Source organism: Streptomyces sp. NPDC033131 (assembly GCF_055578365.1).
Genome location: NZ_JBVIPA010000014.1, coordinates 1 through 56,358, shown reverse-complemented (window position 1 = coordinate 56,358; position 56,358 = coordinate 1). Strand labels below are relative to the sequence as shown.

The window sequence follows — 56,358 nt, the reverse complement described above, 5'->3', positions numbered from 1 at the left end:
CTCGGGCGGGACGCCCATGCGTTCCAGGATGTCGACGGTGTCCTGCACCAGACCGGGGTGGGTGAGCTGGCAGGGCGAGAGATTGACGTTGATCCGCAAGGTCCCCGCGCCGGTGTGCCGTTCGGCCCACTCGCGCGCCTGGCGCACCGACTGTTCGAGGACCCAGCGCCCCAGCGGAACGATCAGCCCGGTGTGCTCGGCGAGCGGGATGAACCGGTCGGGGCCGAGGACGCCGTGCTGTGGATGCAGCCAGCGCACCAGGGCCTCGGCGCCGCGCACGCTGCCGTCGCCGAGGTGGACCAGCGGCTGGTACTCGATGAAGAACTCGCCCCGGTCCAGGGCCGTCGGCAGTGCCGTGGTCAGTCCGTGCCGGGTGATCGCGCGGGCGTCGGCCTCCGCGTCGGCGAGCTCGAAACGGTTGCCGCCCGCCGACTTGGCCCGGTACATGGTGATGTCGGCGCTGCGCAGCACCTCCGCCGGGCTGCGCTCCCCCGCCGGGCCCTCGACGATGCCGATGCTGCCGCGCACGGTCAGCTCACGGCCGTCGACGCTGACGGGGGCGAGCAGCGCGTTCATGATCCGCGAGGCGAGTTCGTCGACCTCGCGCTCGGTCTCCGGCCCGGTGGTCAGCGCCACGAACTCGTCACCGCCGAGCCGGGCGACCATCTCGCCGGGCGCGGTCGCGCAGGACTGCAGCCGGTCGGCGATCTCGACGAGGAGCCGGTCGCCGGCCGCGTGCCCGAGGCTGTCGTTGATGGTCTTGAAGCCGTCGAGGTCGAGGTAGCACAGCCCGAAGCGCTGGCCCTTCCCGGCGCCCAGTGCCTTCTCCAGGCGCTCGAAGAAGAAGGTGCGGTTGGGCAGGCCGGTGAGCGCGTCGTGCGTGGCCTCGTAGCGCAGCCGCAGGTTGAGCAGGCGGCGCTCGGTGGTGTCCTCCATGAGGGCGAGCTGGTACTGCGGCTCACCGTCGGCGTCGCGCAGCAGGGAGACCGTCAGGTTGGTCCACAGGACCGTTCCGTCGGGGCGGTAGAAGGCCTTCTCGACGTGGTAGTGCTCGCGCTCGCCGCGGACGAGTTCGTCGTAGAGATGCCAGGTCTGGGGCGCGTCCTCGGGGTGGGTCCAGTCCATGACGTTGCGGCCGCGCATGATCTGCTCGGAGACGCCGAACATGCGCAGCAGCGCTTCGTTGACCTGGAGGATGTTGCCTTCGAGGTCGGCCATGCCGATGCCTATGGCCGCGCCCTCGAAGACCGCGCGGAAGCGGGCCTCGGTGGCGTGCAGCGCCTGGGCGACCACGCCCTGCGCCTGCAGCGCCGCCTGCGCGATGGCCTCCTGTTCGGCCAGCGTCCGCTCGCGCAGCGCCTGGGCGAACCCGGCGGCCATGGCGTGCTGGAGCCGCGCGGCGCGCGCCCGCAGGTCCTCCTGGTCGCCCCCCTCGCCGCAGTAGAGCACCAGGTAGGCGTCGACGCAGTCGAGCGTGCGGCTCAGCGCGTCCGGGTCGGTGCAGTGCGCGGCGACCAGGGCCGCGCCCAGCGCCTTGGCCTCGTCCGCGTCGAAGATGCGCGCCCGCAGCGCGTCGCTCAGCCGCCGTGCCAGGGGGAGCAGTTGTTTCTCGAACTCGGGCCGGGTCGCGGACGTCGAGGTCACCGGGAACACCGCCCGGCTCCAGATCGTCGCGAACCGCCGCAGTCTGTCCTCGGGCCCGTCCGGTTCCGCGCTCACGCCGTACGCCCCACGCCCGCGAACCCGGAGAACGCATACGGATCCTCGTCCTTGGGTGCGGTGTCCGGCCGCCAGTGCGGCGGCGCCACGAGTCCGGGTTCCACCATGTCGTATCCCTCGAAGAACCGCGCGATCTCCTCGCGCGAGCGCATGATCAGCGGGTTGCGAATGTCCTTGTACACGTCCACCGCGCCCTCCGCCCGCGTCGGGGGCAACGGGATTCCCTCGTACGAGGCGTGCGTCAGGAGGAGCATGCTGCCCGGCGCGAGCGCGTCGCGCAGTTCGGCCACCGCTCCGTACGGGTCGTCCGCGTCTTCCACGAAGTGCAGTATGGCAACGAGAAGCAGCGCCACCGGCCGGTCGGGGTCGATCAACCGCTGCACTTCGGGGCTCGCGAGGATCTCGCGGGGCTTGCGCAGGTCGGCCGCGACCACGCCGGCGCCGGCGACTCCGGCGAGGACCGCCTCGCTGTGCGCCACCGCCACCGGGTCGTGGTCGACGTACACCACGCGGGCGTCGGGGCAGGTCGCCCTGGCCACCTCGTGGACGCTTCCGAAGGTCGGGATACCCGAGCCGATGTCCAGGAACTGGGTGATGCCCTCGTCCGCGGCGAAGCGCACCGCCCGGCGCATGAACGCCCGGTTCGCCTGCATGATCTTCGGAAGTCCCGGCATGAACTCCATGGCCTTGCGGGCCGCTTGCCGGTCGACCTCGAAGTTGTGCGAACCGCCCAGGTAGTAGTCGTAGATGCGCGAAACGCTCGGCACCGAGATGTCGATGCTTCGTGGGGCCCAGGCGGGACGCTCCATCTATCTCTCCAAGGCGTAGGCGATCCGGTGTTCGAAAGCAGAGGCTACTGATCGCCCGCCAATGGAGCGAGCAGAAACGGAAATTGACCATCCGTTCCCGGTCACTGCCTGCGGCACGTGCCGAATTGATGCCCCGCCGCATACTGCACGAAAAGTGCCCGCGACACCCCGGTGGTCCGCGCCCGTATCCGGAATCGGGCGGGCGACTCGCGGGGAGTTGCGGGGAATGACGGCAAACCGGTCCGCCCCCTCCGTGCGGCGCGGAGGGGGCGGACCGGTGGATCGGGACGCCGTCTCTACTGCTCGGGCGCTCCGACCGGCTTTCCGTCGGGTGCCACGGCGTACCACGTGCCGCCGACGCCCTGGCCGTTGGTGTCGCCGGCGGCCTTGTCGCCTGCGAACGTGTAGATGGGCGAGCAGTTGACCGTCATCTGCTTGACGCCGTCGGAGCGGGTGAAGCTCATCAGGCCCTTCTTCTGGACGTCCTTGGTGTCGTTCGTCGCCACCGGGGCGACGGCCGGCCACTTCTCCAGGCAGGCTCCGTTGCAGTTCGACACCGGCTTGGGCCAGGCCTCGTCCTTCATGAAGCGGTAGACCGTCATGCCGTTCTTGTCGACGACGATCTCGCCGAGCTCGGGGTCCTTGCGGGTGGACAGCCCGGGCAGGTCGGTGATCTTCGCCTTCTTGCCGTCGGGGGCCAGCGCGTACCACTTGCCGCCCACGCCCTGACCGGTGACGTCGCCGGCCTTGGTGTCCTTCGCGTACCGGTACGCCGGCCAGCCGCCGATGGTCAGCTGCTTGGTGCCGTCGGCGCGGGTGACCTCGCCGAGCAGCGCCTCGTCGACACCGGCGCCCGCCTCGGCGTCGTCCGCGGGGACGGGCGGCCAGGCCGTGGCACAGTCTCCGTCGCAGTTGGACTTCGGCGGTTCGGCCGTGTCCTGGTCGAAGCGGTAGAGGGTGAGGCCCGCGCTGTCGGTCAGCACGTTGCCGAGTTCCGCGTTGGTGGACACGTTCAGCTCGCCCGCGGTGGACGTCTGGGCCGCGGCACCCTGCCCGGCCTCCGCCGTGCTCGTGCCCGAGGCCGTGGAACCGGTACCGATGCCGCCAACGGTGTAGTCGCCGGCCGCGGCCGTCGCTCCGACGTTCTGGCTGCCGGTCGACGGCGTGCCGCTTTCCTGGCCGCACGCCGTCGTCAGCGCCAGCACCGCCGCAGCGCTCGCCACGAGTGAGGCGCTCCGCCAGGAGGTCTTCATCGTCAACTCCCCATACGTTCAAAGGTGTTGCAACGCCCTGCTGCGCCGCCGCACGACCATGAGTACGCGTGGGAGCCACGGTTGTGTTCAACCGCCCCGCACATTTCTTTCCGAAACCTGCGGACCCGCCGTTCCCTCTTTCGGGGCAATCCCCTCCCGACCGGACGTGCGAGGCCGCCCAAGGCCTCATGATCTCCGTCGTGCATCGACCCGAACCGACCCGATCCGCCGTCGCCATACGGGTGTTTTCCCTGCTGACACTGACGTGGCTGCTCGTGGGCGCGCCGGCCGAGGTGGCCGTGGCCGACGCCTGCGCGTCCGCCTCGACGGGGCCCGGCGGCACGCAGGCGGTGGCGGTCGCCGGCAGTCTCACCTGGCCGACTCCCCCGGCGTGCCCACCACCTCCCCCTCCTCCGCCCCCGCCGTGCCCGACACCCACTCCCACCCCCACTCCGACCCCGACCCCGACGCCCCCGCCGACCCCGACTCCGGAACCGCCCCCACCCCCTCCGCCGCCGAAACCGCGGCCCACCCCGACACCCGAGCCGCCTCCACCTCCACCGGCACCACAGCCGGCGCCGGCCCGCCCGCAGCCGACGCCCACGCCGACTCCGCCCCCACCTCCACCGCCGCCCCCCACCCCGACGCCGTCGGCGAAGCCCACCCCGCGCCCCTCCGTCACCCCGGTGACGTATCCCCGCTACAAGGCGCACCCCCGTCAGCGGCCGGCCCGCGGCGCCACGTCGCCGGTCACCTACGTCCTGCTCATCACCGCACCCGCGGTGATCGCCGTCGCCGCGCTGCGACCCCGCTAGTGCTGAATCTGGAGGCACCCCTTGCCGGAATGGCTTGTTCTCACCCTCGCGATGCTGGCCGCCTGCGTCGTGGTGGTCGTCATCACCCTCGTACGGCACCGCAGGGCGCCCGAGGACGAGGACCCCAACGAGACGCCGGACGTCATCGAGTACATGACGATGTGGATCGGGGTGGTGTACGCCATCGTCCTGGGGCTGGCCATCGCCGGTGTGTGGGAGGCGCGCAGCGCGGCGCAGGACCACGTCCAGGTGGAGGCGCAGGCGCTGCACGAGATCTCGGAGCGGGTCAGGGTCTACCCGGCCGACGTCCGTGACCGAATTCGGGACGATGTCAACGCCTATGTCGGACACGTCGTGACCACCGAGTGGGAGACGATGGCCGACACCGGTCAGCTCACCGAGCGGGGCACCGAGCTCCTGCAGCAGGTCCGCGTGGACGTCACCGACTACCGGCCGGCGACCGACTTCGAGGCCCAGGCCTACCAGCCGGTCCTGGACCAGATGGCCACCGCCGACCAGGCGCGCAACGCCCGGGCGGACTCGGCGGCTCCCACCATGCCGGGCGTGGTGTGGTTCGGCCTCATCGGCGGCGGTGCGGCCACCATCGGGATGATCTTCGCGCTGCAGATCCGGCGTACGACACGCGAACTGATCCTCGCCGGGCTGTTCTCCGCGCTGATCGCCTTCCTGCTCTTCCTGATCTGGGACTTCGACGCCCCGTACAGCCGGGGCATCTCGGCGTCGGCCGACCCGTTCCTGAGCCTCTTCCCGGACGCCAAGGGCTGACGGCGGCAGCCGGGCGGCCGCTGACAGGCCCTCACCACAAGGGCGGCCCGGGGGACGCCCGCGACACCGCCGGTGTCCCCCGGTCGCACGAACACCGTCCCCCGGGTGGTCCACACGCTTGCCCCATTCGCGCTACTGCGATCGCGCAGACGCACGCATGTTCCTACCGTTTCGGTCATCGAGGTGCATTTCCGGCGCAAGCGGAAAAGGTCCGCGGCTGCTCCTCGGAGATCCGGAGGACTCATCATGCGCGCGATACGCGTCGCTTCGGCCGCACTGCTGGGCGTGAGCGCCCTGACCCTCACCGCCTGCGTCGCCCAGGCGAGTGCCGAGACCGCCGGCTTCCGGGTCTCCGTCCACCCCACGACCATCGCGGCCGGCGGACAGGTGACCCTGCGTGCGACCGGCTGCGACCAGGCCGTGTTCGTCTCCTCCGGCGTCTTCGACGACCTCACCATCCGCCGGGGCCAGACCTCCGCCACCGCCATGGTCGACTGGGACGCCAAACCGGGCGCCATCTACGAGGTGACGTTCCACTGCGGCACCTTCTGGCAGAACGCGAGCCTCACCATCGCCGGCGACCGCCCGGTCCCCCCGACACCGGAGCCGCTGCACCCGAGCCGGGGCGTGCACGCCGGTGAGGGCAGCAGCGTCGGCGGCTTCGACCTCAAGGAGATCGGCCTGGGGGTCGCTCTCATCGCCGGTTCGGCCGGGGCGGCGTACCACTTCTCCCGTCGCCGCACCGGCGACGACGGCGCCTGACCCCGTCACCCACCGCACAGGCCTTCGCCCCGGATCCCTGACGGAACCGGGGCGAAGGCCTGTACACGTGCGTTCCCTTGTCTCCTGTGCGATCCGTTGTCTCCGAAGGGGGTCGGCCGGATCAGGATCCGGGAGCGTCAGATCCGGTTCTCGGCCCGGCGGCGCATCCAGAACACCGCTCCGCCGACGACGGCCGCGGCCACGAGCCCGCCACCGATGGCGATGTCGGCCGGGGTCGCCCCGGTGGAGCTGCTGCCGCCGATGCCGCCCTGGACGCCGCCGATGACGGTGAAGGCCGCCGGGTTCGTCAGGATGCGGCCGTTGCAGTTGACCGTGATGCTGTGCGAACCCGGACGCGCGTTGCGGTTGATCGTCGCGGTGCCCTTCGCGGTCTGGTTGGCGCCGTGGATCGGCGTCAGCGGTGTGCTCGGGAACGCGTCCGAGGTCATGGTGCCGCCGGTCGGGCAGTTGTCGACAGTGACGGTCAGCTGCCCACCGCGGGCGATGACACTGGGCAGGGCGACGATGTTGGTCGGGCTGACGCCCATTCCGTCCCGGGCGACGGCCGCGGGGGCGGCGAGCCCGAGAGCGGCGATCGCGGCGCCGGTGGCCGCCAGGGCACGAGTAGTACGCATGTGATCCTCCGCGGGAGACACCCCGGGAACCGTCCCCGGTCGATCGGCGAGAAAGCGCCTCCCAGACAGACCCTCAGATGCCTTGTGGCGAACCGCATTTCGGGAATGGTCCGTCCTGGTGAGAGGACACGCCGAAGAAAAAGCACACAATCGGATATCACCGCAGGTCACGGACCGTCAGAAAATTCCTGCGGGCGGCAACTCGGATGGCGCACCAACGGCGGCGCGGGCCACCCGTTCGCATCCGCCCCGTCGCCGGTTTCCCTCGTGAGACTTAGCGTTCTTCCATGCGCGAATGACGTGGCGACGGCCGCGTCGAGAGGGGAAGTCGAATGTCTGCGTCCGAACTGGCCGAGCTGGCCGAAGAGGAGGAGCGGCGGAAGAAGCGCGCTCCTTGGGGCGTGATAGCGCTTGTTCTGCTGACCGGCCTCGCGCTCATTCGCAACGGCTCGGGGGAGTTCGACATCGGGCCGCCGCAGCCCGCCTCCGCGGCCGCGGCGGACAGCCGGCTGCCCGGCGGCACCTTCACCGCTGCCGAGCCCCTGCCGTACTCCCTTCCCGACCGGGTCAGGCTCCCGGCGATCAACGTCGACGCGCCGGTCATCCCGGTCGGCCTGGACATGGACGGCTGGGTCGCCGCACCGCCGCCGGAGGACCCGAACCTGGCCGGCTGGTTCACCGGTGCGGTCTCCCCGGGCGAGAAGGGCACCGCGGTCGTCGTCGGCCATGTCGACAACCAGCAGGGCCCCGCCGTGTTCTACGGACTGGGGGCCCTGAAGAAAGGCAGTCGCGTCGAGGTCACCCGCAAGGACGGAAAGACGGCCGTGTTCGAGATCTACGGCATCGAGGTCTTCGAGAAGAACAACTTCCCCGGCGACCGTGTCTACGGTTCCAAGGGCCACCCGGAATTGCGGGTCATCACCTGCGGGGGCGGTTTCTCCCAGCAGAACGGTTACGACGGGAACGTCGTCGCCTTCGCCCGCATGGTCGAGGTCCGCTGAGCGTTCCCCGACCATGCGGGCGGTGTGGTCCGGCTATGCGTACTGCCGTCGCGGGACGGTGACGTGGTAGCCGGAGTCGAGCAGGTGCGGGAGATAGTCGCGCAGCGCCCTGACACTCTGGGTGCGGTCGCCCCCGGCGTCGTGCGAGAGCACCACGACGCCGGGGGCGGCGCCGTTCTCGACCCGTCCGACGATGGTCCGGGTGCCCGGAGTGGCCCAGTCGAGGGTGTCGACGGTCCAGGCCAGCGGTTCCATGCCGAGTTCGGCGCCGAGTTGGAAGGCGGCACGGTTCCAGGCTCCGTAGGGCGCCCGGAACCACACGGGCGGCTCGCCGTACGCCTCCTCGATCACCTCACAGGTGCGTTCCATCTCCGAGCGGATCCGTCCGCGGCTCAGGCGGGTCAGCAGCGGGTGGGACCAGGTGTGGTTGCCGACGACGTGTCCCTCCTCGGCCATGCGGGCCAGCAGCTCACGGTTGTCGGCGGCCATCTCCCCGCACACGAAGAACATCGCTCGGACGTCGTACTCCGCCAGGGTGTCGAGGATGTCCGGGGTGTAGCGGGGGTCGGGCCCGTCGTCGAAGGTCAGCACCATGGAACGGCCGCGGCCGGACATGCGCAGGAGCGGCTCGCGCCGTACGGGAGGCCGGGCGGGCGCGGCCGGGGGCGGGCCGTACCCGGTGAGGGGCTGGAGACGGTAGGCGGAGGGCTTGAGTGCGAGGTGCTTCGCGGGGCCGGCCGCTGGGGCGGCGAGCCGGACCGGCTGGTCGCCGGTGACCGCGGCCAGTACTCCGGCCGTGCCGGCCGCCCCGCAGGCCGCGGCGCCGAAGAGCAACGCGCTGCGCCGCGTGAGCAGCCGTGTGAGCAACTGATCCTTCGTCATGACTCATCAGTCGCCCGGAGCGGGCCCGGCGCACCACAGCGGCACCGGGGCGGCGGCACGATTCCACCCGCCCGGCCCAACCGGGGCGGGCGCGGGCCCACCCTCCCGGTGTGACGGACCGCCGTGACGGACCGCCGTGACGGATCGTCACCGGCGGGCACACCGACGGGGAACGGCGACGTCTCGCGGATGGTCAGGCTGTGGGTGCCCGCCGGGCAGAGGCCGGCGCTGTCGGCGCGCCGCCGGTCGAGTGTGCGGTGCCGGATGCGGACCTGTTGGGCCAGGTCCGCATCCGGCTCGCCGGGCCTGGCCTCGTCCCCTCCGTCGAGGCCGAGCACCGAGAGCGACGGCAGGCCTTCGGTCGTGGCCGGCCGGCGCCCGCCCCTCGGGTGCCCCTTTCTCCGGAGTTTGCGCAACGAAGGTACGGAGACGAAGCCTTCGGCGATCGCGGAGGCAGGCCGATGCGGACGTCCTCCTCAATTCCGGTACGGCCGGGTCCGGTTCGGCGACCGCCACCGGTTGCGGCCCGCGGGAAGAGCCCGGCCGCCTCGCCCGCCGAGAAGTCCCCGGCGGGGGCGGACCTGCGGTTTCCGATAGCCTCGCAGCCGTGACGGAACAGCAGCACCCGCAGGGGTTCGAGCGGGGCACGGACGGCCCCAAGGTCATCGTGGTCGGCGTGGACGGTTCCGACTCCTCGCTCCGCGCCGCGGCGTACGCCGGTGGCCTGGCCCGGCGACAGCACGCGCTGCTCGCGGTCGTCTACGTGCAGCCGGTGCTCGCGGCGGGCGCGGCGCTCGGGGCGCCGGTCACCGACACGACCGACGAGATCGCCGAGGATCTGGTGGCGCAGATCCGGGACGCGGCCGAGCACAGCGAGGGGATATTCGACGTGCGCTGGGAGTTCCACACCTTCCGCGGCGACCCCTACAACGGCCTGGTGAAGGCGGCGGACGACCTCAAGGCGGACGCGGTGGTGGTGGGTGCCTCCGAGCAGGCCGGCCACCGGATCGTGGGATCGGTGGCGGTCCGGCTGGTGAAGGCGGGGCGGTGGCCGGTGACGGTGGTGCCGTGACCGGCCACCGTCGCGTGGCGGGGACGGCCTCAGGCCGGTCGCGGTCGCGGTCGCGGTCAGCCCATGGTCACAGAGCGCGGAGGAAGTCGAGCAGGATCTCGTTGAAGACCTCCGGCTTCTCCATGTTCAGGTAGTGGCCGACGCCCTCGATGGTCCGGGAGCGGCCGTCAGGGACGGTGTCGGCGAGCCGCTGGGCCGCGTCGGTCATGTCGGCGGGTTCGAGGCCGCCGTTGACGGTGAGCACGGGCACGTCGATCTTCGGCAGGCGGGACCACGAGTCGGTCACCCGTACGAGCCAGTCCTTCTCGTCGGGCGTGTGCTTCGAGATCGTGTCGAGGGCCATCTCCCGCAGCCGGCGCGGGATCTCCGGATCGATCTCGTCGGCGCTCCGATGCTCCCCCGGCACGACACGCAGGAAGGCCCTGAGCCAGCCCTCGATGTCACCGGCGCCCAGCGTGCGCGCGTACTCGGCCTGGATCTCGCGGTGCCAGGGATCCGTGTACTGGAAGTCGCCGGTCGCCGCGCCGCAGGTGACGACCGCGCGGACGAGCTCCGGATGCTCCAGCACGGTGTCGGTGACGATGACCCCGCCCATCGACACGCCGACGAGGACGGCGGGGCCCGCGTCGAGGTGGCGCAGCAGACCGGCGAGGTCGTCGGCCCAGCGGAACGGTCTGGTCGCGTTGGCGGAGGATCCGTGGCCGCGTACGTCCGGGGCGATCACGCGGTGTCCGGCGGCGAGGGCCGCGATCTGGTCGGCCCAGAACCGGTGGTCGACGTACCCCGCGTGAAGCAGGACCACGAGATCCCCCGAGCCGGCGTCGAGGTACGCGAGGTCACCGTCGGCAGAGGGGAAGAAGCGAAGCTCCGAAGCAGCAGTCATGACAACCAAGGTGTCATGTTGGGGCGGCTTTTGGCAACCAAGGTGTCATGATGGCCGTATGAACGACACCGGCGCACCCCTGGCTCCCGACGAACTCGGCCATCGCCTCACCGAGGTGTTCGACCTCGTGGGTCCGCTCTACCGGCGCGCCGCGCACAAGGTGGAGCAGGCCGAACCGATCGAGGGGGCATCCGCCGGCGTGCGCGCCGTGCTGAACCTGCTGCGGCAGAACGGGGCCATGACGGTGCCCCAGATGGGCAGGGCACAGGCCCTGAGCCGGCAGTTCGTGCAGCGCATGGTCAACGAGGCGGCCTCCCGCGGCTGGGTGGAGATCACGCCCAACCCCGCGCACCAGCGGTCCTCGCTGATCCGGCTCACCGAGGCGGGGCAGGCCACCATCGTCGCCGTCCTGGCACGGGAACACACCCTCAACCGGCGGGTGGGCGGCGATCTGACCGACGCGGAAGTCCGGGCGTGCGTGCGGGTGCTGACCGAGATGGTGCGCACCTTCGACCACGTGGACGTGGACTGAGCCGGGCTACTTCCCCATCACCAGCCCGTCCTTCGCCGCGCCCCGGCTCAGGACGACGTCCCGGATACGGTCGCGCACGCCCCGCACGTCGGCGCCCCGGGCGAGCGCCTCGTTGAGGTTCAGCACCCGGCCCGCGTCGACGTCGAAGACCTGGGGCACGAACTCGGCCCGGGTCACCCGCCAGCGCTGCCCGTGCCGGGCTGGCGGCGCGAAGGTGAAGCGGCCGAGGGTGGACTGGTTGCCGCGCGGGTCCTGGACGCCCTGGTGGTTGAACATCGCGCCGGCGATCTGGTCGCCCATGCCGTAGACGACCCAGGTGCCGTTGACCTTCTCGTACGCCTGCGGGACGTGTGCGTGGGTGCCGAGGATCAGGTCGATGTCGGGGCGGCCGCCGGTGCGGGCGGCGGTGAGCGAGCGGCTCAGGGCCAGTTGCCGCTCGTCGGGCCCGTCCTGCCATTCGGTGCCCCAGTGCACGGACACCACGACCACGTCGGCGCCCGCCGCCCGGGCCGCTCGCGCGTCCGCGACGATTGCGTTCTCGTCGATCAGGTTGACGGCCCAGGGCTGCCCCTGCGGGAGCGGGAAGCCGTTCGTGTCGTACGTGTAGGCGAGATGCGCGACCTTCGCGGGGCCCGCGCGCAGCATCGTGACCGTGCCCGCCTCGGCCTCGGCGCGCGCCGAACCGGCGTGCCGTACGCCCGCCGCGTCGAGGGCGTCCAGTGTGCGGCGGATACCGTCGGCGCCGTCGTCGAGGCTGTGGTTGGAGGCGGTGGAGCAGCCGTCGTAGCCGGTGGCGGCGAGGGCCTGCGCCACTTCGGGCGGGGACTTGAAGGTGGGGTAGCCGGTGTAGTCGCCGTTCTCGCCGTAGACGGTCTCCATGTGACACAGCGCCAGATCGGCGCGGGAGACGACCGGCTGGACGCCGGCGAGCATCGGACGGAAGTCGTAGCCGGTGCCGCCCGCGTCGAAGCGGGCGCGGTCGATGACGGAACTGTGCGGGAGGACGTCGCCGGAGGCCACGAGCGTGAAGCCGTTGCCCTTGACCGGCGCCGGACGCCCCGGCCGGGCGGGCGCGTCCTGGTCCTGGGCCTGACAGGCGGCGCCCGCGGCGAGGAGGGCCGTGAGGGCCAGGGCCACCTGCCGTCTGCGTGCAATCATCAGCTCACCCCACTGTGGTCATATTTACGCACAAATAGGTACGACTCTGACGACGACCGCAAACAACCTCCCCGCCCTCTTTAGCCCGTCCGGCCCGCGCGAACGGCCGGATGCCGACCGTTCGTCGAACCGTTCGCCGACGCGATCGACCGTCCGCCGCAGACCTGTGCGCCCGCCCTGTCCAGAAACGGCCCCCTGTTGTGCCATGCAGCCATGACGGCCGGAACCACTCTCACGAACGGGACGACCGCCGAGCACGAGCTCGCCGCACTGCAGCGCGAGCACGGCCGGCCCCTTTTCGCGCTCCTGCTCCGGCTCTGCGACGGCGACCGGCAGCGCGCCGAGGACCTCGTCCAGGAGACCCTGGTACGCGCCTGGCAACATCCCGAGGCCCTGCGCGCCGACGACTTCGAGTCCGTACGGCCCTGGCTGCTGACCGTGGGCAGGCGGCTCGCCATAGACGCGCGGCGGGCCCGGCAGGCGCGGCCCGCGGAGGTCGGCGACGCGATCCTGGAGAACGCCCGGGTGTGCGGCGACCACGCCGAGCGGGCGGCCGCGACCCTCGATGTGCGCGAGGCTGTGAAGACACTCACTCCGGAACACCGTGAAGTCCTGGTGCTGGTGTATTTCCAAGGGGCGAGTGTGGCGGAGGCCGCGGAGAGCCTCGGCATTCCTCCCGGTACGGTGAAGTCCCGCGCGTACTACGCGCTGCGCGCCCTGCGCCGGGTGCTGCCCGGATATGCGGCCGACCTGCGATGAAACCCATGACTGAGTCAAGCCTCCGTAAAGCGCCTTGCCTCTGACCCCGGTTGAGTAATCGGCTGTCCTCATCCGTGTTCCGCAATGGGGCCCGGCGACGGGCGACGCGCACGCACCGGAGGAAGGCAGGAAGGAATGCTGCACAGAGGTCAAGAGAGCACGGACGGCGCCGGCGGCGGCGAACTGACCGTCCCCATGGCGTGGTTGTACGCCGAGTACATCGCCGACGAACTGCTGCGGTCCGGGGAGTTGATGCCACCGACGTCGTTCGAGTTCCGCGCCGGGCGGGACGCCCTGGCGCTGACCATCTTCCTGTCCGACACCGACGGTGAACTCTCCGGCATCCAGGTCGTCTCCCAGCTGGAGAACTGGCTGTCGCTGACGGCGTACGACCAGCCGTGGCAGGACTGGGTGAGCGAACGGATGACCGCGCTCACCGCCGCCGAGGCCGCCACCGACGGCCCCTCCCCCGACCTGGACCTGGCCCACGCGGCCTGGCGCTGGCTGGAGGAGACCGAGCTGCTCGCCCCCGACCTGAACGCCGTGCCGGGCGGCGGTCCGGTGACCGGTGAGGACGAAGGGCCCAAGGTATGGACGCCGGCGTGGCAGCTCGGGTTGCCTCTGGGACACCTCGCGATCCACCTTTTTTAGATTCGTTCGACTCGGACCAATCCGCGGGTCCGGCCGCTCCGAATCGTTGGTTGCGATTCTGTGTGTGTCTTGAGTGATTCGGCGGTCCGGTGCGTACCGGTGGGAGCAAGGAGTAACCCCCCACCCACTCAACGGCACGAGGATTCGTCATGAGGTCCCTGGAGAGGCATCGCGACGTCGGCGCGTACGCGCTCGGCGTGCTGGACGAGGCGGACGCCTTCCGCTTCGAGGACCACCTCATGGAGTGCCCCCGCTGTGCGGCACACGTGACCGAATTCGGGCCCGCGACCCGGCAGTTGATGCTGTACCGGCGCGCGACACCGCGCGTCGTGCACCCCACGGCGCAGCCCGGCCCCCGGATGCTGGAGCGGCTGCTCGGCGAGGTGGCGGTACGGCAGCGGGCGCGCCGCAGGCGGCTGTGGTACGCCCTGGCCGCGTCGGTGGTCCTCGCGGTGGCCGGACCCGGCATCGTGCTCATGGCGAGCGACAGTGGCGGGGCCGCCGCGCGGGTCACCGCGACCGACGAACGCTCGGGCGTGTGGGCCGAGATCACCACCGAGGACGAGACCTGGGGCAGCGAGGTGGAACTCAAGGTCAAGGACGGCGCCGGCCCCCGTGCCTGCGTCCTCGTCGCCATCGGCCAGGACGGCTCCGAACAGACGATCACCAACTGGAACGTCCCCGACCACGACGCCCGCGCCAACACCATGCGCGGCGGCGCGTCGATGCACCCCGACCAGATCGTCCGGTACGAGGTGCGGACGACGGACGGGAAGCACCTGGTGACGCTCGAACCCCGCTGACCGGCCCGCACATCGCCTGATTTGCCGTTAGGCGGCCACGGACGGAAACTGGACATACCGACGCGGAGCCACTGGCAGGCCCCCCGCTCCGCGCCGCCCCTGGGAGCACGAGCGAAGGGGCTGAACCGGTGGGCGACCAATTGATGATCCTCCTCTCCGAGGAGGGGGCGGAAGCCGAACGCGTGGCGGAGCTGACCGGCTACCTGCGCGAGGAACTGCTTCAGCTCGACGTGGACGATGTGACGGCCGTTCCCGGGGAGGCGATTCCGCCCGGAGCACGGGCCGTGGACGTCGCCCAGATCGGCTCCCTGCTGGTCGCGCTGGGCGGCTCGGCCACCGCACTGACCCAGGTGGTGGCAGTGGTCCGGGGCTGGCTCGGCCGGTGCCATGACGCGCGCCCCTCGCTGCGCCTGCAGTTGGACGACGACGTCCTGGAGGTCTCCAAGGCGACCGACGAGCAGGTCGCCGAGGCCTTCGAGGTCTTCGTGCGGCGCCACACGACGGCAGGAGCCCCGCCATGACGGAGGCCCGGCACGCGCTGATCATCGCCAACGACCGTTACGACGACCAAGGCCTCAAGCAACTCCGGGCACCCGCACAGGACGCCGCGGCCCTCGCCGAGGTCCTGCACGATCCCGAGATCGGCGACTTCGAGGTCGAGGTCATCCGCAACGAACCCGCCCATGTCACGAACCGGCGCATCGAGGCCTTCTGCAACGACCGCCGACGCGACGACATCCTGCTCCTGCACTTCTCCTGCCACGGCCTCAAGAGCGAGTCCGGCGAGCTCTACTTCGCCGCCAGCGACACCGACCCCCGGCTGCTGGACGCCACGGCGGTCCCCGCGCACTTCGTGCGCCGGTGCATGTCCCGCACCCGGGCGGGCAGCACCGTCCTCTTCCTCGACTGCTGCTACGGCGGCGCCTTCTCCCGGGGCTCGGGCTCCGTGCGCGCCACCGGCGACGTGAACGTCCTCGAGTCCTTCCGGGGCGACAAGCCCCCCGGCGGGCGCGGCAGGGCCGTCATCACCGCGTCCAACTCCATGGAGTACGCCTTCGAAGGACCCGAACTCGCCGAGAACTCCGCGCCACGGCCGTCGGTGTTCACCCACGCGGTGGTGCAGGGACTGGAGAGCGGCGAGGCGGATCGCGACGGGGTCGGCGACGTCACCCTCGACGGGCTGTACGACTACGTCTACGACCGCGTTCGCGAGGCCAATCCGCATCAGACGCCCAGCAAGGACGTGGAGATGGAGGGGGAGCTGATACTGGCGCACAGCCGGCGTGGCCGCATCAAGATCGTCAAAGTCCCCTCGCCGCCGTCGCTGACGGCCGCCGTCCACAGCGACAACGCCTTCACCCGGCAGGGCGCCGTCCTGGAACTGAGGTCCCGACTGCAGAACGAGTCCCTGCCCATCGCCGAAGGGGCACGTCAGGACCTGGAGGAGATCGCGCGCGACGACATCCGGCAGATCGCCGACCTGGCGAGCGGCGCGCTCCGCGAGGTCCGCCTGGCGCCCTCCCCGGACCGTCTGGACTTCGGCCGGGTGCCGCAGGGCTCGACGCCTCGGCAGCAGTCCCTGACCCTGGGCGGCCCGCCCCTCGCCCGGCACTGCGTGGCCCAGTCCACACAGCCGTGGCTGAGGGTCGAGCCGGTGGCGAACGGGCTGACCGTCCGGCTGGACACGTCCACCGAGGGCCCGCTGTCCGGTGACATCGTGCTCAAGGGGGTTGCCGACGACGCGGTGGTCCACGTGGAGGCGGTGGTGGCACCCGCGCCGGGGCAGGACGTTCCCAGACGTCCGGAGGATCCGCCGCGAGCCGGCCGGGACACGGTGATCATCGACACCGGACAGACCGGCCGGCCTCCCGAGCAGCCACACCGGGCCCCCCAGGAGCCCGTCGCGAGCCGGACCGCCCCCAGACCTCCCACGTCCCCCACCTCCCGGACGTCTCCCAGGTCCCGCTGGGCCCCCGCCCTCGCGGGTGCGGCCCTCGCCCTCGCCGTCACCTCGGTGGTCACGGTCGTCCTCGCCGCCGTGGGAGCGGCGCAAGCCGTGCGCGACAGGATCGAAGAGGGGCCGGGAGGCGCCATCGCGGACCACGTCGGCGAGTTCGGTGTGGTCACGTCGCTCACCATCTGCCTGATCACCGCCGCCGCCGCGCTCGTCCTCGGTGCGTTCGCCCGGCACGACCTCCGTGCGCGGCACGACCGCTACACGACCTCGGCGTCGAGCTGGACGAGCAGCCTCACCTCGCTGGCGAAGGGCCTGGCCGTCCCGGCCCTGATCCTGGGCGCGCTCGCGCTGGTCACCTACCTCGTGGGCAGCGAGCACTGGTGACTCACTTCAGCAGCCTGGACAGCCGCCGGTCCGCCAGTGGCCTGCCGCCCGTCTGACACGTCGGGCAGTACTGGAGCGAGCGGTCGCTGAAGGAGACCTCGCGGATGGTGTCGCCGCACACCGGGCAGGGCTCGCCGGTGCGGCCGTGGACGCGCAGGCCGCTCTTCTTCTCGGCCTTGAGCCGTCCGGCCGCCACTCCCCGGGAACGCTCGACCGCCTCCGTGAGGGTGGAGCGCAGGGCCTCGTACAGACGGCCGGTCTCCTCGGGTGTGAGGGACGAGGTCGGCTTGAACGGGGACATCTTCGCCGCGTGCAGGATCTCGTCGCTGTAGGCGTTGCCCACGCCCGCGATGAGGCTCTGGTCCCGCAGGGCGCCCTTGATCTGCCTGCGTTCACCCCTGAGCAGGGCGGCGAGTCGGGCCTCGTCGAAGTCGTCGGCGAGCGGGTCCGGGCCCAGCCGGGCCACCCCCGCGACGTGCTGGGGATCCTGGACGACGTACACCGCGAGGCGTTTCTGCGTGCCCGCCTCCGTCAGGTCGAAGCCCGCGCCGGTCTCCAGGGCCACGCGCAGCGCGAGGGGGCCCTTGCCGGGGCGGGGCGGGCCGTCGGGGAGCCGGTCCTTCCAGTGGAGCCAGCCGGCGCGGGCCAGGTGGGTCACGAAGTGCGGGCCGCCGTCCGTCTCCAGATCGAGGAACTTGCCGTGCCGGTGCACGGCGGTGACCTCGTGGCCTTCGAGGGCGGTGAGCGGAGGGTCGTACGTCTTCAGGACACTGATCGCGACGGGCAGCACGCGGATGATCTCGTGGCCGACGAGGTTGTCGGTCAGGAAGTCCTTGAGCGCTTCGACCTCGGGCAGTTCCGGCATACGTCCAGAGTGCCACCGCGGGCCGTCGCGCTCAGGTCAGCCGCGGTCGGGCACCACGAACTCGCACCACACGCACTTGCCGCCGCCGCGCGCCTCCACGCCCCACGCGTCGGTGAGCAGGTCGACGAGGAGCAGGCCACGGCCGGACACGCCCGACTCGCCCGCCTCGCGGCGGCGTGGCAGGGCGCTGGAGGCGTCCTCTACCTCGACGCGCAGCCGGCGGCCGCCGCCGGTGAGGACCCGCAGGGTGACGATCGCGGAACCCTCGGTGTGCATCAGGGCGTTGGTGATCAGTTCGTCGGCGACCAGCTCGATCTCGTCGGAGAGGTCACGGGCCTCCCAGGCGCCGACCGCGGCACGGATCATGTGCCGGGCCTCGGTGAGGGCCTCGGGGTCGCCGGATGCCACGTGCTGCTGGAGACGGCCCTGGGCCCGCGGGGTGTCCAGGCTGCGGCGGCGCAGCAGGAGCAGGGCGACGTCGTCGTCGCCGCCGCGTTCCTCGGCGAGGTCGATGAGCCGGTCGGCGAGGTCGCGGACGTCGTCCGGGCCGGTGGCGATGAGGCCCGTCAGGGTCCGCATGCCGTCGTCGAGGTCGGCGCCGGGCTGTTCGACCAGGCCGTCGGTGCACAGCAACAGGGTGTCGCCGGGGTCCAGTTCGAGGGTGGCGACCGGGTATTCGAGGCTCCCGAACTCGGCGGACAGACCGAGCGGCAGTCCGCCCTCCACGAAGACGCGGCGGCAGCTGCCGTCGGGGCGTCGGACGAGCGGGTCGATGTGGCCGGCCCGGACCATCTGGACCACGCCGGTGGCCAGGTCGGCCTCCGCGTACAGACAGGTCGCGAAGCGGTCGGTGTCGAGTTCGTGGAGGAAGACGGAGGCGCGGGCCATCACCGTGGCCGGTGTGTGGCCCTCGGCCGCGTACGCCCGCAGGACGATACGCAGCTGGCCCATGACGGCGGCCGCGTGCGTGTCGTGACCCTGGACGTCACCGATGACGGCGCCGACCCGGCCGCCCGGCAGCGGGATCACGTCGTACCAGTCGCCGCCGATGTCCCGGCCGAGTGAGCCCGCGGCGCTGCCGGCGCGGTAGCGGACGGCGACGTCGGCGCCGGGGACGCTGGGGATGGTGCGCGGCAGCATGGCCTGCTGGAGGCCGGTGGCGAGGTCCTTGTCCTGCTCGTAGAGCATGGCCCGCATGAGGCTCTGGGCGATGCTGCTGCCGAGCGCGACCAGGACGTTGCGGTCCTCCGGCGAGAAGCCGTACCGGTCGCTGTAGAGCAGGCCCATGGCGCCGATCGGGCGGGCCTCGGCGATGAGCGGGAGGTAGGCGGCCGACGTGATGTTCAGGTCGGTGATGTACGGCCACAGGACCGGGTACCGGTCGGCGAACTCCTCGGGCGACTCGATGAAGCGGGGGCTGAGGGTCCGGACGGCCTCGCTCATCGGGTACGGCTCGTCGATCCGGGTGATGTCGGTGCCGGGGACGAAGCTGCCCTCCGGGCCCTCGGCGACCAGCCGGATGCGATCGGCCTCGACCAGGCCGAAGACCAGGCTGGTGGCACCGAGGTGGGTGAGACCTTGGGTGTCCTTGAGGACGTCGATGACGTCCTGGACGGTGCGGGCATGGGCGAGGGCGGCCGTGGTGAGCTGCACGACGTTGGTCTGCCGGCGCCTCGCCTCGTCCTGGGCGGCCTGCTCCTGGCGGGACGCGATGTCGCCGAGCTCCTGGGTGGCGTCGCGCACGATGCCGATGATCCGGCGCGGGCGGCCCGTCTCGTCGCGCCTGATGTAGCCCTGGGTGTGGGTCCAGCGCAGGCTGCCGTCCCGGCAGCGGAGACGGAAGTAGGTGCCGTAGTTCTCGCTGCCGTCCTTCATGGCCCGGGCGACCAGGGCGTCCAGCCGGTGGGCCTCGGCCTGCGGCACCCGGATGGCGAGGGTCGTCGGGTTCCCGTCGTACTCGTCGGGGCGCAGATCGAAGACCTCGTAGGCCTGGGGGTCCATGTAGAACAGACCGGTGTCCAGGTCCCAGTCGAAACTGCCCATGCGGTTGAGCGCCAGGATCGGATCCGGGTGGGCCGGCCAGTCGTCCGGGAGTGACAGGGCGCTCGCTCCCCGATCAACCATGTGGCCACCTTGCCAGGGTTTGTCTGATTTTTCGACCGGAGGGACGGGCCGGTGAGCTCGTGCGGTCAACTGTCGAAGACATCGGTGGGGCTGCCGAAGACACTGTCCGTACCGGCCGGGTCGTCGGGGATCAGTCCCCCGCCGTCGGGCAGGTCGGGGGCGTCCGGCACGGTCTGGGGGCCGACCTCCTCCGCGGAGTCGAGGGAGTCGAGATCGAGGGGATCAGGGGTATCGGGGGGATCGAGGGAGTCCGGGTGGTTGCCGGGGCCCTCGACGGCCGGCTCCTGCGGGACCGCCGTCCCGGTACCGGGCAGACGCGTGTCGTCCGGCGGGACGAGAGGGGTCCCCGGCTCGCTCGTGGGGGGCGTCGCGGTCGCCGTGGCCGTGGCCGTGGGGCAGTCCGGGATCGCGCTCGCGGGCGGGTCCGCGGGGGTGCCGGTGGGCAGGTCCGTAGGTGTGCCGGTGGGCAGGGGCGTGGGTTCGTCGACCGGTACGCCGTCGGAGGTTGCCGGGGTGGCGGTGGGGGTGGGGGTGGGGGTCGCGCAGTCGGTCGGCTCCGGGAAGGAGCTCTCCGTACGGGGCGACGCACTCTCGTCCGGCGAGGCGCTGGACGTGCTCTTGTGCGGGGACGCGGACGGGGGCGGCGGTACCGGGTCCGGGGCGGGCACGACGCGGTCGTGGCGGACGTCGTGGCCGATGCGCCGCTCGATCCAGGTGGTGGTGACGACGTCGATGATCGTGACGTTGGTGATGACCTGGGCGGCCGGGGCCACCACGATCACCCGGTCGGGCCGGTATCCGGCCCAGGGTCGGCCGCTGGTGGCGGGGCCGCCCGGCAGCGCCACCGGCGGTTCGAGCGGGTTGCCGCAGGCGCAGCGCACGCGTGGCACGCCCCGGCGGTCGACGAGGACGGCGGTGCCGGCCTCCAGGACGGACTGGTAGCTCGTCGTCCGGCCGTCGCGGTAGCCATGGCCGGTGACCCGCGTGTCGGCGCGCAGGGTGACCGGCGCCAGTCCGCGCAGGTAGTCCGGGATCGAGGCCTGGTCGATGCCCTCGGCCCGGGCGAAGGCGCGGGCCCTGGCCCGGTCGCGGGTCAGGTGGTCGATCTGCCGGCCGACGTCGCAGCTGCCGACCCGTGCGGTGCCGGTGTAGAGCCCGGGCGTGCCGCCGGACACGGACCGTACAGGCGTCGATCCCGACCGGTCCGGTTGCGGCGTTCGGGTGACCGGTGGCGGCGGCGTGGCCGTCGAGGTCGCCGTGGAGTCGGTGAAGGGATCCGGGCCCTGGACCGCGGCCGGCTGCAGGAGGAGCCCCCCGCTCACCTTCGTCTCCTCGTCCTCGCCGCCGCACCCGGCGACGAGGAGCGCCGCCGAGAGTACGCAGGCCGTGACGAGCGTTCCGGTGGGTATGCGCACCACACTCTCCCGTCCATCCCGGGCAGTTCGTCACTATTGTCTGCTTCACTCACTCGGGTTACGCAAGCGGAGCCGAGGTACACGGAGAGTCACCCGGGTTCCGGCGCGAGCGTCGAGAGCGCGAGCATGGAGAGGAGGAGCACACGGCCGTGGAGTGGTTCACCGCACCCGAGTACTGGATGAGCCGACTGGTCTTCCAGAGGGCTCTGGCCGTGCTGTACCTCGTGGCGTTCCTGACGGCGGCCCTGCAGTTCCGTGCGCTGATGGGTGAGCGCGGCATGCTGCCCGTCCCCCGCTTCGTCGAACGGGTCCCCTTCAAGCGCGCCCCGAGCCTGTTCCAACTCCACTACTCGGACCGGTTCTTCGCGGTCTGCGCGTGGACGGGCTGCGCGGTGTCGGCGGCACTCGTCGCGGGACTCGACTCACTCCTCCCGCTGTGGGGCGCGATGGTGCTGTGGCTGGTGCCGTGGGTGCTGTACCTGTCGATCGTGAACGTCGGACAGACCTGGTACGGCTTCGGCTGGGAGTCCCTGCTGCTGGAGGTCGGTTTCCTCGCCGTCTTCCTCGGCAACGACGAGGTGGCGCCGCCGGTCCTGGTGCTGTTCCTGCTGCGCTGGATCCTGTTCCGGGTCGAGTTCGGGGCGGGTCTGATCAAGATGCGCGGCGACGAGTGCTGGCGGAAGCTGACGTGCCTGGACCACCATCACGAGACGCAGCCGATGCCGGGGCCGCTGAGCTGGTTCTTCCACCATCTGCCCAGGCCCCTGCACCGGGTGGAGGTGGCCGCCAACCACGTCACCCAACTCGTGGTGCCCTTCCTTCTGTTCACCCCACAGCCGGTCGCCACGGCGGCGGCCTCGCTGATGATCCTCACCCAGCTGTGGCTGGTGCTCTCGGGCAACTTCTCCTGGCTGAACTGGATCACCATCGTGCTCGCCCTGCCTGCGGTGCGGCTCCCCGCCGATCCGCCGTCGGTGCCCGGCACCCCGCTCTGGTACGAGGTGCTGGTCCTGGCGGTCGCCGCGCTGCTGGTCGGGCTCAGCCACCGGCCGGTGCGCAACATGCTCTCCCGCCGCCAGGTCATGAACCGCTCCTTCGACCCGCTGCACCTGGTCAACACCTACGGCGCCTTCGGCAGCGTCAGCCGGGTGCGCCACGAGGTGGTCGTCGAGGGCACGGACGACGACGTGCCGCGCGAGGACTCCGACTGGCGGGAGTACGAGTTCAAGGGCAAGCCCGGCGATCCCGGGCACTGGCCGCGCCAGTTCGCGCCGTACCATCTGCGCCTCGACTGGATGATGTGGTTCGCCGCGCTGTCGCCCGCGTACGCCGGGTCCTGGTTCGGCGCCCTGGTGGAACGGCTCCTGGAGAACGACCGCGACACGCTGAAGCTGCTGCGCCGCTCCCCGTTCCCGGCCGACGCCCCGCCCCGCTACGTCCGCGCCCGCCTCTTCCGCTACCGGTACACGACGTGGCGTGAGCTGCGGGAGACGGGCGCGTGCTGGGAGCGGACCTTCGTGCGCGAGTACCTGCCGCCCACGCGGCTGGCGGGGACGGCTCAGAGGTCGTAGACGCGGGTCGCGGTGGTCTCGAAGATCCGGGTTCGCTCCTCGGCGCCGGCCAACTGCCGTGCGAGGTCCAGCACGTCGCCGTACGTCGCCTCCGTCGTGCACACCGGCCAGTCCGAGCCGAACATCAGCCGGTCCGGGCCGAAGGCGTCCCGCACCGTGTCGGCGTACGGGCGCAGGTCGTCGACGGTCCAGGAGCCCGGGGCCGCCTCGCTGACCAGGCCGGACAGCTTGCAGACCGTGTTGGGCAGGGCGGCGAGGGCGCGGACGTCGGACGCCCAGGGTTCCAGGGCGCCGGAGGCGACGGGTGGCTTGCCCAGGTGGTCCAGGACGAAGGTGAGTCCGGGCAGGGAGGCCGCCGCCGCGGTGCAGGCCGGGAGCTGATGGGGCAGGACGACCAGGTCGTAGACCAGGCCCGCGTCGGCGACGGCGGCGAGTGAGCGCCGTACGTCCGCACGCAGCAGCCACTTCGGATCCGGCTCGCCCTGGACCTGGTGGCGGATGCCCTTGAGGTACTGGCCGCCGGGCAGCTCCCGCAGCCGGGCCAGCTCGTCGGCGACGCCGGGGTGGGTGAGGTCGGTCCAGCCGACGACGCCCGCGATCAGCTCGTGGTCGGCCGCGAGGGCGAGGAACTCCGGGGTCTCCTCGGCGACGGTGACCGTCTGGACGAGCACGGTGCGGTCGACCCCGGCCGCGCGGGCCTCGGGAACGAGGTCCTTGACCGTGAAGTCGCGCCGGAGCGGACTGTGCGCGTCGATCCAGTCCTGGTCCCGGACGGACAGGTCCCACACGTGGTGGTGCGCGTCCACGGTCACGGCAGCTCCCACACGACGGGCAGGCCGGCGTCCGTGCCCTGTCCGGAGTAGTCGTGCACCACGTCAAGCAACTCGGCCATGCGGGCCTGCCAGGCGACGTTGACCGGCAGCTTCTCCAGTTCGGCGAGGAGGCGGGCGTAGTCCTCGCACTCCAGGACGTGGAAGAGGTCGGTGCCGCTGCGCCAGATCGTCCAGGAGACGGCACCGGCGGCGCGGATGGCGTCGGTGAGCTCGGCCGGGACCTCGCGGTGGGCGGCCTCGTACGCGTCGACGCGGTCGGCGCGGACCTTGGTGTGCAGGGCCACTCTCATGACGGCTCCTCGGTGGGGACGGGGGCGTCGCCCGGCAGGAGGCCGGTGTCGCGCGCCTCCCGCCAGAAGGCGGCGGGGACGGACGCCGCGAACTGGTCGGCGCAGTCGTGCGCTTCGGCCGCCGAACGGACGCCGACGAGGACGCTCGCGACCGCCGGATGGGCGGCGCAGAAGGCCAGCGCCGCGGCTCGCAGGGTGGTGCCGTGGCGGTCGGCGAGAGCCTTCAGACGCAGGGCCCGGTCCAGGACGTCGGCCGGCGCCCGGGCGTAGTCGTACGTCGCGCCCGGCCGCGGGTCGGCCAGCAGGCCGGAGTTGAAGGCGCCGCCGATGACGACGGACGTACCGCGTGCGACGGCCGCCGGGAGGAGGTCGGTGAGCGCGTCCTGGTCGAGCAGGGTGTAGCGGCCGGCGCACAGCACCACGTCGACGTCCGTGTCCCGGACGAAGCGGGTGAGCATCGCGGACTGGTTCATGCCCGCGCCGATCGCGCCGACCAGGCCCTCCGAGCGGAGTTTCTCCAGGGCCGGGTAGCCCTCGCGGAAGGCCTGTTCGGCGTGGTCGTCGGGGTCGTGGAGGTAGACGACGTCGACATGGTCGAGGCCGAGGCGCTCCAGGCTCGCCTCCAGGGTGCGTCGTACGCCGTCGGCACTGAAGTCCCACACGCGGCGGTGGGTGGCGGGGACGGCGAACCCGTTCGCCAGGTCGTCGCCGCTCGCCTCGGTGGGCTCCAGGCGGCGGCCCACCTTCGTCGACACCGTGTACTGCGCGCGAGGGTGCTCGCGCAGGGCCGCGCCGAGGCGGCGTTCGGACAGGCCGGTGCCGTAGTGCGGGGCGGTGTCGAAGTAGCGGACGCCCCGCTGCCAGGCGGCGGTCACGGCCTCGTGCGCCTGCTCCTCGCCGACCTCGGTGAAGAGGTTGCCGATCACGGCGGCGCCGAAGGCGAGCTCGCTGACCCGGACGCCGCTGCGGCCGAGCGTGCTCACTGGCCCGCCGGGCGCAGTCGCAGGCCCTGCATGCCGCCGTCCACGGCGAGTGAGGTACCCGTGGTGGCGCCGGACAGCGGGCTCGCCAGGTAGGCGATGGCGCCCGCGACCTCGTCGGCCGTGACGAGGCGGCCGGTGGGCTGGCGGGCCTCCAGGGCGGCGCGTTCGGCGGCCGGGTCGGGGGCCTTGGCCAGCAGACGGCCGATCCACGGGGTGTCCGCCGTGCCGGGGTTCACACAGTTGACGCGGATGCCCTCGCGGACGTGGTCGGCGGCCATGGCGAGGGTGAGCGAGTACACGGCGCCCTTGGTCGCGCTGTACAGCACCCGCTGCGGCAGGCCGGCGGTGGCCGCGATGGAGGACGTGTTGACGATCGCCGCGTGCGCGGACTCCCGCAGGTGCGGCAGGGCGGCGCGGGCGACGCGGACCATGCCGACGAGATTGACGTCCAGGACGCGGTGCCACTCCTCGTCGTCGTTGTCCTCGACGGTGCCCTGGGCGCCGATGCCCGCGTTGTTGACCAGGACGTCGAGGCCGCCGAGGTCGGCCGCCGCGGCCGCGACGGCCGTGCGTACGGAGGCGTCGTCGGTGACGTCGGCCCGGTGGGCGAGCAGCGGCTTGTCCACCGACGACGGGTCCAGGTCGAGTACGGCGACCTGGGCGCCGCGCGCCGCCAGGAGTTCCGCCGTCGCCCTGCCGATGCCGGAGGCGCCGCCGGTCACCAGGGCCCTGAGGCCCTCGAAGTCGCTCATGCCGCCTGTCCCTTCGTGTTCTCGTCGTCGTGCGTCTCGAGGTCGGCGGCCCAGAAGGCGCCGTCGGGGAAGGTGTACCGCGCGATGGACTCCGGTCGCATGGCGGCCGAGAAGCCGGGCGTGGTGGGTGCCGTGTAGTGACCGTCGCGGATCACCACCGGGTCGAGGAAGTGGTCGTGCAGATGGTCGACGTACTCGATGACCCGGTCCTCGGTGGTGCCGGACAGGGCCACGTAGTCGAACATCGACAGGTGCTGGACGAGTTCGCACAGGCCGACACCGCCCGCGTGCGGGCAGACCGGCACGCCGAACTTGGCCGCGAGGAGCAGGACGGCCAGGTTCTCGTTGACGCCGGCGACCCGGGCCGCGTCGATCTGCACGATGTCGACGGCGCCGGCCTGGAGGAGCTGCTTGAAGACGACCCGGTTCTGCACGTGCTCGCCGGTGGCGACCTTGACCGGGGCCACCGCCTTGCGGATCGCCGCGTGGCCGAGGATGTCGTCGGGGCTGGTGGGCTCCTCGATCCAGTACGGGTCGAACTCGGCGAGCGCCTTGGTCCAGCGGATCGCCTCGTCGACGTCCCAGCGCTGGTTGGCGTCGATCGCCACCCGGATGCCGGGGCCGACGACCTCGCGGGCGACACGGCAGCGCCGTACGTCGTCGTGGAGGTCGGCGCCGACCTTGAGCTTGATCTGCCGGAAGCCGTCCGCGACGGCCTCGGCGGCGAGCCGGGTCAGTTTCTCGTCGTCGTAGCCGAGCCAGCCCGGGGAGGTGGTGTAGGCGGGGAAGCCCCGGGCGAGCAGGTCGGTGGTGCGCTCGGCGGCGCCCTCCCGGCCCCTGCGCAGGAGCTCCAGCGCCTCCTCGGGCGTGAGCGCGTCGGTGAGGTAGCGGAAGTCGATCTGGGCGACCAGCCACTCGGGGTCGGCCTCGGCGAGCAGCCGCCACAGCGGCTTGCCTGCGCGCTTGGCCGCCAGGTCCCACACGGCGTTGGTGACCGCGCCGATCGCCATGTGCATCACGCCCTTCTCGGGCCCGAGCCAGCGCAGCTGGCTGTCGCCGATCAGGTCCCGGAAGAGGGAACCGGGATCCGCGCACAGCTCGTCGACGGACCGCCCGACCACATGGTGGCGCAGCGCGTGGATCGCGGCGACCTGGACCTCGTTGCCCCGCCCGATGGTGAAGGTGAAGCCGTGCCCCTCCGGCCCGCCCTGCGCACCGGTACGCAGCACGACGTACGCGGCCGAGTAGTCGGGGTCCGGGTTCATCGCGTCGGAGCCGTCGAGCTCGCGCGAGGTGGGGAAACGGATGTCGTAGGTGTCGACCGCGGAGATGCGGCAGGGCGGGACGGGCGTCGCGGACACAGAGGGCCTTTCGGTCGGAGACGGGGGCAGGGCGGGATCAGTCCTGGGCGCGTCCCGTCGTCACGCGGGCGATCATGAGGGCGACCAGGATGATCCCGCCGTAGATGGCCTGGATCCAGAAGGACGGCACCTGGGCGAGGGTGAGCAGGTTCTGTACGACTCCTAGGAGGAGTACGCCGGTCAGGGCGCCGAACATGGTGCCCTTGCCGCCGTCGAGGCTGATGCCGCCGATCACCGCGGCCGCGAACACGGTGAAGATCATGTTCTGGCCCTGGTTGGCGCTGATGGCACCGACGTAGCCGGTCTGCATGATGCCGCCGACGGAGGCGAGGACGCCCGCGACGACGAACACGCCGAGCATGACGCGTTCGACGCGGATGCCGGCCGCGCGGGCCGCGTCCGCGTTGCCGCCGATGGCGTACAGGGCCCGCCCGATGCGGTGGTATTTCAGGATGAACCCGGCGAGGGCGAAGGAGATCGCGGCGACCCACACCGACATGGGGATGGTCAGGAAGGTGGTGGTGGCGAGGGAGTAGAAGCTGTCGGGCATGCCGAACAGCGTCTTGCCCTTGGTGGCGCCGACGAGCAGACCGCGCAGGACGATCAGCATGGCGAGCGTCACGATGAACGCGTTCAGCTTGAACTTGACGACCAGGATGCCGTTGAAGGCGCCGATCGCCCCGCCGACCACGAGGACCGCCAGCAGCGCGAGCACGGCCGGGAACTCCGTGCCCCAGCCGGACTGGGCGACCGGCAGGACGAGGAGCGCGCCCACGGCGGGCGCGACACCGACGACGGATTCGAGGGACAGGTCGAACTTGCCGGTGATCAGGACCAGCGACTCGGCCAGCACGACCATCGCGAGCGCGGCCGAAGCGCCGAGGATCGAGATGAGGTTGCGTTCGGTGAGGAACGAGTCGTTGACCACCGCGCCGAGCACCATGAGTAGCAACAGGGCGGGGACGAGAGCGAGTTCGCGGGCCCGGCGCAGCAGGACGGTCCTGGCCGACCGGGCGGCGGGGGTCTGGAGCGGGGCGAGCGGCGGGGCCGCCTTGGTGTCAGCCATGGTCCACTCCTTCGATGGAGGCGATCAGCTCGTGGTCGCGCCAGCCCGCCGGGTGCTCGGCGACCACGCGGCCGTGGAAGAGGACGAGGACGCGGTCGCAGCGTCTGAGGTCGTCGAGTTCGTCGGAGACGACGAGGACGGCGGTGCCGTCGTCGCGGGCAGTGTCCACGCGGGCGAGCAGGGACTCCTTCGACTTCACGTCGACGCCCGCGGTGGGGTTGATGAGGACCAGCAGGCGCGGGTCGGAGGCGAGGGCGCGGGCCATGACGACCTTCTGTGCGTTGCCGCCGGACAGGTCGGAGACGGGCTGGTCGGGGCCCTCGGCGTGGATGTCGAGGCGTTCGATCAGCTCGGTGGCGAAGCCGCGTTTGCGGTCGGTGCCGACGAAGCCGAAGCGGCCGAGCCGGTCCAGGACGCTCATGGTGGCGTTGTCGCCGATGGTCATGCCGATGACGAGCCCCTGGGCGTGCCGGTCACGGGGCACGCAGCCGACGCCGGCTTTCAGCGTTGCCTGCACGTCGCCGAAGGGAAGCCGCTGTCCGTCCAGTCGGGCCGTGCCGCCGCTGGGCTTGTGCAGTCCCGTGAGCGACTCGGCGAGTTCGATCTTGCCGCTGGCGCTGGACCCGGCGAGTCCGACGACCTCGCCGCGGCGGACGGTCAGGTCGACGTCCTCGTACGACGGTGAGGTGAGGCCCCGCACGTCGAGGAGGACGGGGGCGCTGACGTCGACCTCCCTGACGTGCCCGGCCTGCTCGGCGATCGACTCGCCCGCCATGGCCTCGACCAGGGCGGCGCGGGGGAGGTCGGCGACCGGGGCCGTGGTGATCCAGCGGGCGTCGCGCAGCACGGTCACGGTCTGGCACACCTCGTACACCTCCTGGAGGTGGTGCGAGATGAACAGGAAGGTGACCCCGGACTTCTGCAGGGCGCGCATCCGGCTGAAGAGCCGCTCGATCTCCCGGTTGTCGAGCTGGGCGGTCGGCTCGTCGAGGACGATGAAACGGGCGCCGAAGCTCAACGCCCGTGCGATCTCCACCATTTGGCGGTCCTCGACCTTGAGGTCCGCGGTACGTGCCTCGGGGTCGACGTGGACGTCCCAGGCGGCCAGCAGTTCGGCCGCCTCGGCCTTGAGGCGGCGCCAGCTGATGAAACGCCGCTGGAGCGGCTGCCGGTTGATGAATAGGTTCTCGGCGACCGTCAACTCGGGTACCACCGTGGGCCTTTGGTAGACGCAGGCGACCTTGCGGCGCCAGGCGTCCCGGTCGGCCGGCGGGGGCGCCGGTTCGCCGTCGAAGCGAACCGTGCCCTCGTCGGGGGCCTGGAGGCCGGTGAGGAGAGTGACGAGGGTCGACTTGCCCGCGCCGTTGCGGCCGACCAGGGCGTGCGACTCGCCGGGCAGGACGGTGAGCCGGCCGTCGGCGAGGGCGGTGGTGGGGCCGTAGCGCTTGACGATCCCTCGCGCTTCCACAAGTGGTGTGCTCATCCGACCGTGTTGCCCCACAGCTTGGGGTCGTCGACGTTCTCCTTGGTGACCAGCGGCGCGGGCAGCTGGTCCTCCAGGATGCCGCTGGGCAGCTTGACGATCGTCGAGTCGTGGTCGGTGGGCCCCGGCTCGAACGTCTTCCCCTGCATCGCCGCCTTGATGTAGTACATGCCGTACTTGGCGTACAGGTCGGCGGGCTGGGAGACGGTGGCGTCGATCTCGCCCTTGCGGATGGCGTCGAACTCCTGCGGGATGCCGTCGTTGGAGACGATCGTGATGTGGCCCGCCTGGCCGACCTTCTTCAGCATGCCCTTCGACTTGAGGGTCTGCAGGGTCGGGGCGAGGTAGACGCCGCCGGCCTGCATGTAGATGCCCTTGATGTCGGGGTTGGCGTTGAGAAGGGTGTCGAGCTTCGAGGCGGCCGTGTCGGACTCCCACTTGGCGGGGATCTCCAGCACCTTCAGCTTCGGGAACTCCTTCTTCACACAGGCACGGAACGCCTCCGAGCGCTCGCGGCCGTTGACCGAGGCGAGGTCGCCCATGATCTGCACGACCTTGCCCGAGGAGATCTCCTTGCCCAGGTACTGGCAGGCCTTCTCGCCGTACGCCACGTTGTTGGCGCGGACGACCATGGCGACCTTGCCCTTGTCCGGCGCCACGTCGACCGCGACGACCGGCACGCCCTTGCGCTCGGCCTGGTCGAGGCCGGCCTCGATGGCGGCGCTGTCCAGGGGCGCGACGACCAGACCCTTCACGCCCTGGTTGAGCACGTTGTTGATGTCGGTGATCTGCTGTGAGGGATCGCTGTTGGAGTTGACCGTCTTCATCGCGTCCACCCCCTCGGACTTCGCCGTCTTGGGCACGTAGTCGTTGTACGACTGCCAGAACGGCGAGGTCAGCAGCGGCAGGATCACGCCGACCTTGCCGGTGCCGTCCCCTCCCGCGTCGCCGGCCGAGCCCGCGGTGTCCTTGGTGCTCCCGCACGCGGCGAGCACGAGCGAGGCGCCGGTGACCGCCGCCACCGCACCGAACGTCCGAAACCTGTTCCGCTTCCCCACTGTTCTGCCGGGCATCTTGCAGCTCCTCATCGAGCGTGTTCGAGCAGATGACCGCATACTTATCAGACCACTCGGCCGGAGGAACAGTCTTCGGAGGCACATTTCCCGGAGTTTCGGCCGTAGTGGTCCGACCACTCTGGTGGTTAGACTGCGGCGCACCCGGTGAGTGGAGGAACGGCGTGGACGAGACGGCCCCCCAGAAGGGCACCGTGACGCAGCGCGCCATCGAGCGGATCAAGGCGATGATCGGCGAAGGGCGGCTGGAGCCGGGCCAGCGGCTGCCCACCGAGCGTGATCTGGCGGTGCAGCTCGGCATCTCCCGCAGTTCGATGCGCGAGGCCATCCGCGCGCTCACGGTGCTGGGCGTGCTGGAGGCCCGGCACGGCTCGGGCATCTACGTGACACAGCTGGAGGCCGGCGACCTGCTGGAGACCTTCGGTGTGGTCGCCGACCTCTCGCGTGGCCCGCGCCTGGTGGAGCTGCTCGAGGTGCGCCGCATCCTGGAGTCGACGGCGACCGCGCTGGCCGCCGCCCGGATCACCCCGGACCAGCTCGCCGAGGTCGAGAAACACCTCACGGCCATGAACGCCACCGAGGACCCCGAGGAAATCCTCGCCCACGACCTGGCCTTCCACCGCGAGATCGCCGCGGCCGCCGGCAACGAGACCATGGCCGCCATCCTGGACGGCCTCTCCTCCCGCACCTTCCGTGCCCGCGTCTGGCGCGGCTACCAGGAGGAGGGCGCCTTCGCCCGCACCCGCCGCGAGCACGCGGCGATCCACCGCGCGCTGGTCGCCCGCGACCCGGAGGCGGCGCGTGCCGCCGCCGCCGCGCACGTGGGGGAGGTGGAGCAGTGGCTGCGCTCCCAGGTGGTCGACGGCATCCGCTGAACCGGGGCCGGGCGTCCGCAGGTCGGAGGCCGGACGCCCGTCGGTCAGGGGCCGGACACCCGTCGATCACGGGCTGTGGGACGCTGCGGTATGCAGACCGAGCCGGTCACCCTGTCCACGCCACGCCCCGTGCGGCGGCCCACGCTGGTGCAGGGCTGGCACGACCTGACCTTCCTGCACTGGCCGGTGGAGCCGGACCGGGTGGCGGCGCTGTTGCCGGCCGGCACCCGCCCGGACACCCTGGACGGGGTCACCTACGTCGGGCTGGTCCCGTTCCTGATGCGCGGGGTGGGCCTGGGACCGGGTCCCGGGCTGCCGTACCTCGGCACGTTCTGCGAGACGAACGTGCGCCTCTACTCGGTCGACGGCCAGGGCCGGCGCGGCGTCGTCTTCCGGTCCCTGGACGCGGCCCGGCTGCTCCCCGTCCTGATCGGCCGGCTCGGGGTCCGGCTGCCGTACACGTGGTCGTCGATGCGTCTGCGCCGCGAGCACGATGTGATCACCTACAGCTGCCGGCGGGGACGCCCTGCGGACGGCGGGCCGGTGAGCCGTGCGACGGTGCGCACCGGCCGGAGAATCGCGGAACCCACCCCTCTGGAACGGTTCCTGACGGCACGGTGGGGTCTGCATGTCTCGTGGCACGGGCGCACCCTGCACCTGCCCAACGAGCACGCGCCGTGGCCGCTGCACCGGGCCGAGCTGCTCGACCTCGACGACGGCCTGGTCACGGCCGCGGGCCTGCCGCCCATGACGGGCCCGCCGGTCAGCGTGCTCTACTCGCCGGGAGTGAAGGTGCGCTTCGGTACCCCCTCGCCGATCGGGGAACACTAGCCGTATGCGGTCATGGGGAACCCTCTGCGCAGCCGCCGCGACGATGCTGGCGGCCACGGTCGGCTGCACCGGAGGCAGTGCCGACGGCGACGCCGCCCGCACCACCCCGCCCGCGCCGACCGCCACCACGAGCCGGGCCCCCACCGCGACACCCTCCCCGACCCCCACGCCCGTCGACCCGGTGTCGATCCCGGGCCTGATCCAGCGCGAGCACCAGGGCTCCGGCCTGCGGCTCGGCACCGTCCTCACCCGCACCGCCGCCTACACCGGTTACCGGGTGACGTACGAGGCGAACGGGCTGACGATCTCGGGCCTGATGAACATCCCGACCGGCAGGGGACCGTTCCCCGCGCTGGTCCTGGCCCACGGTTACATCGACCCCGCCGTCTACACCACCGGCCGGGGCCTGGCCCGCGAACAGGACCTGCTGGCCCGCGAGGGTTACGTCGTCCTGCACACCGACTACCGCAACCACGCGGGTTCGGACGACGACCCGGACAACGACGTCAACCTGCGCCTCGGCTACACCGAGGACGTCATCGGAGCGGCGCTGGCCCTGCGCTCGTCCGGGCGTCCGGAGATCGACGGCGACCGCATCGGTCTGCTGGGCCGGTCGATGGGCGGCGGCGTCGTCTACAACGCCCTGGTGGTGGCTCCGGGGCTGTTCGACGCCGCCGTCGCCTTCGCGCCGGTCAGCTCGCGCCCGGCCGAGAACATCGACCACTTCCAGCGCCCCGCCGACGACCCCGTAGTCGCCGAGATAGAGGCGGAGCACGGCACCCAGAAGGAGAATCCGGCCTTCTGGCGCGCGGTCTCACCGGTCACCTACGTCGACCGCGTGACCGAGCCGCTGCTCATCCACCACGGCACCGCCGACGACACCTGCCCCCTCACCTGGACGCGGCAGACAGTCGCCGCGTTCGAGGCGGCGGGCAAGGACGTCGAGCTGCGCACCTACACCGGCGAGGGACACACGTTCGGACCGCAGTGGCCTCGCTCGATGGACGCCACCACGGCGTTCTTCCAGCGCCACCTGCGCTGAGGCCTCTCACAGACGCGAGCGGTACAGCCCGAACTCCGCGATCCGTACGGCCGCCCGTGCCCCCGTCACCCGTATCCGCCACCGCCGCGCCCGCACCGGGGCCGCCAGGAGCAGGATCCGGCTCGCGCCGACGGTCCCCGCCCACGTCACCTGCGCCCAGGCGCCGTCGCGATACGCCTCGACCACGAAGCTCTCCACCTGCTGGCCGTGCCGCACGTCCTCCGCCAGCCGGATCCGGTCCACCTCGCGTTCCGTGCCGAGGTCGACGGTGACGCGCCCGGGCGCCGCGGTGGTCCGGGCTCCGCTCGCCAGGTCCTCGGGCAGCTCCCGGTCCACCCGCTCGCGGAACTCCCGCAGCCGGGCCACGTCCGCGGCGGGCAGCAACCCGTCGGTGTCCGGCGGGACGTTGAGCAGGAGCACCGAGTTGCGGCCCACGGACCGGAAGTAGATGTCCGTCAACTGCTCGACCGTCTTGGGCTGTTGGCCGGCGTGGTAGAACCAGCCGTCCCGGATGGACACGTCGCACTCGGCCGGCCACCACTGCAGGTAGTCGGCCACCGGCCGGGCCGCGACCAGCGCCTTCCGGCTGCCCATGTCGGGAGCGTCGTAGGAGAGCGCGTAGTCGGTGCGCCCGTAGTCCTTCTCCTGGACCGGTACGACGCTCCACTCGTCCTCGCGGGCCGGCCCGCTCTCGTTGCCGACCCAGCGCACGTCGGGTCCGGACACGGCGATCGCGGCGTCGGGGGCGAGCGAGCGCACCAGGGCGTACCAGCTGTCCCAGTCGTACTTCTCGACCTTGTCCGGCGGGATGTGGCCCTGGGCGCCGTCGAACCACACCTCGTCGACCGGTCCGTACTCGGTGAGGACTTCGTGGAGCTGGTTGAGCATGTGGGCGCCGTAGTCGGTGGCCGGCAGGGTGTACGACCGCCCCGGTGTGCGGTCGTCGCCGTCGACAAGGGTGGGGATGGTGTGCGCGGAGCGGGCGCTGCCGTTGGCGTACACGCCGTGCAGATACTGGTTCTCGTCGGCGGGCGAGATGTAGACGCCGACCTTGAGGCCGTGTCGCCGCATCGAGTCGGCGAACGAGCGCAGTACGTCACCCTGTCCGCCCCGCCAGCTGCTGGACGCCACCGTGTGGTCGGTGTAGCGGGACGGGTAGAGCACGAAGCCGTCGTGGTGCTTGACGGTGAGGATGGCGAGCCTGAAGCCGCCGTCGCGCAGGGCTCTGGCCCACTGGTCGGTGTCGAGGCCGGCCGGCTGGAAGACGTCGGGGTCCTCGTCGCCGGTGCCCCACTCGAGGCCGGTGAAGGTGTTCACGCCGAAGTGCAGGAACGCGGTGCGTTCCAGGCGCTGCCAGGCGATCTGCCGTTCGGTGGGCCGGACCTGGGAGGCCTTGCGGACCAGGTCGGCCTCGGTGTCGTCCGGGGAGACGGGGATGCGGTGGCGGGGGTCTTCCGCCGCGGCGGACGCCGGCAGGGCGGGGACTCCGGTCACGGCGCATGCGGTGGCCGCGGTGACGAAGAGGCGTCGGGAGACGGTCATGGTGGGCTCCTCGCGTCAGCGGGCGGTCAGGTGCCAGAGGGCGGGCGCGTGTCGGTCGGGCGGGTCCTGCACGAGCGAACCGTCGTCGGCCACGCTCACGGCCATCCGCGTGATCGCGTTGACCAGGTGGTAGCCGCCCTCGGCGGGTTCCGCCTCCCAGCGCTGCAGGGTGTTCGCGGCGTCGCAGGTCTGCCCGGTGGCCTCGACGCCCGGCTGGAGCGGCACGTTGAGCGTGAGCCTCCCGCCGCGTATCTCCAGACAGCCTTCGTCGGTCCGCAGGGTCACATAGCCGTCCGCCGTGCGCCGCACCTCGGCGTCGAAGGACCGGCCGACCGTCTCGAAGGTGTACGTCCCGTCCGCCAACGGGACCCGCGTCAGGTCCCGCCATCCGGGCGCGTGCCCGACGGCCGTACCGCGTGCGGTGAACTCGGCGTACGTGGCGTCGGGGTGCGGGTCGCCCCAGGTGGCCTGGGCGATGTGCCGCAGGGCGGGCCACAGGGCGACGGAGACCTCGTTCTCGGTCTCGCCGCGGCCGTTGTCGGGCCAGAGACTGATCTTCGCGCCGGTGATGCCGTCGCCGGAGGTCAGCTTCTCGCCCTCGAAGCTGCGCGGATCCCAGTTCTGGTCGTACAGCCCCTCGGTGTCACTGTGGAAGCCGCCGCGCACGAGGTACAGCGCGTAGGCCGCGTTCATCAACGGGTAGCCCTGTGCGCGCAGCCGGCTCGGCTTCGTCGTCACGTTCAGCCAGTGCTCGACGGTCGTGCCCGCGGCCACCGGCACGGTGTTGGCGCCGGTGAGGCCGTCGTTCCAGATGCGCAGTTTCCTGCCCTTGGCCGCCGCGTAGGCGTGGACGCGGTTGACGAAGTCGATGAACGCGTCCTGGGGTGTGGCGTTCGGGCCGTACCTGTCCTGGGCGTACCGCAGGACCTGCGGGTACTTGGCGAAGTCGGAGCCGAGCATGTACTCGTCGGCTCCCATGTGCCAGGAGCCGGCGGTGAAGACCTGGGCGTACTCGTCGATCAGGCTCGTGTAGTAGTCGAAGGCGGCCGGCTGGGTGATGTCGAGGCGCGAGGGCTGCTTGGCGCCGTCGGAGTCGGTCAGTTGGAGATCCGGCCGGTTCCCGATCCACGGATCCATGTGTCCCGGGGAGTTGATCTCGGGGATGATCTCGACGTGGTACCGGTCGCCGAGCGCCACGAGACGGCGGATCTCGTCCTTGGTGTAGTAGCCCCAGGTGTTGGCCTCGGGGTGGGCGTCGCTCTTCACCTTGAGTTCGAGGAGCAGCTGGTTGAGCTTGTGGTACGCCATCTCACGGACGAGGTTTTCCAGCCACGGCAGCGAGATGTGGATGTAACAGGCGCAGACGCCGGCCCCCCGCTCCTGGTAGCGCGGCACGTCGACGGTGCGTCCGGCGGGGATCCGGTCACCCTGCGCGAGGAGCTGCAGGAGGGTCCGGGTGCCGTAGAAGGCGCCGGTCTCGGTGCCGCCGGTCACCGACAGCCGCTCCCCCGCGCGGAGTTCGTAGCCCTCGTCGCCGAGGGCCGCCCGCGACGGCCGTACGGCGATGAGGATGTCACCGGCGCGGGCGCCGCCCTTCACGACGGGGACCGTGCCGTGGCCCGCCGCCCGCAGGTCGTCGGCCAGGGTCGCGGCGACCCGTCGCTCGGCAGGGCTGTCCGCCACCAGACGGACGCCGTGCCGGAAGACGTAACTGCCGGAGGCGGGCGTCCAGTCGGTCAGGGCGGGGACGGTGAGCGGCGGACCCGGCTCCTGTCGCGCGAGCGCCGGAACCGGCGCCAGGAGCACCATCAGCACCGCCATGACGCCGATCAGTCTCAGCCGTTTTCTCATCAGCGACTCCCATTCATCGGAGGCCTGATGATTGGCTCGCCCTCTCAGCCTGTCAACGGGTCCCGAGGGCACTGAAGTTGGGTGATTGATCGGATGACCTGGCAGGTCAGTCGCCGGGGTCGACGGCCGGACCGCGAAAAGTCCAAGAAGACCGGTCCGAATGTCCAAGCGCGAGCGCTCTCGACGCGGCGCCCGCTCCCGGGCAGAGTTCTCCCTACGTACTCGCGAGTAGCCCTGAGGAGCCCCCGTGACCAGCTGGGTCGGCCGGACCGCCGCCGAGATCGCCGCCGCCGTACGGGACAAGCGGGCCACGCCCCGCGAGGTGGTGGCCGAGCACCTCGCCCGGATCGAGCGGCTCGACGCTCGCTTCGGCGCCTTCCGGGTGGTCCGGGCCGAGGCCGCGCTCGCCGAGGCCGACGAGCTGGCCACACGGGGCGACCTGGGCGAACTGCCCCTGGCCGGGGTGCCCGTGGCCGTCAAGGACAACCTCTCCGTGCGCGGCGAGACCATGCGCATCGGCTCCGCGGCCACTCCCGAGACGCCCGCCGACGAGGACCACGTCACCGTGGCCCGGCTGCGGGCGGCCGGCGCGGTGGTCGTGGGGCTGACCAACGTGCCCGAACTGTGCGTCTTCGGCACCTCGGAGGGCGTCCACGGCACCGCCCGCAACCCGTGGGACACCTCGCGCACGGCCGGCGGCTCGTCCGGCGGCAGCGCGGCCGCGGTCGCCGCCGGACTGGTGCCGATCGCCCTGGGCAACGACGGCATGGGCTCCCTGCGCATACCCGCGGCCAACTGCGGCCTGGTCACCATCAAGCCCGGCCCCCACGTGGTCCCGGCCGGCATCAGCGAGGGCGACTGGTTCGGCATGTCCGAGAACGGCCCCCTGGCGACCACGGTCGAGGACGCACGCCTGATGCTGTCGGTCCTCGCGGACACCGGGTTCGTACAACGGGACGCGTCCGCCACGCACAGGGTCGCCGTCTCCCTGCGCAGCCCGATCGCCGGCACCGCCGTCAGCACGCCGTACACGACGGCGGTCCGGGAGGCGGCGGAGCTGCTCATGAAGGCCGGTCACCGGGTACGCCGGGCCGATCCGTCGTACCCGCTGTCACTGAGCTTCACCTCGCTCGCCCACTGGACGGCCGGCACGGCAATCGACGCGCGGGGTCTCGACCGGCGGCTGCTGACACGGCGCACCCGGGTGCACGCGGCCGTGGGCCGGCGTTTCGTGAACACCGTGCGGTCCGGGGAGGGGCGTGAGGCGCTGCGCCGGCGTCTGGAGCCGTTCTTCGCCGAGTACGACGTGCTGATCACTCCGGCGCTCGCCCGCCGCTCCCCCAAGGCCGCGGCCTGGCACGAGCGGGGCTGGCTGCGCAACGTCCTGGCCAACACGAACTACTCGCCCCTGACCCCGCCGTGGAACCTGACCGGCTGGCCGGCGATGTCGGTCCCGTTCGGCACCCTGCCCTCCGGCGCCCCCTGTGCCGTACAGCTGGTGGGGCGGCCGGGTTCGGAGGCGGATCTGCTCGCGGTGGCGGAGCAGTTGGAGGAGCGGCGTCCGTGGCAGCGGACGGCGCCTCTGCAGTAGAGGCGGGCTAGAGGGCCCTGTACATGATGTGCAGGCCCACCCGCCCGTGCCGGGGGTGTGCGTAGGCGTCCGGGACCGTGCCGAGGATCGTGAAGCCGAAGGAGATCCACAGCTTCACGGCCGGGTTGGTCTCGACGACGGCGTTGAACACCATGCCCCGGTAGCCCTCGGCCCGCGCCGCGTCCAGGACGTGCTCGGCGAGGGCGCGGCCGATGCCCCGGCCGCCCTGGTCGGGGTCGACCATGAAGCCCGCGTTGGCGATGCGGGCGGCGGGGCCGCCGTAGTTGGCGGTGAGGTAGGCGGAGGCGACGAGGGCACCGGTGTCGTCCTCGACGACGTAGACGCGTTTGGCCGGCGCCATCCACAGGGCACGTGCCTCCTCTTCGGAGGTGTCCGGGTCCCAGGTGTAGGTGTCGGCTGCGGCGACGATCCGGTGCCAGAAAGGCCAGATCCGTGGCCAGTCCTGGGCCACGGCTTCTCTGATCAGCATGGGCGTGAGTCTCGCACGCCCATGCGTTCGGCGATCGCGACGACGGGTTCTGCCCGGGCGTCAGTCCACGCTGGGCAGGATGTGGGGCTCGGCGAGGTCGTCCTCGTAGCCCGCCAGGCGGATGGGGGCCGACCGGGCCCACACGTCGAGGCTGCCGAGCTCTCCGGCTCGGCGGCCCGCACGCTCCGTGCGTTCCTTGGGGCGTTGCTCGCGATTCGATGTCTCCGGTGTCACCGCGCACTCCTTATGTGTCGGATCACCCTCGGGGCGTACCTGCCCAGTCTGCGGCCAGGTACCAGACGCCCGCTTGGGTGTGGCTAGAGGCAGTTGGACGCGGTGGCGTCGGTTGCTCGTACGAGAGCAGGCCGTGGTGAACGGGTGTGTCCCATGACGGACCTTGGGTGTGGGTAGAACCCGGTACTGCTGTCCGTCCGCTACAGACTAACCAAATGAGCGGCAGGCCGCTCGATAGGGCTGAAAACAAAGGGTAACTATCCGAAGTCGCCCCGTGTTTCCCTAGGCGGAGTCTGCACCGGTTTGTCACGCCGCGCCCGGTGTGAGGGTCCCTCGGATGGCCTACGCCACCGCACAAGCGGCGTAGTTCGGATCCCGTCGTGAGACGGTACGCCGATGACGTCGTCGTACGGACCGCAAGGGCACCGAGGACTTCAGGCACTCCAGGGCAGGGCCGCGATCGTCACCGGCGCCACGCGCGGCATCGGGCGGGCGGTGGCCCGCGAGTTGAGCGAGGCCGGGGCGCTGGTGTGCGTGACCGCCCGCGACGCCGACGCCGTGCGCCGGACCGCCGCGGAGTTGGGCGGTGTCGGACTGGCGGGCAGCGTGGCCGACCCCGACCACCTGCGGGAGGTCACGGAACTGACGCTGCGCGAGTTCGGCCGGATCGACATACTGGTCAACAACGCGGCGACGAACCAGCCGTTCGGGCCCCTCATGGAGGCGGATCCGCACGCCTGGCGCGAGGCGTTCACGGTCAACGTCGAGGCCGCCCTGCGGTTGGTGCAGTGCACGTGGCGGGCCTGGATGGGCGAGCACGGCGGCGCGGTGGTGAACGTCTGCACGGAGGGCGCCGGGCACGTCGGGCCGGGCGTCGGCGCGTACGGCACCAGCAAGGCGGCCCTGCTGCATCTGACCGGACAGCTGGCGGGCGAACTCGCCCCCAGGGTGCGCGTCAACTCCGTCTCCCCCGGCCTCGTACGCACCGAGATGGCGCGCTTCGTGTGGGAGCCCGGCGAGCGGGACGTGGCGGCGGGGCTGCCGCTCGGGCGGATCGGAGAACCCGAGGACGTGGCGCGGGCGGTGGCGTGGCTGGCGTCGGACGCGGCGCAGTGGGTGACCGGGGCGGACCTGTTGGTGGACGGGGGTACGCGGGTGCGGGCCGCGTCCACGTCGGCGCCGTACGCGGTGCACGAGCGGCTGCGGTCCCAGGCACCGCCGGAGGCCGGACACCGGTGAACACGACACGCCGGCGCGGGTGCCCGAGATCAAGGCGGCTACGCGATCGCCCCCGAAGGGCGACAGGCCCGAGGGCGGGCCTGCATGGAGTCGAACCAGGAAGTACGCGTGACCATCGCACCGGGCACACCGGCGTTCGCTTCTCACCGTAGGACAGCGACGCTCCGGTCGGCCAGCAAATTAGCGCCCTACCACTTGCCCGGCGCGTAGTCCTTGAGGAAGACGCCGTACACGTCCTCGCCCTCCTCGCCGCGCACGATCGGGTCGTAGACGCGGGCCGCTCCGTCGACCAGGTCGAGGGGGGCGTGGAAGCCCTCCTCCGCGAGGCGCAGCTTGTCGTAGTGGGGGCGCTCGTCGGTGATCCAGCCGGTGTCGACCGAGGTCATGAGGATGCCGTCGGACTGGAACATCTCCTGGGCGCTGGTCCGCGTCACCATGTTCATCGCGGCCTTGGCGGCGTTGGTGTTCGGGTGGCCGGCGCCCTTGTAGCCGCGGCCGAAGACACCTTCCATCGCCGAGACGTTCACGACGTGCGCGCGCCCGCTCGTCGCCTGCCCGGCGGCGGCGGCCATGACCGGGCGGAGCTTGCTGATCAGGATGAACGGCGCCGTGTAGTTGCACAGCTGGGTCTCGAGGAGCTCCACCGGGGAGATCTGCTCGATCGTCTGCACCCAGGTGTTGCTGTCGACGACGTCGGGGACGAGGCCGCCCGCGTCGATGGCGGTGCCGTCGAGGTGCCGGGCGACGCTGGCGTTGCCCGCGACCAGGGCGAGGTCGGCGACCTGCTGCGCGTCCATGCCGGAGATCCCGGCGGGCAGCGCGGCCAGACCGTCCACCGCTCCCGAGCCGAAGGCGCCGATGACGTGGTGGGCGGGCAGCTCACCGGCGGGCAGTGGGGCGCTCTCGCCCTCGACCAGGGCGGCGTAGGCGGAGGGCAGGCGGCGTACGGTCTGCGTCGCGTTGTTGATGAGGATGTCGAGGGGGCCGGCCTCGGCTACCTGGTCGGCGAGGGCCACGGCCTGCGCCGGGTCGCGCAGGTCGATGCCGACGACCTCCAGGCGGTGCATCCAGTCCCCCGAGTCGTCCATGGCCTTGAAGCGGCGGATGGCGTCCTTCGGGAAGCGGGTGGTGATCGTCGTGTGCGCGCCGTCGCGCAGCAGTCGCAGCGCGATGTACATGCCGATCTTGGCGCGGCCGCCGGTGAGCAGGGCGCGCTTGCCGGTGAGGTCGGCGCGGGCGTCGCGCTTGGCACGGTTCAGGCCGGCGCAGTCGGGACAGAGCTGGTGGTAGAAGTAGTCGACTTCCACGTACCGCGCCTTGCAGGTGTAGCAGGAGCGCGGGCGCTGGAGTATCCCCGCGATCTTCCCCTCCCCGGTGGCCGACGACGGCAGGATGCCCTCCGTCTCGTCGTCGATGCGCTGGGCGGAGCCGGTCGCCGTGGCCTCCGTGACCGCCTTGTCATGGGCGGTCTTGGCGGCCCGGCGCTCCTGGCGGCGGCGCTGCTTGACGCTGCGGTAGATGCCCGCGGTGGCCCGGCGCACGGTGATCGCGTCGGGGTGGTCGACGTCCAGCTTGTCGAGCTCCTCGAGCACACCGAGGCAGACGGCGAGCCGCTCCGGGTCGATGCCGGGACCGTAGACGATCTCGTCCGTGGTCGCCGAGCCGTTGTCTGTCACCGTCATGGCCGCTGCCGTTCCCTGGGTGTTTCGCGCGGCGCTCCGACGACGACCGCTTTCGAACAGGGCATTTTACGGAGCGCGGGGCCATAGCACCAAACCCGTGACGATCATGGGTCGCAGGCGGCGATCAGCGTCTCCACCTCCGCGGTCACGGCCAGGGCCAGACGATCGAGGTCCGGCACGGCCTCGGCATCGGCGACGAGCCCGTAGTGCACCCGCCCGCGGTAGGTCGAGATCGCGACCGCGAGGGACTGCCCGCCGGCCAGCGGGGCGAAGGGATAGACCTCGGTGACGGGGTTGCCGCCGAGCTTCAGGCCGATGCCGGGCAGCGGCACGCTGGTGACCAGGATGTCGAACCACAGCCGCGCGGCCTGGCTCATCAGCGGTCCGCCGATGCGGTGGCCGAGCGCCGGGACGTGGTCGGCGAGCAGGGCGACGGCGCCGGCGCCCCGGTTGGGCCCGGCGTCCTTGTTGCGGTCCATGGCCGTGCGGACCGTGGCCAGGCGGCCGAGCGGGTCCGAGTCGGCGACGGGAAGCCGCATCAGGTACCCGGAGAGCCGGTTGCCCTGTGGGTGGGCGGTGCGCGGGCGGCGCCTGGACACGGGGATCAGGGCGCGGGGCGCGACACCCTCGCTGCCGTCACCCCGCTCGTCCAGCCAGCTGCGCAGGGCGCCGGCGACGACGGCGATCAGGACGTCGTTGACGGTGCCGCCGACGGCCTTGCGGACGCGGTGCACGTCGTCGATGTCGACCACCACCCCGGCGGTGCGGCGGGTGCCGGTGGACCGGGCGGTGAGGGCGGCGGAGGTCCGTACGTCCAGGGTGGAGCGGGCGACCGAGGTGCCGATGTCCAGGGCCCGGCCCACGTCGGACAGGGCGCCGCGCACCAGCCCCGGCAGTCTGCGGACGTCCGGGAGCAGACCGCGCGCCGGCTCGGCGGGGCGGGGACGGCGGGCCGGCACGTCCATCGGGTCCAGGATCGCCGCGGCGAGCGTCAGTGCGCGCAGGCCGTCGGCCAGGGCGTGGTGGAACTTGAAGAGCACGGCGAACGAGACGCCGTCCGCACCCGGCAGCACATGCGCCTCCCACGGCGGCCGGTCCCGCTCCAGCGGCCGCTGCATCAGCCGGCCGGCCTCGGCCTGGAAGTCCGCGGTGGGGGCGTGCAGGGTGACGTGGTCGAGCGGGTCGAAGTCCGGAGCGGGCTCGCGTGCCGCGCCGCCGAAGGCCCCCGGGAAGCCCAGGGGCCACACGTCCCGGATGCGCATCCGCAGTCCGGGCACCGCGGCGGCCCGCGCGGCCAGCAGGTCGGCCGCGTGAGCACCCGCGGTGGGCGATTGCGCCGTGAAGACGCCGAGTGCGCCCAGGTGCATGGGGTGCTCGGCGGATTCCATGTTCCAGAACGCCAGGTCGAGAGGTGCGAGCAGGTCAGGAGTCAATGGCTTGCCTCGCGTCGACGACGGGTGAGGCAAGCAGTCAATCGCCCCCAAGCGATTACGGTCAAGTACGATCAGGCTACGCTCAGTTAACAGCAGATTAAGTCCGGCGCCCTGGGCCCCGGCTGTCACAGGGGCAAAGGCCCAGGAAATCAGGGCACCTGCTGGCCCTTCCCCAGTGCGATCACTCCGCCTTTGGACACCGTGTACAGCTCTGCGTCCCGCTCCGGATTCACGCCGATGGTCGCGCCCGGTGGGACCTGGACGTTCTTGTCGAGCACGGCCCCGCGCACCACCGCGCCCCGCCCGATGTGCACGTTGTCGTGCAGCACCGAGCCCTGGACCACGGCTCCCGGATCGACGACGACACCCGGCGACAGGACCGACCGGGTGACCTGGCCGCGGATCAGGCAGCCCGCGCTGATGATGGACTCGCTCGCGATGCCGCCCGCGTTGAAACGGGCCGGGGAGAGCTGACCCGAGTGGGTGTAGATGGGCCAGCTGCGGTTGTACAGGTTGAAGGTGGGGCGTTCCGCGATGAGGTCCATGTGGGCGTCGTAGTAGGCGTCGAGCGTGCCGACGTCCCGCCAGTAGCCCTGGTCGCGGGTGGTCTCGCCGGGCACGTGGTTGGCGCTGAAGTCGTACAGCTGGGCCTCGCCGCGGTCGGTGAGCTGCGGCAGGATCGAGCCGCCCATGTCGTGCACCGAGTGCACGTCCTCGGCGTCCCGTTGCAGCGCCTCGATGAGGGCCTTGGTGGTGAAGATGTAGTTGCCCATCGAGGCGAACACGCACTCGGGGTCGTCGGCCAGGCCGGGCGGGTCGGCGGGCTTCTCCAGGAAGCTCTCCACCGTCTGGCCGTCGGAGCCGGGGCTGATCACGCCGAAGGCCGACGACTCGCCCCGCGGGACGCGTATCCCGGCCACCGTCACGCCCGCGCCGCTCTCGATGTGCTGGGCGAGCATCTGACGCGGGTCCATGCGGTAGACGTGGTCGGCGCCGAAGACGGCCACGTACTCGGGCTGTTCGTCGTAGATGAGGTTCAGGGACTGCAGGATCGCGTCCGCGCTGCCCAGGTACCAGCGCGGGCCGAGGCGCTGCTGGGCCGGGACCGGGGTGACGTAGTTGCCGAGCAGGCTGGACATCCGCCAGGTGGTGGTGATGTGCCGGTCCAGCGAGTGCGACTTGTACTGCGTGAGCACGCAGATGCGCAGGATGTCGGCGTTGACCAGGTTGGACAGCACGAAGTCGACAAGGCGGTACGTGCCGCCGAAGGTGACCGCGGGTTTCGCGCGGTCCGCGGTCAGGGGCATCAGGCGTTTGCCCTCTCCGCCCGCCAGCACGATGCCGAGCACCGAAGGACCACCACGACGCATGGCCGCTCCCCTCACCCTGGGTTGATCATCCATGCCTGCCCCCGAGCAGGGCGGACTACGCCTGTTCGAGGACTCCGACCTACTGGTCCGGTTTGAGGATCTCCTCGTAGAGCCGGACCGTACGCCGGGCGACGGCGTCCCAGCCGAACTCGCCCACCGCTCGCTCCCGCCCCGCCTCGCCCATCTCCCGCGCGGCCGCCGGGTCCCCGAGGACCGAGTCCAGCGCCTGCGCGAGGCTCGTCTCGAAGTCGTCGTCGACCGGCACGAGCAGTCCTGTCTTCCCGTCGTCCACGACTTCGGGAATCCCGCCGACCCGGGAGGCCACGACGGGAGTGCCGCACGCCATCGCCTCCAGGTTGACGATGCCGAGGGGTTCGTACACCGAGGGGCACGCGAACACCGCGGCGTGCGTCAGAAGCTGGATCACCTCGGGCCGGGGCAGCATCTGCGGGATCCAGTGCACGCCCTCGCGGACCCGGCTCAGCTCCTGGAAGAGCTCGCGGAACTCCTGGTCGATCTCGGGGGTGTCGGGGGCGCCGGCGCAGAGCACGACCTGCGCGGCCGGATCGATGTCCCGCACCGCGCGCAGCAGGTGCGGCACGCCCTTCTGGCGGGTGATGCGGCCGACGAACAGGACGTACGGGCGGTCCGGGTCCAGGCCGATGCGGCGCAGGACGTCGGTGCCGTGGTCGGGCCGGTAGAGGCTGGTGTCGATGCCGTTGTGCACGATGTGGACCTTGGCCGGATCCAGCGCCGGGTAGCAGCCGAGGATGTCGTCGCGCATGGCACCGGAGACGGCGATCACCCCGTCGGCTGACTCGATCGCGGTGCGCTCCGCCCAGCTGGAGAGGGCGTATCCGCCGCCGAGCTGCTCGGCCTTCCAGGGACGCAGGGGCTCCAGGGAGTGGGCGGTCATCACGTGCGGGATGCCGTACAGGAGCTTGCCGAGGTGGCCGGCGAGGTTGGCGTACCAGGTGTGGGAGTGCACGAGCTCACGGCCTTCGAGGCCGGCGGTCATCGCGAGGTCCACGGAGAAGGTGCGCAGCGCGTCGTTGGCGGTGTCCAGCACCGGCCAGGGGCGGTGGCGGATCACACCGTCGGCACGGCCCTCGCCCCAGCAGTGCACATCGAGGTCGACGAGGGACCTCAACTCCCGGGCGAGGAACTCGACATGGACGCCCGCACCGCCGTACACATCCGGCGGGTACTCGCGGGTCAGCAGTCCCACACGCACCCGGAACCCCCTGTCTCAGCGGCTGCTTGTCTTCATGGTCACCCAGATGCGGCGTGCGGGGAAGACCGCGGGGGTCGTGTGAAGCAACAGTCACCGCATACGCCCCCGGCGGGCACACGGTAGTAGAGGCAGCAGCTGCGTCGGCGGAAGGCGGTGCCGGTGAGGGTACCGGCGCCCGCGAGGAGGGGGTGGGCGAGGAGTTCCGCGGTGCGGGCGCGGGCCGTCGCGGCCACGTCCGTACGGCCGTGACGCCGCGCCCAGCCGTCCAGCTGCCGGGCGGCGCCCGCCAGCGCGGAGGCGGCGTTTCCCCACAGCAGGCCTTCGGCGACGCGGTACCGGGCGTGCAGGATGTCGGTCACCGGCTGGAGGTGGGCGTGCAGCACGACGTCCGCGAGGGTCTTCGCGTCCGCGGGCAGCGGCCGTACGGCGGCCAGCCACAGGTCGTCGGGGGCGCTGCCGTCGGGATCCCAGTGCAACAGCCGCGGGTCGAGGTCGGGGAGCCGGCCGTAGAGGGCGGCGCAGCCGAGAGCCACCGACCACAGGCGGGCGGCGAGCCCTTGCTGGGCCACGGAGGCCGCGACGCGCGGCTCGGGGGCGCGCAGGGCGGCGCCTACCTTGCGCACCCGGAAAGTCATAGAATCTTCGTGAACATCCGCAAAATCCTCGTACACGTGCGCGAGCGTCGGCGGTGGCGCGTGCGGGGCTCCTGCCGTGTGCAGTGCGAAGAAGCCGCCGAGCGGGCGCAGCGCGGCGAGATCGGGGTCGAGGTCCACGAAGAGCAGTAATACCAAGGCCTCTAGGGGCGCCGACCACTAGGGGTTCGCCCAGGGGCACCCACCCTGGGGATGACTGCGCCCGATTCGTACTCCATCGGCAGTAGGACCCATTAACTGCTCAGGGACGACGACGGGAAGAATTTTTCACGGGATCGTGTTGGTCATGGAAGCCGACAGTACGCCGCGCCGGGCCCAGCGCCCCCGCCTCACGCAGAGGAGTCGCTCATGAGTGCCCTCGCGTTGTCCGTGCTCCTGTCGTTCGTCTCCGCCGTGGCGTACGCGGGCGGGGCGATCGTCCAGGAGCAGGTGGCGGTCTCCTCCCCCGGTCAGCAGTACGCGCCGATGCGCCGGCCCGTCTGGTGGGCGGCGGTCGGACTGAACGGCCTGGGTGCACTGCTGCACGTGGTGGCGCTCGCCTACGGCCCGCTGAGCCTGGTGCAGCCGCTGGGCGCGCTGACCATCGTCTTCGCGCTGCCGATGGCGGCCCTGTTCGTGGGCCGCAAGGCCGGGGCGACCGCGTGGCGCGGGGCGATCATGGCGACGGTCGGTCTCGCCGGTCTGCTCTCCCTGGTCGGCGCGTCCGACGCGCAGTCGCTGGACACCACACAGCGGGTGGGGGTGGCCGTGGTCACCGCCGGTGCGGTAATCGCGCTGATGATCGCCGGCCGGGCCGCACACCGGCACCCGGCGGTGCGCAGCATCCTGCTCGCGATCGCGTCCGGTATCGCGTTCGGCATGTCCTCGGTCTTCACCAAGACCGTCGCCGTCGACTGGACGGGCGGAGTCTCCGCGGCCGACGTGCCGTCCCTGGCCGTGATCGGTGTCCTGGCCACGACCGGCATGCTGCTGTCCCAGGCCGCCTACCGCGGCGCGGGGCTCGCGGCCCCGCTGGCCACGCTGACGGTCGTGAACCCGGTGGCGGCGGCCGCGGTCGGCATCACGATGTTCGGAGAAACCTTCCGCTACGGCACCACGGGCACCGCGCTCGCACTCAGTTGCGGTGTGGTGGCGGCGGGCGGCCTGATCCTGCTGACCACCGAGCGGCTGCAGCGCACCCACCCGGAGCCCGTGGAGCCACTGCCCGAGTCCGCGGCCCGGCCGGTGACGCCGCTGCCCGAGCCGGTCCCGGCCGAAGGGCGCCAGGCCCTCAGGGTGCCCGAGCAGCCGGTCGCCGCAGGGGTCCGGAACGGCGTGCTCGTCCCGACTCCGGAGACTGCCGCGGTCCAGGAGGCCACGCTCCTTCCGGCCCCCTCCGCTGCCGCGATCCCGGACTCCGTGCCGGCCCCGGCCCCGGCGGCTGCCGCGGTGCCTGACGGCGCGCTCGTCCCGGTCCCGGTCCCGGTGTCGCCGTCGGCCCTGGACGGCGACACCGGCACGGAGGACGCCGCAGAGAGCGCGGCGTCGTCGGAGTCCGACGTGCCGGCGTATCTCTACGGACCCTTCCACGCCGGCCTGTTCGTCCCGCTGCCCGTCGTCGACCGGCACCGCACGCGCGTCAAATCCTGAGGCCGCCGGCCTTCAGGTAGGCCACCGGGTCGATGTCCGTTCCGAAGCCGGGCCCCGTCCGCACCTCGAAGTGCAGATGCGGGCCCGTGCTGTTGCCCGTGGAGCCCGAGCGGCCGATCCGCTGGCCGCCGCCCACCGTCTGCCCGCTCTTCACGGAGATCGCCGACAGGTGCGCGTACTGGGTGTAGCGGCCGTCGGAGTGCCGGATCACCACCTGGTAGCCGAACGATCCGCCCCACCCGGCGGTGACGACCTTGCCGGCCGAGACCGCCTTCACGGAGGTGCCCGTGGGCACGGCGAAGTCGACGCCGGTGTGGTAGCCCTTCGACCAGGAGGAACCCGTCTTGCGGTACGGCGTGCCCGGGCCGGCGTTCACCGGGGAGACCAGGGAACGGCTGGTCGTGGCCTTCTCTTCGGAGTCCTGGGTGCCCGAGGCGGCCTTCTCGGTGGCTGACCCGCCACCGGTCCGGGTGGTCGTGGTGGCGGTGGTGGTGTCCTGGCCGCGCAGCTTCAGCCGCTGGCCGGGCACGATCAGGTCGGGGTCCGGTCCGATGGCCTTCCGGTTGGCCGTGTACAGCCCCCGCCAGCCGCCCTTGACCCGCTGGGCGTCGGCGATCTCGGAAAGCGAGTCGCCGCGGACCACCGTGTACATCTCGGCGGTCCCGGCCCGGGACTGGGGCGTGGTCTGTGGCTGCACGTCCGCCGCGGCACTGCCCGGCTTCTTCGCGGCGCTGTCGCCGGCCGGGGCGGGACGGATGTCCGGGGTGTCGCCGCCCCGCGTCAGGCCGGCCCGCACCGAGCACGCCGGCCAGGCCCCTGGTCCCTGCCCGTCCAGCACCTTCTCCGCCACGGCGATCTGCTGGTCCTTGGTGGCCAGATCCGCTCGCGGGGCGTACCGCGTGCCGCCGTACGCCTCCCAGGTGGACTGGGTGAACTGCAGTCCGCCGTAGTAGCCGTTGCCGGTGTTGATGTTCCAGTCGTTGCTCGACTCGCAGGCGGCGACCTTGTTCCAGGTGTCCACGTCGGCGGCCTGCGCGACCCCGGCACCGATGAGCGGCATCGCCATCCCGGCACCGCCCGCCGTGACGGTGAGCGAGGCGCGGTTGATCCTGTTCGGCTGATACCGGCGGTGCCGGCCGCGTACGGCCATGAAGAGCCCCCCTAGGCATGCGTCAGGAGGGGCAAAAGTAAGCGCTGCGAACAGGCCATGACAAGGCGGCAATCGGCCGTGCTTCCGTTCAAGAAATCAGGAATAAGCGGCAGTTGCGCGGCGGCTGAGCCAGGTGGTGCCTCTCATGCGTATCTGCCTGCGGAGCGCCGCCCGGCCCGGACGCGCGGTCGGTGTACCGGCACGTCAGGATGGCCGAGGGGCGATACTGACCTGCACGACCGGCAGACACCGGCACCACCGGCACCACCGGCACCACCGGCACCACCGACAACCGGATCCCCGGATCCTTGAGGAGCCAACCGAATGAGCAATTCAGCCCAGATCGGCGTCACAGGACTCGCGGTCATGGGCCGCAATCTCGCCCGCAACTTCGCGCGCAACGGCTACACGGTCGCGTTGCACAACCGGACGGCGTCGCGTACGCACGCGCTGGTGGAGGAGTTCGGGAGCGAGGGCGACTTCGTCGCGGCCGAGACCGCCAAGGAGTTCGTGGCGGCTCTGGAGCGACCGCGGCGCCTGGTCGTCATGGTGAAGGCCGGCGACCCGACCGACGCGGTGATCCAGGAGTTCGCCCCGCTCCTGGAGCCGGGCGACATGATCATCGACGGCGGCAACGCGCACTTCGCGGACACCCGGCGTCGCGAGCGCGAACTGCGCGAGCAGGGCATCCACTTCGTCGGCATGGGCGTCTCGGGTGGCGAGGAGGGCGCGCTGCTCGGACCGAGCATCATGCCGGGCGGACCCAGGGAGTCCTACGACTCGCTGGGCCCGATGCTGGAGAAGATCTCCGCGAAGGCGGCGGACGGAACGCCGTGTGTGACGCACGTGGGTCCGGACGGCGCCGGGCACTTCGTGAAGATGGTGCACAACGGCATCGAGTACGCCGACATGCAGCTGATCGGCGAGGCGTACCAGTTGCTGCGCGACGTCGCCGGGTACGAGCCCGCGCAGATCGCGGACATCTTCCGCACCTGGAACACCGGACGCCTCGACTCCTACCTGATCGAGATCACCGCCGAGGTGCTGTCCCACGTGGACGCGGCGACCGGCAAGCCCTTCGTGGACGTGGTGGTGGACCAGGCCGAGCAGAAGGGCACCGGCCGCTGGACCGTCCAGATCGCCCTCGACCTCGGCGTCCCGGTCTCCGGCATCGCCGAGGCGGTCTTCGCGCGCTCGCTCTCCGGGCATGCCGCGCTGCGGGAGGCCTCGCGGGGGCTGGCCGGGCCGAAGGCGTCGCCGCTGAGCGAGGCGGAGGCGGGCGCCTTCGCCGACCGCGTGGAGCAGGCGCTGTACGCCTCGAAGATCGTGTCGTACACCCAGGGCTTCCACGAGATCGCCGCGGGCAGTGAGGAGTACGGCTGGGACATCGACCTCGGCGCCGTCTCCGCGCTCTGGCGGGGCGGCTGCATCATCCGCGCGGCCTTCCTGGACCGTATCCGGGCCGCGTACGACGCCCGGGCGGACCTGCCGAGCCTGCTGTCCGACGAGACGTTCGCGCAGGAGATCGCGGCGGCCCAGGACGACTGGCGCGAGGTCCTCGTCGCCGCGACCCGCCAGGGCGTCCCGACGCCGGGCTTCGCGGCGGCCCTCGCCTACTACGACGCCCTGCGCGCCGAGCGGCTGCCCGCGGCACTCACGCAGGGGCAGCGGGACTTCTTCGGCGCGCACACCTACCGGCGGACCGACCGGGACGGATCGTTCCACACGCTGTGGGGCGGGGACCGGTCCGAGGTCTCCGAGTAGGCAGGTGGTGCGGAGGTGCACAGCGGCGGTGGGCGGCCGGAAGGCCGTCCACCGCCGTTTTTGCGCGCCGAGGGCCGGGGGCCGGCGATGCCGGCTCAGGACAGTGGCGGTCCTGGCTCCGGGTTCGGGACCGGCTCAGGGCCCGGCGGGATGGGGGACGGGGAGGGTTCCGGGGTCGGCGAAGGGGGCGGGGCCGGGTCCGGGCCCGGCGCGGGCGGAGTCGGGTCCGGACCCGGCGCGGGCGGCACCGGGTCGGGGTACGGCTTCGGCGGCTGAGGAGACGGGCCGGGGGTGGGCCCCGGCCCGGGGCCCGGCGTGGGGTCCGGGTGGACGGGGTCGGCGTACGGGTTGGTCATGGCGTCCTCCGGCCAGTCGGTCGACATCGGCTCTGGACTACTCCCCCGCGTACCCGACGGCAGCGCCACCACTCACCCCGCCGCGTGAAGGGGCTGAGCCGGGTGGGTCTGCCGGTGTGCGGGACGACCCGGAGAGGCTGGGAGGGATCGGACCGCGTACCTCAGAACCGCCCCGGGTGCGCCACGAGCCACGCCTTCGCCGCCCGCAGCAGGCCCGGGTCGGCCGGCGGGGCCTCGTCGGGGTGACGCTCGGCCCACTTGACGACGTACGGGCACAGCGGGGCGACGACGATGCCCTCGCGCTCGGCCATGGCGTACAGCTCACGCGCCAGGGAGCCCGCGATGCCCTTCCCCTCGTGGGCCGGTTCGACGATCGTGTGGACCGGGACGAGCGCGCCCTCGGGCGCCTCGAGCAGGAAGTACTCGATGTGGCCGACCACTTCACCGGAACCGTCGCCGATCGCCTCCAGGCGGCCCGCCGCCCGGTCGTCGCGGATCTCGATGTCACTCATGGGCATGCTCCTGGTCCGAAGATCGTCGTGAGAATCAGGGTCACGGGTCAGGAGTGAGAGGTCAGACCACCACGGCCTGCGGGCTGCGCTCCTGGTCCGAGCCCGGCACCGGCTCGGACGGGTCGGCTCCCAGGGCCACGATGCGGTTGTCGCGGTCCACGTGCACGACCCGGGGTTCGAGCGCCCGTGCCTCGGCGTCGGTCACCTGAGCGTAACTGATGATGATCACCAGATCGCCGGGGTGGACGAGGTGGGCGGCCGCTCCGTTGATCCCGACGACACCCGAACCGCGTTCACCCTCGATGACGTACGTCTCCAGCCGGGCGCCGTTGGTGATGTCGACGATGTGCACCAGCTCGCCGGGCAACAGATCGGCGGCGTCGAGCAGGTCGGCGTCGATGGTCACCGATCCCACGTAGTGCAGGTCGGCCTGGGTGACGGTGGCTCGATGGATCTTGGACTTGAACAGAGTTCGCAGCACTTTGGACTCCTGGAAGACGGCTCCCTGCCAGCTTTTTGCAGGTCAAGGGCGTCCATCACTGTACACCGGCACGCCTTCGACTCGAAGACCTTTCAAGAGCAGCCGCCGACCATGCGCGATGGATCCTCAGACGACGAGGGCCCCAGCAAGGTGGCGGGACTGCTGCGCGGGCAAACGGCCCAGACGGACCTGGGGCCTTCGGCGATGTCCGTGCGGCACAGCCGCTCGTGCGGGGATCGGCCAGGTGGAGTCCCGGCAGGCGACCGGGAGACGGGCTGCGGCCGGACGGCCGGACGGGCTCGCCCGGTCATCGGACCGCGTCTCGGCGGAGAGCGCTTGGTCCGCCTTCGCGACACCGACCACGGCGTGCATGACGACGACACGGCCTACGACCGCGCCGTCGGCCCCATGCCGCGATTCTCACCCATGACCCGTCCCGGCCCTGCCTGCGTACGGTTCTCGCCTGACCAGCACCTACCTGGGCGCGACGGTGCACCAGCTGCGGACCGCATGGCCGCCCTGACGTCCACGTGGCACACCGTCGCGCCCCCTCAGGTCACCTCATACGCCGCAACGCGGGCCTCGCGGTCTGGTCGGGGCCCTGGTCGACGAGCCAGACCGCGAGTGCGGCCGGCGTCGGCGCCGTGAAGACCATCCGGATCGGCAGCTCCACGCCCAGCGCCGTGCGCACGCGGCTGACCAGGCGAGTGGCCAGCAGCGAATGCCCGCCGAGGGCGAAGAAGTCGTCCTCCGGTCCCACCACGGGCACGCCCAGCACCTGGGCGAACACCTCGCAGAGGAGTCGCTCCTGCTCCGTGGCCGGCTGCCGGCCCGCCCCCGCCGCCGCGGCGACGTCCGGTTCCGGCAGCGCCGCACGGTCCAGCTTGCCGTTGACCGTCAGCGGCAGAGCATCCAGCACCACGACCGCCTGCGGGACCATGTACTGCGGCAGCGTCTGCGCGACGTGGTCCAGCACCGTCCGACGTAGCGCACTGTCCTCGATGTCCACCCGGTCGCCTGCCGGGACGACATAGGCGACCAGCCGCCCGCCGCCCGCCGCATCCGCCCGGACCATCACCGCGGCCTGGGCCAGCTCGGGGTGGCGGGCCAGTGCGGACGCGATCTCCTCGGGCTCGATCCGGAAGCCGCGGACCTTCACCTGCTCATCCGCCCGCCCGGCGAACTCCAGCCGGCCCTCGGCCGTCCAACGCACCCGGTCGCCCGTCCGGTACATCCGTTCGCCCACACCCGCGTACGGGCAGGCCACGAACCGTTCGGCCGTCAGATCCGCGCGCCCCACATACCCGCGGGCCAGACTGGGGCCCGCCACATACAGGTCGCCCATCACCCCGACCGGCGCGGGGGCCAGCTGCCCGTCCAGGACGAAGGCCCGGACGCCTCGGATCGGGCCGCCGATGTCCGGCGTGTCGTGCACCGCCAACGGCTGCGACATCGTCGCGCAGACGGTGGTCTCCGTCGGCCCGTACGCGTTGATCAGCCGACGCCCCGGCGCCCAGCGCTCCACCAGCGGTGCGGCCAGCGCCTCACCCGCCGACACCAGGGTCGTCACCGACGCCAGGTCCTCCGGCGAGAGCTCCGCCAGCAGCGCCGGCGGCAGGGTCACATGTGTCACCCCGTGCCGAGCCAGCACCCGTGCCAGACCCGGTCCGGGCAGCAGCTCCTCCGCTCCCGCCACGACCAGACACGCACCGGACGACAGCGCCACCACCACGTCCGAGACGGCCGCGTCGAAGCTCAGCGACGCGAACTGCAGCAGGCGGCTGGATTCCATTACGGCGAACCGCTCCACCTGTGCGGCCGCCAGGCCCGCCAGCCCGGCGTGCGACACCGCTACACCCTTGGGCCGCCCCGTCGAACCCGACGTGTAGATCACATACGCCGTCTGGCCGGGCACGCCGGTCACCGCCGGGGCGGTCTCCGGCGCGGCCTCCAGGGCAGCCGCCACCTCCGGGTCGTCCAGGTCAAGCACCGGGAGCCCCGGCACGGTGACCCGGCGTGTCAGTTCACTCTGCCCGACGACGACGTCGGCTCCGCTGTCCGCGAGCATGAACTCCAGCCGCTCGGCGGGATACTCCGGATCCAGGGGCAGATACGCCGCTCCCGCCTTCCACACGGCCAGGATCGCGGCTATCGCCGCCACGCCCCGCGGCAGGGAGAGCCCCACCACGGACTCCGCGCCGACCCCGTACTCCCGCAGGAAATGCGCCAGGCGGTTGGCCCGCGCGTCCAGCTCCGCATACGACAGCTCGGTCTCCCCGGCCGCCACCGCGACCGCGTCGGGAGTCCTGGCCACCTGCGCCTGGAACAGCTCCTGCGCCATCCGGGCCGCCACCGGCGCATCGGAAGAGTTCCACTCCTCCAGCATCCGCTGCAACTCGCCCCCCGGCAGCACCTCGACCGCCGCGAACCGGGTCTCCGGCGCCGTCTCCAGCGCGGCCACCAGGTTGTCCACGCAGGTGTGCAGCATGGCGCAGACGGCTTCGGCGTCCACCGAGCCCACGGCGTCCACGGTCAGGGAGAAGCCGGAGCCGTGGTCATCCACCGCCACGGCCACCGGGTAGTTGGTGCGTTCCCTGGTGAGCAGCGTGCTGACGCCCTCGAGCACGGTCGCGCTGTCGTGCTTCAGCGCCTCCGCGGCGGCCTGGTGGTGCCGGTAGTTGAAGATCGAGGTGAAGAGCGGGCTGCCGCCCGGCACACCGCTGGCCCGTTGGACGAGCGCCAGCGGCGCGTGCTCATGCACCAGCAGGTCCGCGAGCTGGTCCCGCAGACCGGCCAGTACGTCCGGCACACTCGCCGATCCCACACGGACGCGCACCGGCAGCGTGTTGATGAGGGGACCCTGGACACGATCGGCGCCCGCGCCGGCGTTCATCCGCCCGAACAGCACGGTGCCGAAGACCACGTCGTCCCGTCCGCTGACCGCCGCGAGGACCCGGGCCCACGCCAGATGGAACACGGTGGCCGGGCTCACGCCGAGCTTGCGCGCCGTGCTCCGCAGCCGACCGGCCAGGTCCTCGCCGACGGACCACTTCGCGCGTTCCGCATCACTGCCGTCGCCGTGCACGTCGAGCAGCCCGTAGGGAGCCGTTGTCTCGTGGACGTCACCGAGCAGCCCCGAGAAGTAGCGCTCGTGCTCCTCCCGCGCCACGCCCCGCCGCGCCTGGGTCACAAAGCCGCGGAACGGAAGGGCCGCCGGCAGCGAGTCGCCCTGCCCGGAGAGGAAAGCCCCGAGCTCGCGCAGCAGGGCCTCCTGACTCGTGTGGTCCCGGACGGTCTGGTGGATACGCACCAGGCACACCCACCGGTCGCCGCCCGGCTCGGCGGCGACGTGCGCCCGGATCAGCGGAGCACTGCGCAGATCCATCCAGCCTCCGGCATGCGCCAGCAACTGCTGCACGGTATTGCCGCCTTCGGGATCGGCAACGAACTCCTCGACGGGCAGATTCACCTCCCGCAGCACCACCTGGACCGGCTCACTCAGCTCCTCCCAGAGGAAGGCCGTGCGGTAGATGTCATGCCGGTTCACCACCTGCTGCAGCGCGTCCAGGAACGCGTCCAGCCGCTCCCGCGATTCCATTGCGAGCACGATCGGCAGGACATACACGTCGCCGCTGCCCTGACCGGACATCAGGTGGTGGAAGAGGATGCCTTCCTGGAGGGGTGCGAGGGGGTAGATGTCCGCGATGTTCGCCGCGCCTCCC

General features: G+C 71.8%; 50 protein-coding genes (1 of these 50 only partly in view). 19 read left to right on the top strand and 31 right to left on the bottom strand.

Annotated features, from left to right (window positions below; translation table 11 throughout):
- The 3 genes from ACZ5XS_RS19535 to ACZ5XS_RS19525 form a co-directional block, all read right to left on the bottom strand.
- Positions 1-1,719: the 5' portion of a putative bifunctional diguanylate cyclase/phosphodiesterase gene (locus tag ACZ5XS_RS19535; RefSeq protein WP_468652884.1), read on the bottom strand. It extends 417 nt beyond the left edge of the window; the window shows 1,719 of its 2,136 coding nt (coding positions 1-1,719); it begins with the start codon at positions 1,717-1,719; the stop codon falls past the left edge of the window.
- Positions 1,716-2,528 carry an SAM-dependent methyltransferase gene (locus ACZ5XS_RS19530; RefSeq protein ID WP_468652882.1) on the bottom strand — a complete coding sequence of 271 codons (813 nt, stop codon included), beginning with the start codon at positions 2,526-2,528 and terminating at the stop codon, positions 1,716-1,718. Before ACZ5XS_RS19530 ends, ACZ5XS_RS19535 begins: the two co-directional genes overlap by 4 nt.
- A 296-nt stretch (positions 2,529-2,824) precedes the next feature.
- On the bottom strand, positions 2,825-3,781 hold the full coding sequence (locus ACZ5XS_RS19525; protein WP_468652880.1) for an SCO0930 family lipoprotein: 957 nt from the start codon (positions 3,779-3,781) through the stop codon (positions 2,825-2,827).
- A gap of 686 nt (positions 3,782-4,467) precedes the next feature.
- On the opposite strand from ACZ5XS_RS19525, the gene ACZ5XS_RS19520 reads away from it, so the two are divergent.
- The 3 genes from ACZ5XS_RS19520 (at position 4,468) to ACZ5XS_RS19510 (ending at position 6,144) form a co-directional block, all read left to right on the top strand.
- Positions 4,468-4,596, top strand: coding sequence for a hypothetical protein (locus ACZ5XS_RS19520; RefSeq protein WP_468652878.1), 129 nt, complete (start codon positions 4,468-4,470; stop codon positions 4,594-4,596).
- A gap of 21 nt (positions 4,597-4,617) precedes the next feature.
- On the top strand, positions 4,618-5,382 hold the full coding sequence (locus ACZ5XS_RS19515; protein WP_468652876.1) for a bestrophin-like domain: 765 nt from the start codon (positions 4,618-4,620) through the stop codon (positions 5,380-5,382).
- A 246-nt stretch (positions 5,383-5,628) separates the two neighbouring features.
- Positions 5,629-6,144 (top strand): hypothetical protein, encoded by a 516-nt coding sequence (locus tag ACZ5XS_RS19510; protein ID WP_468652874.1) that lies wholly within the window; start codon positions 5,629-5,631, stop codon positions 6,142-6,144.
- 137 nt (positions 6,145-6,281) lie between these two features.
- Here ACZ5XS_RS19510 and ACZ5XS_RS19505 read toward each other — a convergent pair whose 3' ends face one another.
- Positions 6,282-6,779 (bottom strand): hypothetical protein, encoded by a 498-nt coding sequence (locus tag ACZ5XS_RS19505; RefSeq protein WP_217240050.1) that lies wholly within the window; start codon positions 6,777-6,779, stop codon positions 6,282-6,284.
- A 332-nt stretch (positions 6,780-7,111) separates the two neighbouring features.
- On the opposite strand from ACZ5XS_RS19505, the gene ACZ5XS_RS19500 reads away from it, so the two are divergent.
- On the top strand, positions 7,112-7,780 hold the full coding sequence (locus ACZ5XS_RS19500) for a class F sortase (protein WP_468652872.1): 669 nt from the start codon (positions 7,112-7,114) through the stop codon (positions 7,778-7,780).
- A gap of 33 nt (positions 7,781-7,813) precedes the next feature.
- Here the strand turns inward: ACZ5XS_RS19500 and ACZ5XS_RS19495 are convergent, their stop codons facing one another.
- A complete protein-coding gene (locus ACZ5XS_RS19495; protein WP_468652870.1) occupies positions 7,814-8,662 on the bottom strand; it encodes a polysaccharide deacetylase family protein in 849 nt (282 codons plus the stop codon).
- A gap of 607 nt (positions 8,663-9,269) precedes the next feature.
- Here ACZ5XS_RS19495 and ACZ5XS_RS19490 point away from each other — a divergent pair.
- The gene (locus tag ACZ5XS_RS19490; protein ID WP_468652868.1) at positions 9,270-9,734 is read left to right on the top strand and encodes a universal stress protein; all 465 of its coding nucleotides are present in this window, start codon (positions 9,270-9,272) and stop codon (positions 9,732-9,734) included.
- 67 nt (positions 9,735-9,801) lie between these two features.
- On the opposite strand, the gene ACZ5XS_RS19485 is transcribed toward ACZ5XS_RS19490, so the two are convergent.
- Positions 9,802-10,617: an alpha/beta fold hydrolase gene (locus tag ACZ5XS_RS19485; RefSeq protein WP_468652866.1), complete on the bottom strand. Its 816-nt coding sequence runs from the start codon at positions 10,615-10,617 to the stop codon at positions 9,802-9,804.
- Between the two features lie 58 nt (positions 10,618-10,675).
- Between ACZ5XS_RS19485 and ACZ5XS_RS19480 the strand changes: the two genes are divergently transcribed.
- Positions 10,676-11,149 carry a MarR family winged helix-turn-helix transcriptional regulator gene (locus tag ACZ5XS_RS19480; protein ID WP_217240055.1) on the top strand — a complete coding sequence of 158 codons (474 nt, stop codon included), beginning with the start codon at positions 10,676-10,678 and terminating at the stop codon, positions 11,147-11,149.
- Positions 11,150-11,155: 6 nt separating this feature from the next.
- Here ACZ5XS_RS19480 and ACZ5XS_RS19475 read toward each other — a convergent pair whose 3' ends face one another.
- Complete coding sequence (locus ACZ5XS_RS19475) at positions 11,156-12,307, bottom strand: CapA family protein (protein WP_468652863.1); 1,152 nt, start codon at positions 12,305-12,307, stop codon at positions 11,156-11,158.
- 213 nt (positions 12,308-12,520) lie between these two features.
- Here ACZ5XS_RS19475 and ACZ5XS_RS19470 point away from each other — a divergent pair, with 213 nt between their 5' ends.
- The 5 genes from ACZ5XS_RS19470 (at position 12,521) to ACZ5XS_RS19450 (ending at position 16,861) form a co-directional block, all read left to right on the top strand.
- Positions 12,521-13,066: a sigma-70 family RNA polymerase sigma factor gene (locus ACZ5XS_RS19470; RefSeq protein ID WP_468652861.1), complete on the top strand. Its 546-nt coding sequence runs from the start codon at positions 12,521-12,523 to the stop codon at positions 13,064-13,066.
- 135 nt (positions 13,067-13,201) lie between these two features.
- Positions 13,202-13,717, top strand: coding sequence for a hypothetical protein (locus ACZ5XS_RS19465; RefSeq protein ID WP_468652860.1), 516 nt, complete (start codon positions 13,202-13,204; stop codon positions 13,715-13,717).
- A gap of 149 nt (positions 13,718-13,866) precedes the next feature.
- Complete coding sequence (locus ACZ5XS_RS19460; RefSeq protein ID WP_468652858.1) at positions 13,867-14,520, top strand: zf-HC2 domain-containing protein; 654 nt, start codon at positions 13,867-13,869, stop codon at positions 14,518-14,520.
- Positions 14,521-14,648: 128 nt separating this feature from the next.
- On the top strand, positions 14,649-15,041 hold the full coding sequence (locus tag ACZ5XS_RS19455) for a hypothetical protein (RefSeq protein WP_468652856.1): 393 nt from the start codon (positions 14,649-14,651) through the stop codon (positions 15,039-15,041).
- On the top strand, positions 15,038-16,861 hold the full coding sequence (locus tag ACZ5XS_RS19450) for a caspase family protein (protein WP_468652854.1): 1,824 nt from the start codon (positions 15,038-15,040) through the stop codon (positions 16,859-16,861). The genes ACZ5XS_RS19455 and ACZ5XS_RS19450 overlap by 4 nt, the downstream gene beginning before the upstream one ends.
- A gap of 1 nt (position 16,862) precedes the next feature.
- Here the strand turns inward: ACZ5XS_RS19450 and ACZ5XS_RS19445 are convergent, their stop codons facing one another.
- From ACZ5XS_RS19445 to ACZ5XS_RS19435, 3 genes are all read right to left on the bottom strand, one after another.
- On the bottom strand, positions 16,863-17,726 hold the full coding sequence (locus tag ACZ5XS_RS19445; RefSeq protein WP_468652852.1) for an Fpg/Nei family DNA glycosylase: 864 nt from the start codon (positions 17,724-17,726) through the stop codon (positions 16,863-16,865).
- 36 nt (positions 17,727-17,762) lie between these two features.
- Entirely contained in the window at positions 17,763-19,850 is a 2,088-nt protein-coding gene (locus ACZ5XS_RS19440; RefSeq protein WP_468652851.1) for a SpoIIE family protein phosphatase, read from the bottom strand.
- Between the two features lie 65 nt (positions 19,851-19,915).
- The gene (locus tag ACZ5XS_RS19435; RefSeq protein ID WP_468652849.1) at positions 19,916-21,265 is read right to left on the bottom strand and encodes a DUF6777 domain-containing protein; all 1,350 of its coding nucleotides are present in this window, start codon (positions 21,263-21,265) and stop codon (positions 19,916-19,918) included.
- Positions 21,266-21,414: 149 nt separating this feature from the next.
- Here ACZ5XS_RS19435 and ACZ5XS_RS19430 point away from each other — a divergent pair, with 149 nt between their 5' ends.
- Positions 21,415-22,836 (top strand): lipase maturation factor family protein, encoded by a 1,422-nt coding sequence (locus ACZ5XS_RS19430; protein ID WP_468652847.1) that lies wholly within the window; start codon positions 21,415-21,417, stop codon positions 22,834-22,836.
- Here the strand turns inward: ACZ5XS_RS19430 and ACZ5XS_RS19425 are convergent.
- From ACZ5XS_RS19425 to ACZ5XS_RS19390, 8 genes are read right to left on the bottom strand one after another with little or no spacing between them, the layout of a single operon-like run.
- Complete coding sequence (locus ACZ5XS_RS19425; protein ID WP_468652845.1) at positions 22,824-23,648, bottom strand: amidohydrolase family protein; 825 nt, start codon at positions 23,646-23,648, stop codon at positions 22,824-22,826. The two genes, ACZ5XS_RS19430 and ACZ5XS_RS19425, sit on opposite strands and share 13 nt — an antisense overlap.
- A complete protein-coding gene (locus tag ACZ5XS_RS19420) occupies positions 23,645-23,959 on the bottom strand; it encodes an L-rhamnose mutarotase (RefSeq protein WP_217240067.1) in 315 nt (104 codons plus the stop codon). The genes ACZ5XS_RS19425 and ACZ5XS_RS19420 overlap by 4 nt, the downstream gene beginning before the upstream one ends.
- The gene (locus ACZ5XS_RS19415; RefSeq protein ID WP_468652843.1) at positions 23,956-24,942 is read right to left on the bottom strand and encodes an aldo/keto reductase; all 987 of its coding nucleotides are present in this window, start codon (positions 24,940-24,942) and stop codon (positions 23,956-23,958) included. The genes ACZ5XS_RS19420 and ACZ5XS_RS19415 overlap by 4 nt, the downstream gene beginning before the upstream one ends.
- Entirely contained in the window at positions 24,939-25,694 is a 756-nt protein-coding gene (locus ACZ5XS_RS19410) for an SDR family NAD(P)-dependent oxidoreductase (protein ID WP_468652841.1), read from the bottom strand. The genes ACZ5XS_RS19415 and ACZ5XS_RS19410 overlap by 4 nt, the downstream gene beginning before the upstream one ends.
- Positions 25,691-27,055 (bottom strand): L-fuconate dehydratase, encoded by a 1,365-nt coding sequence (locus tag ACZ5XS_RS19405; protein WP_468652839.1) that lies wholly within the window; start codon positions 27,053-27,055, stop codon positions 25,691-25,693. Before ACZ5XS_RS19405 ends, ACZ5XS_RS19410 begins: the two co-directional genes overlap by 4 nt.
- Positions 27,056-27,092: 37 nt before the next feature.
- Entirely contained in the window at positions 27,093-28,121 is a 1,029-nt protein-coding gene (locus ACZ5XS_RS19400; RefSeq protein WP_468652837.1) for an ABC transporter permease, read from the bottom strand.
- The gene (locus ACZ5XS_RS19395; protein ID WP_468652835.1) at positions 28,114-29,604 is read right to left on the bottom strand and encodes a sugar ABC transporter ATP-binding protein; all 1,491 of its coding nucleotides are present in this window, start codon (positions 29,602-29,604) and stop codon (positions 28,114-28,116) included. The genes ACZ5XS_RS19400 and ACZ5XS_RS19395 overlap by 8 nt, the downstream gene beginning before the upstream one ends.
- The gene (locus ACZ5XS_RS19390) at positions 29,601-30,677 is read right to left on the bottom strand and encodes a sugar ABC transporter substrate-binding protein (protein WP_468652833.1); all 1,077 of its coding nucleotides are present in this window, start codon (positions 30,675-30,677) and stop codon (positions 29,601-29,603) included. Before ACZ5XS_RS19390 ends, ACZ5XS_RS19395 begins: the two co-directional genes overlap by 4 nt.
- Positions 30,678-30,841: 164 nt before the next feature.
- Here ACZ5XS_RS19390 and ACZ5XS_RS19385 point away from each other — a divergent pair, with 164 nt between their 5' ends.
- The 3 genes from ACZ5XS_RS19385 to ACZ5XS_RS19375 all read left to right on the top strand — a co-directional run bounded on the left by ACZ5XS_RS19385 (position 30,842) and on the right by ACZ5XS_RS19375 (position 33,425).
- Positions 30,842-31,552, top strand: coding sequence for a FadR/GntR family transcriptional regulator (locus ACZ5XS_RS19385; protein ID WP_217240074.1), 711 nt, complete (start codon positions 30,842-30,844; stop codon positions 31,550-31,552).
- Positions 31,553-31,642: 90 nt separating this feature from the next.
- Entirely contained in the window at positions 31,643-32,383 is a 741-nt protein-coding gene (locus ACZ5XS_RS19380) for a YqjF family protein (RefSeq protein ID WP_468652831.1), read from the top strand.
- 4 nt (positions 32,384-32,387) lie between these two features.
- Positions 32,388-33,425: an alpha/beta hydrolase family protein gene (locus ACZ5XS_RS19375; RefSeq protein WP_468652829.1), complete on the top strand. Its 1,038-nt coding sequence runs from the start codon at positions 32,388-32,390 to the stop codon at positions 33,423-33,425.
- Positions 33,426-33,431: 6 nt separating this feature from the next.
- Here ACZ5XS_RS19375 and ACZ5XS_RS19370 read toward each other — a convergent pair whose 3' ends face one another.
- Together ACZ5XS_RS19370 and ACZ5XS_RS19365 are read right to left on the bottom strand one after the other, a co-directional pair.
- Positions 33,432-34,967, bottom strand: coding sequence for an alpha-L-fucosidase (locus tag ACZ5XS_RS19370; RefSeq protein ID WP_468652827.1), 1,536 nt, complete (start codon positions 34,965-34,967; stop codon positions 33,432-33,434).
- 15 nt (positions 34,968-34,982) lie between these two features.
- Positions 34,983-36,818 carry a family 20 glycosylhydrolase gene (locus tag ACZ5XS_RS19365; RefSeq protein ID WP_468652825.1) on the bottom strand — a complete coding sequence of 612 codons (1,836 nt, stop codon included), beginning with the start codon at positions 36,816-36,818 and terminating at the stop codon, positions 34,983-34,985.
- A 247-nt stretch (positions 36,819-37,065) separates the two neighbouring features.
- Between ACZ5XS_RS19365 and ACZ5XS_RS19360 the strand changes: the two genes are divergently transcribed.
- Complete coding sequence (locus tag ACZ5XS_RS19360; RefSeq protein WP_468652824.1) at positions 37,066-38,409, top strand: amidase; 1,344 nt, start codon at positions 37,066-37,068, stop codon at positions 38,407-38,409.
- Positions 38,410-38,416: 7 nt separating this feature from the next.
- Here the strand turns inward: ACZ5XS_RS19360 and ACZ5XS_RS19355 are convergent, their stop codons facing one another.
- Together ACZ5XS_RS19355 and ACZ5XS_RS19350 are read right to left on the bottom strand one after the other, a co-directional pair.
- Positions 38,417-38,899, bottom strand: coding sequence for a GNAT family N-acetyltransferase (locus ACZ5XS_RS19355; RefSeq protein WP_468652823.1), 483 nt, complete (start codon positions 38,897-38,899; stop codon positions 38,417-38,419).
- Positions 38,900-38,959: 60 nt separating this feature from the next.
- Positions 38,960-39,133, bottom strand: a complete 174-nt coding sequence (locus tag ACZ5XS_RS19350) for a hypothetical protein (protein ID WP_217240078.1) — start codon at positions 39,131-39,133, stop codon at positions 38,960-38,962.
- 396 nt (positions 39,134-39,529) lie between these two features.
- On the opposite strand from ACZ5XS_RS19350, the gene ACZ5XS_RS19345 reads away from it, so the two are divergent.
- Complete coding sequence (locus ACZ5XS_RS19345; protein ID WP_468652822.1) at positions 39,530-40,372, top strand: SDR family oxidoreductase; 843 nt, start codon at positions 39,530-39,532, stop codon at positions 40,370-40,372.
- A gap of 188 nt (positions 40,373-40,560) precedes the next feature.
- On the opposite strand, the gene ACZ5XS_RS19340 is transcribed toward ACZ5XS_RS19345, so the two are convergent.
- From ACZ5XS_RS19340 to ACZ5XS_RS19320, 5 genes are all read right to left on the bottom strand, one after another.
- Positions 40,561-42,054 (bottom strand): SDR family NAD(P)-dependent oxidoreductase, encoded by a 1,494-nt coding sequence (locus tag ACZ5XS_RS19340; RefSeq protein WP_468652821.1) that lies wholly within the window; start codon positions 42,052-42,054, stop codon positions 40,561-40,563.
- A 104-nt stretch (positions 42,055-42,158) separates the two neighbouring features.
- Entirely contained in the window at positions 42,159-43,487 is a 1,329-nt protein-coding gene (locus ACZ5XS_RS19335) for a wax ester/triacylglycerol synthase family O-acyltransferase (RefSeq protein ID WP_468652820.1), read from the bottom strand.
- 149 nt (positions 43,488-43,636) lie between these two features.
- Positions 43,637-44,857, bottom strand: coding sequence for a glucose-1-phosphate adenylyltransferase (glgC, locus tag ACZ5XS_RS19330; RefSeq protein WP_468652819.1), 1,221 nt, complete (start codon positions 44,855-44,857; stop codon positions 43,637-43,639).
- Positions 44,858-44,936: 79 nt separating this feature from the next.
- Entirely contained in the window at positions 44,937-46,091 is a 1,155-nt protein-coding gene (gene glgA, locus ACZ5XS_RS19325) for a glycogen synthase (protein ID WP_468652817.1), read from the bottom strand.
- A 38-nt stretch (positions 46,092-46,129) separates the two neighbouring features.
- Entirely contained in the window at positions 46,130-46,882 is a 753-nt protein-coding gene (locus ACZ5XS_RS19320; protein WP_468652815.1) for an IucA/IucC family C-terminal-domain containing protein, read from the bottom strand.
- A 210-nt stretch (positions 46,883-47,092) separates the two neighbouring features.
- Between ACZ5XS_RS19320 and ACZ5XS_RS19315 the strand changes: the two genes are divergently transcribed.
- Positions 47,093-48,373 (top strand): DMT family transporter, encoded by a 1,281-nt coding sequence (locus ACZ5XS_RS19315; RefSeq protein WP_468652813.1) that lies wholly within the window; start codon positions 47,093-47,095, stop codon positions 48,371-48,373.
- Here ACZ5XS_RS19315 and ACZ5XS_RS19310 read toward each other — a convergent pair.
- Positions 48,363-49,523: a transglycosylase family protein gene (locus tag ACZ5XS_RS19310; protein WP_468652811.1), complete on the bottom strand. Its 1,161-nt coding sequence runs from the start codon at positions 49,521-49,523 to the stop codon at positions 48,363-48,365. The genes ACZ5XS_RS19315 and ACZ5XS_RS19310 overlap by 11 nt on opposite strands.
- 324 nt (positions 49,524-49,847) lie before the next feature.
- Here ACZ5XS_RS19310 and gndA point away from each other — a divergent pair, with 324 nt between their 5' ends.
- Positions 49,848-51,287 (top strand): NADP-dependent phosphogluconate dehydrogenase, encoded by a 1,440-nt coding sequence (gene gndA, locus ACZ5XS_RS19305; protein ID WP_468652809.1) that lies wholly within the window; start codon positions 49,848-49,850, stop codon positions 51,285-51,287.
- A 517-nt stretch (positions 51,288-51,804) separates the two neighbouring features.
- On the opposite strand, the gene ACZ5XS_RS19300 is transcribed toward gndA, so the two are convergent.
- The 3 genes from ACZ5XS_RS19300 to ACZ5XS_RS19290 all read right to left on the bottom strand — a co-directional run.
- Positions 51,805-52,155 (bottom strand): GNAT family N-acetyltransferase, encoded by a 351-nt coding sequence (locus ACZ5XS_RS19300; RefSeq protein ID WP_468652807.1) that lies wholly within the window; start codon positions 52,153-52,155, stop codon positions 51,805-51,807.
- A gap of 61 nt (positions 52,156-52,216) precedes the next feature.
- A complete protein-coding gene (gene panD, locus ACZ5XS_RS19295; protein WP_468652805.1) occupies positions 52,217-52,636 on the bottom strand; it encodes an aspartate 1-decarboxylase in 420 nt (139 codons plus the stop codon).
- A 556-nt stretch (positions 52,637-53,192) separates the two neighbouring features.
- Positions 53,193-56,358 (bottom strand): non-ribosomal peptide synthetase (locus ACZ5XS_RS19290; protein ID WP_468652803.1); only part of this gene is annotated, 3,166 nt, incomplete at its 5' end.

Excerpts from the sequence above, each read along its gene's own strand:
- ACZ5XS_RS19530 (WP_468652882.1), bottom strand. The coding sequence starts at position 2,528 with ATGGAGCGTCCCGCCTGGGCCCCACGAAGCATCGACATCTCGGTGCCG.
- ACZ5XS_RS19525 (WP_468652880.1), bottom strand. The coding sequence starts at position 3,781 with ATGAAGACCTCCTGGCGGAGCGCCTCACTCGTGGCGAGCGCTGCGGCG.
- ACZ5XS_RS19510 (WP_468652874.1), top strand. The coding sequence starts at position 5,629 with ATGCGCGCGATACGCGTCGCTTCGGCCGCACTGCTGGGCGTGAGCGCC.
- ACZ5XS_RS19505 (WP_217240050.1), bottom strand. The coding sequence starts at position 6,779 with ATGCGTACTACTCGTGCCCTGGCGGCCACCGGCGCCGCGATCGCCGCT.
- ACZ5XS_RS19500 (WP_468652872.1), top strand. The coding sequence starts at position 7,112 with ATGTCTGCGTCCGAACTGGCCGAGCTGGCCGAAGAGGAGGAGCGGCGG.
- ACZ5XS_RS19495 (WP_468652870.1), bottom strand. The coding sequence starts at position 8,662 with ATGACGAAGGATCAGTTGCTCACACGGCTGCTCACGCGGCGCAGCGCG.
- ACZ5XS_RS19485 (WP_468652866.1), bottom strand. The coding sequence starts at position 10,617 with ATGACTGCTGCTTCGGAGCTTCGCTTCTTCCCCTCTGCCGACGGTGAC.
- ACZ5XS_RS19480 (WP_217240055.1), top strand. The coding sequence starts at position 10,676 with ATGAACGACACCGGCGCACCCCTGGCTCCCGACGAACTCGGCCATCGC.
- ACZ5XS_RS19475 (WP_468652863.1), bottom strand. The coding sequence starts at position 12,307 with ATGATTGCACGCAGACGGCAGGTGGCCCTGGCCCTCACGGCCCTCCTC.
- ACZ5XS_RS19470 (WP_468652861.1), top strand. The coding sequence starts at position 12,521 with ATGACGGCCGGAACCACTCTCACGAACGGGACGACCGCCGAGCACGAG.
- ACZ5XS_RS19465 (WP_468652860.1), top strand. The coding sequence starts at position 13,202 with ATGCTGCACAGAGGTCAAGAGAGCACGGACGGCGCCGGCGGCGGCGAA.
- ACZ5XS_RS19460 (WP_468652858.1), top strand. The coding sequence starts at position 13,867 with ATGAGGTCCCTGGAGAGGCATCGCGACGTCGGCGCGTACGCGCTCGGC.
- ACZ5XS_RS19450 (WP_468652854.1), top strand. The coding sequence starts at position 15,038 with ATGACGGAGGCCCGGCACGCGCTGATCATCGCCAACGACCGTTACGAC.
- ACZ5XS_RS19445 (WP_468652852.1), bottom strand. The coding sequence starts at position 17,726 with ATGCCGGAACTGCCCGAGGTCGAAGCGCTCAAGGACTTCCTGACCGAC.
- ACZ5XS_RS19440 (WP_468652851.1), bottom strand. The coding sequence starts at position 19,850 with ATGGTTGATCGGGGAGCGAGCGCCCTGTCACTCCCGGACGACTGGCCG.
- ACZ5XS_RS19420 (WP_217240067.1), bottom strand. The coding sequence starts at position 23,959 with ATGAGAGTGGCCCTGCACACCAAGGTCCGCGCCGACCGCGTCGACGCG.
- ACZ5XS_RS19410 (WP_468652841.1), bottom strand. The coding sequence starts at position 25,694 with ATGAGCGACTTCGAGGGCCTCAGGGCCCTGGTGACCGGCGGCGCCTCC.
- ACZ5XS_RS19400 (WP_468652837.1), bottom strand. The coding sequence starts at position 28,121 with ATGGCTGACACCAAGGCGGCCCCGCCGCTCGCCCCGCTCCAGACCCCC.
- ACZ5XS_RS19395 (WP_468652835.1), bottom strand. The coding sequence starts at position 29,604 with ATGAGCACACCACTTGTGGAAGCGCGAGGGATCGTCAAGCGCTACGGC.
- ACZ5XS_RS19390 (WP_468652833.1), bottom strand. The coding sequence starts at position 30,677 with ATGCCCGGCAGAACAGTGGGGAAGCGGAACAGGTTTCGGACGTTCGGT.
- ACZ5XS_RS19380 (WP_468652831.1), top strand. The coding sequence starts at position 31,643 with ATGCAGACCGAGCCGGTCACCCTGTCCACGCCACGCCCCGTGCGGCGG.
- ACZ5XS_RS19375 (WP_468652829.1), top strand. The coding sequence starts at position 32,388 with ATGCGGTCATGGGGAACCCTCTGCGCAGCCGCCGCGACGATGCTGGCG.
- ACZ5XS_RS19370 (WP_468652827.1), bottom strand. The coding sequence starts at position 34,967 with ATGACCGTCTCCCGACGCCTCTTCGTCACCGCGGCCACCGCATGCGCC.
- ACZ5XS_RS19365 (WP_468652825.1), bottom strand. The coding sequence starts at position 36,818 with ATGAGAAAACGGCTGAGACTGATCGGCGTCATGGCGGTGCTGATGGTG.
- ACZ5XS_RS19355 (WP_468652823.1), bottom strand. The coding sequence starts at position 38,899 with ATGCTGATCAGAGAAGCCGTGGCCCAGGACTGGCCACGGATCTGGCCT.
- ACZ5XS_RS19345 (WP_468652822.1), top strand. The coding sequence starts at position 39,530 with ATGACGTCGTCGTACGGACCGCAAGGGCACCGAGGACTTCAGGCACTC.
- ACZ5XS_RS19340 (WP_468652821.1), bottom strand. The coding sequence starts at position 42,054 with ATGACGGTGACAGACAACGGCTCGGCGACCACGGACGAGATCGTCTAC.
- glgC (WP_468652819.1), bottom strand. The coding sequence starts at position 44,857 with ATGCGTCGTGGTGGTCCTTCGGTGCTCGGCATCGTGCTGGCGGGCGGA.
- ACZ5XS_RS19315 (WP_468652813.1), top strand. The coding sequence starts at position 47,093 with ATGAGTGCCCTCGCGTTGTCCGTGCTCCTGTCGTTCGTCTCCGCCGTG.
- ACZ5XS_RS19310 (WP_468652811.1), bottom strand. The coding sequence starts at position 49,523 with ATGGCCGTACGCGGCCGGCACCGCCGGTATCAGCCGAACAGGATCAAC.
- gndA (WP_468652809.1), top strand. The coding sequence starts at position 49,848 with ATGAGCAATTCAGCCCAGATCGGCGTCACAGGACTCGCGGTCATGGGC.
- ACZ5XS_RS19300 (WP_468652807.1), bottom strand. The coding sequence starts at position 52,155 with ATGAGTGACATCGAGATCCGCGACGACCGGGCGGCGGGCCGCCTGGAG.